Source organism: Nonomuraea sp. NPDC004702 (assembly GCF_053601695.1).
This window is the reverse complement of record NZ_JBSGCE010000056.1, coordinates 1-55,310: the sequence shown is the minus strand read 5'-3', so window position 1 is coordinate 55,310 and position 55,310 is coordinate 1. Positions and strand designations below refer to the sequence as shown.

General features: G+C 72.3%; 54 protein-coding genes (1 of these 54 running past the window's edge). 29 read left to right on the top strand and 25 right to left on the bottom strand.

Annotated features, from left to right (window positions below; translation table 11 throughout):
* Together ACWEJ6_RS42110 and ACWEJ6_RS42105 are read right to left on the bottom strand one after the other, a co-directional pair.
* Nucleotides 1–678, bottom strand: partial view of a sensor histidine kinase gene (locus ACWEJ6_RS42110; RefSeq protein ID WP_452431172.1) — the 5' portion only. The gene continues 492 nt to the left of window position 1, outside the view; only the first 678 of its 1,170 coding nucleotides appear in the window; the start codon lies at nucleotides 676–678; the stop codon falls past the left edge of the window.
* Between the two features lie 16 nt (nucleotides 679–694).
* Entirely contained in the window at nucleotides 695–1,282 is a 588-nt protein-coding gene (locus ACWEJ6_RS42105; RefSeq protein WP_452431171.1) for a hypothetical protein, read from the bottom strand.
* A gap of 283 nt (nucleotides 1,283–1,565) precedes the next feature.
* Here ACWEJ6_RS42105 and ACWEJ6_RS42100 point away from each other — a divergent pair, with 283 nt between their 5' ends.
* A complete protein-coding gene (locus ACWEJ6_RS42100; protein WP_452431170.1) occupies nucleotides 1,566–2,312 on the top strand; it encodes an SRPBCC family protein in 747 nt (248 codons plus the stop codon).
* Between the two features lie 10 nt (nucleotides 2,313–2,322).
* Here the strand turns inward: ACWEJ6_RS42100 and ACWEJ6_RS42095 are convergent, their stop codons facing one another.
* On the bottom strand, nucleotides 2,323–3,120 hold the full coding sequence (locus ACWEJ6_RS42095; protein WP_452431169.1) for an alpha/beta fold hydrolase: 798 nt from the start codon (nucleotides 3,118–3,120) through the stop codon (nucleotides 2,323–2,325).
* 266 nt (nucleotides 3,121–3,386) lie between these two features.
* Nucleotides 3,387–4,589, bottom strand: a complete 1,203-nt coding sequence (locus tag ACWEJ6_RS42090; protein ID WP_452431168.1) for an MFS transporter — start codon at nucleotides 4,587–4,589, stop codon at nucleotides 3,387–3,389.
* A 72-nt stretch (nucleotides 4,590–4,661) separates the two neighbouring features.
* Between ACWEJ6_RS42090 and ACWEJ6_RS42085 the strand changes: the two genes are divergently transcribed.
* Entirely contained in the window at nucleotides 4,662–5,633 is a 972-nt protein-coding gene (locus ACWEJ6_RS42085) for a GlxA family transcriptional regulator (RefSeq protein WP_452431167.1), read from the top strand.
* Nucleotides 5,634–5,649: 16 nt separating this feature from the next.
* Here ACWEJ6_RS42085 and ACWEJ6_RS42080 read toward each other — a convergent pair whose 3' ends face one another.
* Nucleotides 5,650–5,925 (bottom strand): sulfurtransferase TusA family protein, encoded by a 276-nt coding sequence (locus ACWEJ6_RS42080; RefSeq protein ID WP_358298869.1) that lies wholly within the window; start codon nucleotides 5,923–5,925, stop codon nucleotides 5,650–5,652.
* Nucleotides 5,926–6,088: 163 nt separating this feature from the next.
* On the opposite strand from ACWEJ6_RS42080, the gene ACWEJ6_RS42075 reads away from it, so the two are divergent.
* Nucleotides 6,089–8,191, top strand: a complete 2,103-nt coding sequence (locus ACWEJ6_RS42075; RefSeq protein ID WP_452431166.1) for a histidine kinase — start codon at nucleotides 6,089–6,091, stop codon at nucleotides 8,189–8,191.
* A 132-nt stretch (nucleotides 8,192–8,323) separates the two neighbouring features.
* Nucleotides 8,324–9,130 (top strand): hypothetical protein, encoded by an 807-nt coding sequence (locus ACWEJ6_RS42070; RefSeq protein WP_397161620.1) that lies wholly within the window; start codon nucleotides 8,324–8,326, stop codon nucleotides 9,128–9,130.
* A 26-nt stretch (nucleotides 9,131–9,156) separates the two neighbouring features.
* Here ACWEJ6_RS42070 and ACWEJ6_RS42065 read toward each other — a convergent pair whose 3' ends face one another.
* Complete coding sequence (locus ACWEJ6_RS42065; protein WP_452431165.1) at nucleotides 9,157–10,356, bottom strand: hypothetical protein; 1,200 nt, start codon at nucleotides 10,354–10,356, stop codon at nucleotides 9,157–9,159.
* A 142-nt stretch (nucleotides 10,357–10,498) separates the two neighbouring features.
* Here ACWEJ6_RS42065 and ACWEJ6_RS42060 point away from each other — a divergent pair, with 142 nt between their 5' ends.
* A complete protein-coding gene (locus ACWEJ6_RS42060) occupies nucleotides 10,499–12,313 on the top strand; it encodes an ABC transporter ATP-binding protein (protein ID WP_452431164.1) in 1,815 nt (604 codons plus the stop codon).
* Complete coding sequence (locus ACWEJ6_RS42055) at nucleotides 12,313–14,136, top strand: ABC transporter ATP-binding protein (RefSeq protein ID WP_452431163.1); 1,824 nt, start codon at nucleotides 12,313–12,315, stop codon at nucleotides 14,134–14,136. Before ACWEJ6_RS42060 ends, ACWEJ6_RS42055 begins: the two co-directional genes overlap by 1 nt.
* Nucleotides 14,137–14,141: 5 nt before the next feature.
* On the opposite strand, the gene ACWEJ6_RS42050 is transcribed toward ACWEJ6_RS42055, so the two are convergent.
* The 4 genes from ACWEJ6_RS42050 to ACWEJ6_RS42035 all read right to left on the bottom strand — a co-directional run bounded on the left by ACWEJ6_RS42050 (nucleotide 14,142) and on the right by ACWEJ6_RS42035 (nucleotide 17,447).
* Nucleotides 14,142–15,353, bottom strand: a complete 1,212-nt coding sequence (locus ACWEJ6_RS42050) for a PP2C family protein-serine/threonine phosphatase (protein WP_452431162.1) — start codon at nucleotides 15,351–15,353, stop codon at nucleotides 14,142–14,144.
* A 101-nt stretch (nucleotides 15,354–15,454) separates the two neighbouring features.
* On the bottom strand, nucleotides 15,455–15,664 hold the full coding sequence (locus ACWEJ6_RS42045) for a hypothetical protein (RefSeq protein WP_452431161.1): 210 nt from the start codon (nucleotides 15,662–15,664) through the stop codon (nucleotides 15,455–15,457).
* Nucleotides 15,661–16,269: a hypothetical protein gene (locus tag ACWEJ6_RS42040; protein ID WP_452431160.1), complete on the bottom strand. Its 609-nt coding sequence runs from the start codon at nucleotides 16,267–16,269 to the stop codon at nucleotides 15,661–15,663. The genes ACWEJ6_RS42045 and ACWEJ6_RS42040 overlap by 4 nt, the downstream gene beginning before the upstream one ends.
* 53 nt (nucleotides 16,270–16,322) lie before the next feature.
* Nucleotides 16,323–17,447 (bottom strand): hypothetical protein, encoded by a 1,125-nt coding sequence (locus tag ACWEJ6_RS42035; protein ID WP_358298887.1) that lies wholly within the window; start codon nucleotides 17,445–17,447, stop codon nucleotides 16,323–16,325.
* Nucleotides 17,448–17,951: 504 nt separating this feature from the next.
* Here ACWEJ6_RS42035 and ACWEJ6_RS42030 point away from each other — a divergent pair.
* Together ACWEJ6_RS42030 and ACWEJ6_RS42025 are read left to right on the top strand one after the other, a co-directional pair.
* Entirely contained in the window at nucleotides 17,952–18,248 is a 297-nt protein-coding gene (locus tag ACWEJ6_RS42030; RefSeq protein ID WP_387681139.1) for a hypothetical protein, read from the top strand.
* Between the two features lie 194 nt (nucleotides 18,249–18,442).
* Nucleotides 18,443–18,757 (top strand): hypothetical protein, encoded by a 315-nt coding sequence (locus tag ACWEJ6_RS42025; protein WP_397161611.1) that lies wholly within the window; start codon nucleotides 18,443–18,445, stop codon nucleotides 18,755–18,757.
* Nucleotides 18,758–18,777: 20 nt separating this feature from the next.
* Here the strand turns inward: ACWEJ6_RS42025 and ACWEJ6_RS42020 are convergent, their stop codons facing one another.
* Entirely contained in the window at nucleotides 18,778–19,641 is an 864-nt protein-coding gene (locus ACWEJ6_RS42020; protein WP_387681134.1) for a helix-turn-helix transcriptional regulator, read from the bottom strand.
* 152 nt (nucleotides 19,642–19,793) lie between these two features.
* Between ACWEJ6_RS42020 and ACWEJ6_RS42015 the strand changes: the two genes are divergently transcribed.
* From ACWEJ6_RS42015 to ACWEJ6_RS41985, 7 genes are all read left to right on the top strand, one after another.
* A complete protein-coding gene (locus ACWEJ6_RS42015) occupies nucleotides 19,794–20,855 on the top strand; it encodes an aldo/keto reductase (protein WP_452431159.1) in 1,062 nt (353 codons plus the stop codon).
* A 14-nt stretch (nucleotides 20,856–20,869) separates the two neighbouring features.
* Nucleotides 20,870–21,157 (top strand): putative quinol monooxygenase, encoded by a 288-nt coding sequence (locus ACWEJ6_RS42010; protein WP_358298897.1) that lies wholly within the window; start codon nucleotides 20,870–20,872, stop codon nucleotides 21,155–21,157.
* Between the two features lie 170 nt (nucleotides 21,158–21,327).
* The gene (locus ACWEJ6_RS42005) at nucleotides 21,328–22,134 is read left to right on the top strand and encodes a S1C family serine protease (RefSeq protein WP_452431158.1); all 807 of its coding nucleotides are present in this window, start codon (nucleotides 21,328–21,330) and stop codon (nucleotides 22,132–22,134) included.
* A gap of 35 nt (nucleotides 22,135–22,169) precedes the next feature.
* Entirely contained in the window at nucleotides 22,170–23,147 is a 978-nt protein-coding gene (locus tag ACWEJ6_RS42000) for an AAA family ATPase (RefSeq protein ID WP_452431157.1), read from the top strand.
* Nucleotides 23,148–23,153: 6 nt separating this feature from the next.
* Nucleotides 23,154–24,038 carry a DUF58 domain-containing protein gene (locus tag ACWEJ6_RS41995; RefSeq protein WP_452431156.1) on the top strand — a complete coding sequence of 295 codons (885 nt, stop codon included), beginning with the start codon at nucleotides 23,154–23,156 and terminating at the stop codon, nucleotides 24,036–24,038.
* Nucleotides 24,035–24,985 carry a VWA domain-containing protein gene (locus ACWEJ6_RS41990; protein WP_452431155.1) on the top strand — a complete coding sequence of 317 codons (951 nt, stop codon included), beginning with the start codon at nucleotides 24,035–24,037 and terminating at the stop codon, nucleotides 24,983–24,985. The genes ACWEJ6_RS41995 and ACWEJ6_RS41990 overlap by 4 nt, the downstream gene beginning before the upstream one ends.
* On the top strand, nucleotides 24,986–26,032 hold the full coding sequence (locus tag ACWEJ6_RS41985; protein ID WP_452431154.1) for a VWA domain-containing protein: 1,047 nt from the start codon (nucleotides 24,986–24,988) through the stop codon (nucleotides 26,030–26,032).
* 15 nt (nucleotides 26,033–26,047) lie between these two features.
* Here ACWEJ6_RS41985 and ACWEJ6_RS41980 read toward each other — a convergent pair whose 3' ends face one another.
* On the bottom strand, nucleotides 26,048–26,467 hold the full coding sequence (locus ACWEJ6_RS41980; protein WP_452431153.1) for a DNA-binding protein: 420 nt from the start codon (nucleotides 26,465–26,467) through the stop codon (nucleotides 26,048–26,050).
* A gap of 154 nt (nucleotides 26,468–26,621) precedes the next feature.
* Between ACWEJ6_RS41980 and ACWEJ6_RS41975 the strand changes: the two genes are divergently transcribed.
* On the top strand, nucleotides 26,622–27,788 hold the full coding sequence (locus ACWEJ6_RS41975; protein ID WP_452431152.1) for an erythromycin esterase family protein: 1,167 nt from the start codon (nucleotides 26,622–26,624) through the stop codon (nucleotides 27,786–27,788).
* 80 nt (nucleotides 27,789–27,868) lie between these two features.
* Here ACWEJ6_RS41975 and ACWEJ6_RS41970 read toward each other — a convergent pair whose 3' ends face one another.
* Nucleotides 27,869–30,271, bottom strand: a complete 2,403-nt coding sequence (locus ACWEJ6_RS41970; protein ID WP_452431151.1) for a DUF7507 domain-containing protein — start codon at nucleotides 30,269–30,271, stop codon at nucleotides 27,869–27,871.
* A gap of 233 nt (nucleotides 30,272–30,504) precedes the next feature.
* On the opposite strand from ACWEJ6_RS41970, the gene ACWEJ6_RS41965 reads away from it, so the two are divergent.
* Both ACWEJ6_RS41965 and ACWEJ6_RS41960 read left to right on the top strand, forming a co-directional pair.
* Nucleotides 30,505–31,314, top strand: a complete 810-nt coding sequence (locus ACWEJ6_RS41965; RefSeq protein ID WP_452431150.1) for an ArsR/SmtB family transcription factor — start codon at nucleotides 30,505–30,507, stop codon at nucleotides 31,312–31,314.
* Between the two features lie 100 nt (nucleotides 31,315–31,414).
* Nucleotides 31,415–31,837 (top strand): hypothetical protein, encoded by a 423-nt coding sequence (locus tag ACWEJ6_RS41960; RefSeq protein WP_452431149.1) that lies wholly within the window; start codon nucleotides 31,415–31,417, stop codon nucleotides 31,835–31,837.
* A gap of 34 nt (nucleotides 31,838–31,871) precedes the next feature.
* Here the strand turns inward: ACWEJ6_RS41960 and ACWEJ6_RS41955 are convergent, their stop codons facing one another.
* On the bottom strand, nucleotides 31,872–33,479 hold the full coding sequence (locus ACWEJ6_RS41955) for a beta-N-acetylhexosaminidase (RefSeq protein WP_452431148.1): 1,608 nt from the start codon (nucleotides 33,477–33,479) through the stop codon (nucleotides 31,872–31,874).
* Nucleotides 33,476–34,720 (bottom strand): Gfo/Idh/MocA family protein, encoded by a 1,245-nt coding sequence (locus ACWEJ6_RS41950; RefSeq protein WP_452431147.1) that lies wholly within the window; start codon nucleotides 34,718–34,720, stop codon nucleotides 33,476–33,478. The genes ACWEJ6_RS41955 and ACWEJ6_RS41950 overlap by 4 nt, the downstream gene beginning before the upstream one ends.
* A 147-nt stretch (nucleotides 34,721–34,867) precedes the next feature.
* Between ACWEJ6_RS41950 and ACWEJ6_RS41945 the strand changes: the two genes are divergently transcribed.
* The gene (locus tag ACWEJ6_RS41945) at nucleotides 34,868–36,034 is read left to right on the top strand and encodes an ROK family transcriptional regulator (protein ID WP_452431146.1); all 1,167 of its coding nucleotides are present in this window, start codon (nucleotides 34,868–34,870) and stop codon (nucleotides 36,032–36,034) included.
* A 210-nt stretch (nucleotides 36,035–36,244) separates the two neighbouring features.
* Nucleotides 36,245–36,757 carry an RICIN domain-containing protein gene (locus ACWEJ6_RS41940; RefSeq protein ID WP_452431145.1) on the top strand — a complete coding sequence of 171 codons (513 nt, stop codon included), beginning with the start codon at nucleotides 36,245–36,247 and terminating at the stop codon, nucleotides 36,755–36,757.
* A 19-nt stretch (nucleotides 36,758–36,776) separates the two neighbouring features.
* On the opposite strand, the gene ACWEJ6_RS41935 is transcribed toward ACWEJ6_RS41940, so the two are convergent.
* Nucleotides 36,777–39,551 (bottom strand): ATP-binding protein, encoded by a 2,775-nt coding sequence (locus ACWEJ6_RS41935; RefSeq protein ID WP_452431144.1) that lies wholly within the window; start codon nucleotides 39,549–39,551, stop codon nucleotides 36,777–36,779.
* A 67-nt stretch (nucleotides 39,552–39,618) separates the two neighbouring features.
* Between ACWEJ6_RS41935 and ACWEJ6_RS41930 the strand changes: the two genes are divergently transcribed.
* Entirely contained in the window at nucleotides 39,619–40,842 is a 1,224-nt protein-coding gene (locus ACWEJ6_RS41930; RefSeq protein WP_452431143.1) for a GNAT family N-acetyltransferase, read from the top strand.
* Nucleotides 40,843–40,940: 98 nt separating this feature from the next.
* Here the strand turns inward: ACWEJ6_RS41930 and ACWEJ6_RS41925 are convergent, their stop codons facing one another.
* Complete coding sequence (locus ACWEJ6_RS41925; RefSeq protein ID WP_452431142.1) at nucleotides 40,941–41,540, bottom strand: DUF305 domain-containing protein; 600 nt, start codon at nucleotides 41,538–41,540, stop codon at nucleotides 40,941–40,943.
* Between the two features lie 249 nt (nucleotides 41,541–41,789).
* Between ACWEJ6_RS41925 and ACWEJ6_RS41920 the strand changes: the two genes are divergently transcribed.
* On the top strand, nucleotides 41,790–42,332 hold the full coding sequence (locus ACWEJ6_RS41920; protein ID WP_452431141.1) for a hypothetical protein: 543 nt from the start codon (nucleotides 41,790–41,792) through the stop codon (nucleotides 42,330–42,332).
* Between the two features lie 135 nt (nucleotides 42,333–42,467).
* Nucleotides 42,468–42,923, top strand: coding sequence for a hypothetical protein (locus tag ACWEJ6_RS41915; RefSeq protein ID WP_452431140.1), 456 nt, complete (start codon nucleotides 42,468–42,470; stop codon nucleotides 42,921–42,923).
* A 112-nt stretch (nucleotides 42,924–43,035) separates the two neighbouring features.
* Here ACWEJ6_RS41915 and ACWEJ6_RS41910 read toward each other — a convergent pair whose 3' ends face one another.
* The 3 genes from ACWEJ6_RS41910 to ACWEJ6_RS41900 all read right to left on the bottom strand — a co-directional run bounded on the left by ACWEJ6_RS41910 (nucleotide 43,036) and on the right by ACWEJ6_RS41900 (nucleotide 46,043).
* Nucleotides 43,036–44,217 carry an RNA ligase RtcB family protein gene (locus ACWEJ6_RS41910; protein ID WP_452431139.1) on the bottom strand — a complete coding sequence of 394 codons (1,182 nt, stop codon included), beginning with the start codon at nucleotides 44,215–44,217 and terminating at the stop codon, nucleotides 43,036–43,038.
* A gap of 171 nt (nucleotides 44,218–44,388) precedes the next feature.
* A complete protein-coding gene (locus ACWEJ6_RS41905; protein ID WP_452431138.1) occupies nucleotides 44,389–45,552 on the bottom strand; it encodes a serpin family protein in 1,164 nt (387 codons plus the stop codon).
* Between the two features lie 77 nt (nucleotides 45,553–45,629).
* On the bottom strand, nucleotides 45,630–46,043 hold the full coding sequence (locus ACWEJ6_RS41900) for an RNA-binding S4 domain-containing protein (protein WP_387681069.1): 414 nt from the start codon (nucleotides 46,041–46,043) through the stop codon (nucleotides 45,630–45,632).
* 223 nt (nucleotides 46,044–46,266) lie between these two features.
* On the opposite strand from ACWEJ6_RS41900, the gene ACWEJ6_RS41895 reads away from it, so the two are divergent.
* On the top strand, nucleotides 46,267–46,536 hold the full coding sequence (locus ACWEJ6_RS41895) for a hypothetical protein (RefSeq protein WP_452431137.1): 270 nt from the start codon (nucleotides 46,267–46,269) through the stop codon (nucleotides 46,534–46,536).
* A gap of 229 nt (nucleotides 46,537–46,765) precedes the next feature.
* Here ACWEJ6_RS41895 and ACWEJ6_RS41890 read toward each other — a convergent pair whose 3' ends face one another.
* From ACWEJ6_RS41890 to ACWEJ6_RS41875, 4 genes are all read right to left on the bottom strand, one after another.
* Nucleotides 46,766–48,022, bottom strand: a complete 1,257-nt coding sequence (locus ACWEJ6_RS41890; RefSeq protein ID WP_387681063.1) for a S1C family serine protease — start codon at nucleotides 48,020–48,022, stop codon at nucleotides 46,766–46,768.
* A 197-nt stretch (nucleotides 48,023–48,219) separates the two neighbouring features.
* Nucleotides 48,220–49,413, bottom strand: a complete 1,194-nt coding sequence (locus ACWEJ6_RS41885) for a hypothetical protein (protein ID WP_452431136.1) — start codon at nucleotides 49,411–49,413, stop codon at nucleotides 48,220–48,222.
* A gap of 134 nt (nucleotides 49,414–49,547) precedes the next feature.
* Nucleotides 49,548–50,231, bottom strand: a complete 684-nt coding sequence (locus ACWEJ6_RS41880) for a DivIVA domain-containing protein (protein WP_452431135.1) — start codon at nucleotides 50,229–50,231, stop codon at nucleotides 49,548–49,550.
* Nucleotides 50,232–50,367: 136 nt separating this feature from the next.
* Entirely contained in the window at nucleotides 50,368–50,514 is a 147-nt protein-coding gene (locus ACWEJ6_RS41875) for a hypothetical protein (protein ID WP_452431134.1), read from the bottom strand.
* Between the two features lie 384 nt (nucleotides 50,515–50,898).
* On the opposite strand from ACWEJ6_RS41875, the gene ACWEJ6_RS41870 reads away from it, so the two are divergent.
* The 5 genes from ACWEJ6_RS41870 (at nucleotide 50,899) to ACWEJ6_RS41850 (ending at nucleotide 54,666) form a co-directional block, all read left to right on the top strand.
* Nucleotides 50,899–51,933 (top strand): cation diffusion facilitator family transporter, encoded by a 1,035-nt coding sequence (locus tag ACWEJ6_RS41870; protein ID WP_452431133.1) that lies wholly within the window; start codon nucleotides 50,899–50,901, stop codon nucleotides 51,931–51,933.
* Nucleotides 51,934–51,999: 66 nt separating this feature from the next.
* Nucleotides 52,000–53,028 carry a hypothetical protein gene (locus ACWEJ6_RS41865; RefSeq protein ID WP_452431132.1) on the top strand — a complete coding sequence of 343 codons (1,029 nt, stop codon included), beginning with the start codon at nucleotides 52,000–52,002 and terminating at the stop codon, nucleotides 53,026–53,028.
* Nucleotides 53,029–53,116: 88 nt separating this feature from the next.
* Nucleotides 53,117–53,728: a DUF3105 domain-containing protein gene (locus ACWEJ6_RS41860; RefSeq protein ID WP_452431131.1), complete on the top strand. Its 612-nt coding sequence runs from the start codon at nucleotides 53,117–53,119 to the stop codon at nucleotides 53,726–53,728.
* Complete coding sequence (locus ACWEJ6_RS41855) at nucleotides 53,725–54,372, top strand: DUF305 domain-containing protein (RefSeq protein WP_452431130.1); 648 nt, start codon at nucleotides 53,725–53,727, stop codon at nucleotides 54,370–54,372. Before ACWEJ6_RS41860 ends, ACWEJ6_RS41855 begins: the two co-directional genes overlap by 4 nt.
* A gap of 3 nt (nucleotides 54,373–54,375) precedes the next feature.
* A complete protein-coding gene (locus tag ACWEJ6_RS41850) occupies nucleotides 54,376–54,666 on the top strand; it encodes a hypothetical protein (protein ID WP_452431129.1) in 291 nt (96 codons plus the stop codon).
* On the opposite strand, the gene ACWEJ6_RS41845 is transcribed toward ACWEJ6_RS41850, so the two are convergent.
* Nucleotides 54,594–55,310 (bottom strand): cation diffusion facilitator family transporter (locus ACWEJ6_RS41845; RefSeq protein WP_452431128.1); only part of this gene is annotated, 717 nt, incomplete at its 5' end. The two genes, ACWEJ6_RS41850 and ACWEJ6_RS41845, sit on opposite strands and share 73 nt — an antisense overlap.

Below are 55,310 nucleotides of genomic sequence, written 5' to 3'. Positions count from 1 at the left end.
GGCGGCCTCGGCCCTGGCCGGGTTGCTGCGCACCACGACGGGCCCCGCCTCGGCCTGGACCACCATGAGGCTGACCGCGTGGGCCAGGATGTCGTGCATGTCGCGGGCGATCCTGGCCCGCTCGCGTTCGGCCGCGCGCTCGGCTTCCAACTGACGCTCCCTTTCGAGCCGGGCCGCGCGCTCGGCCAGCTCGGCGGCGTGGGCGCGGGACGTGGCCGCCGCGCGGCCGATGGCGTAGGCGGCGGTGAACAGGGCGACCCCGCGCATCGCGGTCTCCCACGAGCCGACGGAGGCCAGGCCGCCGACGAGGGTCACGACGAGCATGACGACCCTGGGCAGGCGGGGCGAGTACGCGGCGACCGTGTAGAAGGCGACCAGGGCGCCGTACCAGATGGGCTGGCGGGCGACGTTGTCGGCGAAGTCGTAGAGCGCGCCCACGACCAGGCTGGCGATCAGCATGGTCACCGGCCACCGGCGCCGCCAGACGACGGGGAGCGAGGCGCCGATCGAGATCGCGTACCCCCACCAGTCCCATCTGCCGCCCTGCGGGTCATGGCTGGAGATCAGCGGCCAGACCTGGACGAGGGCGATCAACAGGGCGAGCGCCCCGTCCACCCAGAGGTGGGGGAGCGCTCGAAGCCGGCGACGGAGGACGTCGACAAGCGTCAGATCGGACACGGGGTCCCATTGTTCCTCACGCATGGACGAGCACGTGACGGGCACCGGCCGGGGCCTGGCGGCGGGCCAGCGGCCAGAACGACACCAGCATGCACACGGCGCCGAGCGGGATCAGGTCCTTCTCCAGGATCGGGATGGCGAAGTCGAGCATGACCAGGACGGGGGTCCAGAGCTTGACCTGCCGCCGCGCGGCGAGCTGGACGACCAGGGCCAGCTGGGCGACGTAGAACAGGACCGGGCCGGCGGCGTAGACCGCGAGCGACACCCCCGGAACCGCCTGGACCTGGTCGAACAGCGGGGACATAGCGTCGTGGTCGGCGGCCATGAACCCGACGACGATGTCGATCACGAACTGCGCGGCCGCGCAGGCGATGCCCACCAGGCCGACCACGAGGCTGGTGGTGGCGATGCGGTTGCGGCCCAACATCCGCCACATTTCCCGAAATATCACGATGAACAGGGCAAGGGCGGCAAGAAAGGCGAGATGGCCGGCCGTCCAGGCCAACCCCGGCCCTCGGCTCCCGTCCAGACCGTCGACGATCCGGATCACGCCGTACGACAGGACGAGCAGCGGGGCGGCCACGAAGGCGGCGCGGGTGTTCATCAGGAGGTCTCCTCAAGGGGCGGGGCGATGCACTTATCCTGCGGTTTTCCGCTCCGGATGTGATCGCCGGGACGGGCGATCCCGCGCCTCGCTCTCAAGAGGGATGCCCCTCGCTCCCACGCCCCACAAGCCTGCCGAACGCGCTCACATGCCCGCCGACCGCCCCCGCACGCTGCCGACCGGGCCCTACAGGCATGCCGACAACACGAGTCGGCTTGACAAGCGATATTGTCGGTGCGATCGTCGGCCGCACACCGCGCCGGGCCGTGACAGGGAGACCGCCATGCCGCACGAGTTCGAGATCCGCCACGAGATCCAGCTGGACGCCGCCCCCGACGTCGTCTGGCAGGCCATCGCGGAGGGCCCGGGCATCGACTCGTGGTTCATGGGCCGTACCGAACTGGAACCGCGCGAAGGCGGCCGGGGCACGCAGACCTTCGGCGACGACGTCGCCACCGAGTCGGTGGTGACCGCCTGGGAGCCGGGCAGGCGCCTGGCCCACCGGGGCGTGGAGAACCCCGACGGCACGTTCATGGCCTTCGAGTACCTGCTGGAAGCCCGCGGCTCGGGCAGCACGGTGCTCCGCTTCGTCCACAGCGGCTTCCTCGGCGACGACTGGGAGTCGGAGTACGACGACCTGGAGCGCGGCGACCTCCAGTACCTGTACAAGCTGGCCGTCTACCTCAGGCACTTCCCCGGCAGGATCTCCACCCACAACCTGTTCCTGGCCGGCCCGTGCGCGTCGGAGGAGCGGTTCTGGGCCGCGCTCGGGGCCGCGCTCGGCGTCGCCGGCCGTCCGGTGGCCGGGGAGAAGGTGACGGTCGCGATCGAGGGGCGTTCGCCGGAGCGGGGCGTCGTGGAGTGGGTGACCGCTCCGGGCACGTTCGTGGCGGTCCGTACGGACGACGGCCTGTACATGTTCGTCCAGGGACGCGGCATGGCGGTGGTGGAGCACCACGCCTACGCCCCGGTGGACGGCGAGGCCCTGGAAGCCGCCTGGACCCACTGGCTCACCACCGTCTCCGCCTGACCGCCCGCCCTCAGGCGAAGAACTCCCGCAGCACCGGCGCCAGGGCCTCCGGCTTGACGATGTGGGTCTGCCCGTCGAGCGTGCGGTAGTCGGCCGCGGGCAGCGCCTTCGCCAGCGCGCCGACGGAGTTGCGCATCCACTGCGGGCTCTTCCCGCCGTCGGCGACGAGCGTCGGGACGGTCACCGACGCCCACGCGCCCTCCGGGTACGGCACGCCCCGCTGGTACGGGAAGACGAGCGCGGTGTCGTACGGCAGGGTGTGCGCCACGGCCTTGAGCGTGGCCCACGCGGGCATGAACCGCATCATCGCCACCACGATCGCCGGCAGGCCGACCCCTTCGCGCATGAACATCCTGACCGCCTCGGCCCGGCGGCCGGCGGCCACCAGCGCCTCCAGCCGTCGCGGGTAGTCGTCCTTGAGCGGGGGGCGGGTGCCGTCCACGACGAACGGGGGCTCGTACAGGGCCAGGCGCTCGACGGGCAGGCCGTGCTGGACCGCGGCCAGGGCGAGGGCGGCGCCGGAGGAGGTGCCGTACAGGCGGACCGGGCCGCCGGCCTCCTTGACGAGCGCGGCCAGGTCCTCGACCTCCCGTTCGAGGGCGTACGGCTGGGTGTCGCCGCTCTCGCCCCGTCCGCGCCGGTCGTAGGTGTAGACCGTGAAGTCGGGGGCGAGCGCCTCGGCCAGGCCGCCGTTGATGCTGGAGCCGCGGAAGCTGAGTGCGCCGTCCACGAGGATGACCGCCGGGCCCTGGCCTGCGCGTTCGTACGCGATGGGGGTGCCGTCCGCGGAGTTGATCATGCTGCTCATGGTGTTCCTCCGTTTCGTGGTGCCCACGCTAGCTACCGACAAATAAAATTGTCAAGAAATCTTTTGGGAGAAGACGTACTGATACGGGTACCTCTGCGCTCTTACCTGGTGGAGTCGTCCCGAGCGCGGGGGAACGCCGGGGCGGCTCCCACATCGCGTGCCGCGAAAAGGAGGGGACGGCACGTGCCGCAGACGGGGGCGGGCGGTCTGCCAGCCGCACGCCCCGGCCGCGGCACGTGCCGTGGGCACCGCCCCCTCGGCGTCGGCTACGTCGCCGGGACCGGGACCGTGACCGGCCCGCTCCCGGACGCCTGCGGCCTGCGGCCGAGCCGCCGTACCGGCCCGATCACCAGCAGCGCCGTCACCACGCCGACCGTCACCAGGGCCGAGCCCAGCATGAAGACGCGCGGCTCGACCAGCGCGGTGACCGGGCCGGCCAGCGCCTGCCCGACCGCCATGCCCGCGACCGACCCGGCCACCTGGTAGGCGTTGACCCGGTTCAGCACGTCCGGCGCGACCTGGGTCTGCACGGTCGTCGACCACATCACCGACCAGAACGCCATGGCGCACCCCCCGAGCAGGTGCCCGGCCATCAGCAGCGGCAGCGGCAGTCCGAGCGCGACCGACAGCGGCACGGCGACGTACCCGATCAGCGCCACCGCCCCCGCCGCCAGCGGCCTGCGCGGCTTCAGCCGGATCGCCACCAGCCCGCCCAGCACGGTCCCGAGACCGAGCGCCGCCATCACCCAGCCGTAGTCGGCCCCGATGACCTGGGACGACAGCGGCACGTACGGCCCCACCACCAGCACCCCCCAGAACACCCAGACCAGGATGACCGACCACATCCAGCTCCTGGCCTTGAACTCCTCCCAGCCCCTGCGCAGGTCGCTCAGCACGTCGGACGGCTCCGGCGTGGGCACGGCGACCCGCACCAGCAGCAGGCACACCGCGCTGACCAGGAACGTCGCGGCGTCCACGGTGTAGACGAAGACCGGCCCGGTGGCCACGACGAGGATCCCGGCCAGCGCCGGCCCGACGAGCTGGGTGACCGCCTCGGCGATCTTCAAGGTCGCGTTGGCCCGCTGCGCATCCGCGGCGACCAGCGGCACCATCCCGTTGACGCACGGTTCGAACACCCCGGCGGCCATGCCCGACAGGAACGCCATCGCCAGCAGCAGGGCGAACGGCGGGGCGCCGTCGAGGAAGGCGACGGCCACGACCGCCTGGGTGACCACCCTGACCACGTCCGCGCCGATCATCAGGCGCCGGGGCCCGATCCGGTCGGCGACGACCCCGCCGAACAACATGACCAGCACGGCCGACGCGGTCCAGAGCGCGAGCACGAAGCCGACGCCGGCGATCCCGTAAACTTTGCCGATCGCCAGCGCCGAGGCGACGGGCATCATCGCGTCGCCGAGCAGCGAGATCGTGCGGGCCCCGAAGTAGAGGGCGAAACTCCTCGTCCACATGAGCCCTAATTTTGGATTTTTCCAGATCAGAGCGCCGGTGTCCCAAATGACATCATTGGGTACATTTGCGCCATGCCCCTGGACTGCCCCGAGACGCCTCCGGCCCCCGTGAGCCCGCACCGCGTGGTCGCCCTGGTCGCCCCCAACCAGGAGCTCTATCCCGTCACCTCGGCCTCGGCCGTCTTCGGCTACCAGGGCCCCGACATCCCCCAGCACTACAGCTTCACCCTGTGCGCCGAGCGGCCGGGCTCGCTGCCCACCACCCTCGGCGTCCCCATGCAGGTGGACCGCGGTCTCGAAGCCATCGACGAGGCCGGCACCGTGATCGTCGCGGGCTGGACGCTGGTCCCCTCGCCGGCCGTGCTCGACGCGGTGTCCCGGGCCCACTCCCGCGGGGCGCGGATCGTCGCCGTCTGCGCGGGCATCTTCATCCCCGCCGCCCTGGGCCTGCTGGACGGCCGCCGCGCGTCCGTCCACTGGGAGCTGTCCGGGGAGCTGGCCGCCCGCCACCCGCGCGTCATCCCCGACGACACCGTCATCTACGTGGACCACGGCGACGTCGCCACCGCCGGAGCCTCGGCCGCCACCCTCGATCTGTGCCTGCACCAGGTGCTCCAGGATCACGGTGCGGCCCACGCCATGCGCATCGGCCGCCAGCTCGCCGCCGGGCCGCACCGCGAGGGCTGCCAGCGCCAGTACCCGCCGCTGCCCACCGCGGGACCCATGCCGGACTCCCTGGCCCCGCTGCTCGAATGGCTGCTCGGCCGCCTGCCCGACCACGTCACCGTCGAGGACATGGCCGCCTACTCAGGCGTCTCCGCGCGGACCCTGACCCGGCAGTTCGCCGACCAGCTCGGCGTGCCGCCCGCCCGCTGGCTGCTGGAACGCCGGCTGGCCGCCACCCGGGCGCTGCTGGAGGAGACGGACCTGCCGGTCGAGACGATCGCCACCCGCGTCGGGCTCTCCTCGGCCGTCAACCTCCGCCGCCGTTTCCACACCGCGCTGCGCACCACCCCGGCCGCCTACCGGCGCTCCTTCCGCTGACGGGCGGCGGCCGCCGTCAGGCCGCGTGCCACGGACGGGCGGGCTCGGTCTCCTTGGCGGCGTCCGCGACGCGCACCGCGTACGTCGGGCGCTCGGCGCCGGGCACCGGGCCGAGGTAGGAGTGGCCGGTCAGGTGGCACCACGCGGGCAGGTCGACGGGCGCGGCGGGGTCGCTGGCGATCAGGTGGATCACGGCCCCGGGACCGGCGCGCAGCACGTGCCCGCGCAGCTCGATGAGCAGTTGCACGCACATCTTGTCGCCGCCGTCGATCACCAGATCAGGTTCGGGCATGCGTATAGGAAACCACGCGTCGCCGTCGAGTAGGTTGAGGCCTGTCCTGGCCCCGTAAGGGGTCGGAGCAGGCGTCGGACGGTAACGGCCCGGACACAACGGGCGGATTATCCCAGTAAAAGGGTCATAATCCTGTTCAAGTGTTGGGGAAGGCGGTGATGAGATGACCGGGTTCACCGAGATCGCCGAAGAGGCCGGGCCGGCGGAGAGCCACGGGACCGGGCGCGGCTCCGCGGGCCGGGGCGTGCGGCTCGCGCGCGTCACGGCCGTCGTCCTGGCGGTGGCCTCGCCGGTCCTCACGGTCGCCGCGCTGCTCGTCTACGCCCGCCTGCCGGAGGCGTGGACGCCGCTGAGGACCGCCTCGCCCCAGACGGCCGCCGCCCTGACCTTCCCGGCCGTCGGCGCGTTCCTGATCTTCCATCGGCCGCGGCTGAACATGGCGTGGCTGATGGTCGCGGGCGGCATCGCCGCCGCCGTCAGCGACCTGTCCAGCGCGATGATGTTCCGGCTGGCCGCCGACGGCGACCTGGTCGCGGCCGGGCTCGTACGCTTCCCCGCGCAGGTCGGGTGGGCGGTGTGCGGCCTGGCGCTCACCATGCTGCTGCCGCTCTACTCGCCCGACGGGCGGCTGCCCTCGCCGCGCTGGCGGTGGGTGCTGCTGCTGGGCGCGTTCTCGCTCGGGCTCGACCTGGCCCGCTCGGTGTTCCGGCCCGACCCGCCCCCCGGCAGCTACCCCTATCCGGCCGTCATCCCCAACCCGCTGCAGATCCGCGCGCTCGGGCCGTACGTCGAGGCCGTCTCCATGGTGGCCTGGACCGGCATCTACGTCGCCATGGCGCTGACGGCGCTCTCCCTGGCGCTGCGGCTGCGCCGGGCCGACCCGGTGGGCAGGCGGCAGATCGGCTGGCCGCTGTTCGCGTTCGCGGGCTACGTCGTGTTCCTGATCATGGCCGCGTTCGTGCCGACGCTCCTGTGGCCGAGCATCGTGTGGGCGGCGCTCATCCCGGTCGCGGTCGCGTTCTCGGTGACCCGCTACCGGCTCTACGGCATCGACACGGTGATCAGCCGGGCCTTCGTCGCGGCCGGGCTGGTGGCCGTGGTGAGCGCGGTCTACTTCGGCGCGGGCGCGCTGTCCAGCCTCGTGGTCTCCGGCTACGACGAGATCGCGGGCATCGCCGCCGCGCTGTTCGCCGGCGCGTTCTTCCAGCCGCTGCGGCACGTGCTGCAACGCGCCGTCGACCGCCTCCTGTACGGCAGCGTCGGCGACCCCGCCGTGCTGGCCGAACGCCTGACCCAGGCCGTCCGGCGCGGCGACCCGGCCAAGGCGCTGACCTCCGTGGTCAGCGTGCTGCGCGACGGGCTCGCGGTCGAGGGCGTGGCCGTGGAGGTCGCCGACGGCGAGCCGCGTTACGTCGAGAGCGGCCGGGTGGGCGCGGAGCCCCGCCAGGTGCCGCTGGTGTGGCACGGCGAGCGCGTCGGCCGCCTGTTCGTCGGGCCGCCCGGCCCGCGCCGCTTCCCCGCCGCCCACAACGAGCGCGTGCTCACCACGCTCACGCCGTACGCCGCCGACGTGGCGCACGCCGTGCGCATGGCCGCCGACCTGCAGCGTTCCAGGGAACGCATCCTGACGGCCAGGGAGGAGGAGCGCCGCCGCCTGCGCCGCGACCTGCACGACGGGCTCGGCCAGACCCTCTCGGCCATGGCCATGACCATCAACATGGCCAGGATGAGCCTGAAGAAGTCCCCCGACGCCGCCGACGAGCTGCTGCGCGAGCTGCACACCGGCATGGGCGCGGTCACCGACGACATCCGCGAGCTGGTGTACGGCCTGCGCCCGCCCGCGCTCGACGACCTCGGCCTGGCCAGAGCCGTCCGCGAGCTGGCCGGCCAGTCCTCCCCGGACACCGAGATCGAGGTGGAGGTCGAGGGCAGCCTGACCGACCTGCCCGCCGCCGTCGAGGTGGCCGTCTACCGGATCGTCCAGGAGGCGCTGACCAACATCCGGCGGCACGCCAGGGCCTCCCGCGCCCGCATCGTGCTCCAGCGGGACTCCGTGCTGCGCGTGCTGGTCGCCGACGACGGCCGCGGGCTGCCCGCCGCGTACAGCGCGGGGGTGGGCCTCGGCTCGATGCGGGAACGGGCGGCCGAGCTCGGCGGCATCTGCGTCGTCAACAGCGGGCCGGGCGCCGGGACGCGGGTCGAGGTCATGCTGCCCCTGGGGTCGGCCGCGAAGGAGCCGGTCAGGCCGCCGCGCGCGGGCCGCTGAACGCCGCTGAACGCCGCTGAGCGCCGCGCCAGGGCGAGCCGGGCCGGGCAAAATTAACCGAGAGTAGTTTTGATCTCACCCTTGGTGTGGAACATGGTGAAGTATCACCTCATTCCTCACGGAGGACGTGCCTTGCCCCAGCACACACCCCGCCTGGTGATGTACTACCGGACCCACTGCGACGGCGGCCTCTACGTCTCCCCGCTGCCCCTGATCGAACGGCGTACCGGCCTCACCCACCTCGTCGTCGCCACCGTGGAGGTCGGCGCGGACGGCGACGTCCGCCTCAACGGCGCCCCGCCCGACTGCCCCGACCTGGCCCAGATGTGGGACGACGTGCAGGTCACCCAGGTGTACGGCGCCCGCGCCCTGGCCATGATCGACGGCCTGGACCGCCTCGACCACGACTTCGGCGCCTGCTACCCGCCGCTGCGCCGCCTGCTCGCCCGCCGCCGCCTCGACGGCGTGGACCTGCGCCTGACCGCGCCCATGTCGCCGCCCGGCCTCGCACGCCTGATCGACCGGCTGCGCGCCGACTTCGGCCCGGCCTTCCTGATCGCGCTCACCCCGTCCGCCGCAGTGGACCACGACCAGGTCTTCCGCGACCGGGGCGCCGACCTCGCCTGGCTCAACCTGCCGATGTACGGCGGCTCGCGCAGCCTGGCCGACCCGTGCGACTACGACGCCGTGCTCGCCGGGGGAGTGGTGCCGGCGGGCCAGCTGGTGGCCGGGGCGGTCACCACCCCCGACAACGGGGGCGGCGGCTACGTCGAGATCGACCGCCTGGCCGCCACCGTCGCCGAGCTGCTGCACCGGCATCCCGGGATGGGCGGGGTGAGCGGCTGGGAGTACTACAACGCCCTGCCCGGCGGCACGGACGCCCCCTGGCAGTGGGCCGAACGCGTCGGCGCCGCCCTCAAACTGACCCGCAGGCCCTGACCTTCCGAGCCCCTTGGAGGGCCCGGTCAGCGTCGCCGGCGCTTCTGGGTGCCCGCCGTCTTGCCCGGCTTGCGGGGCTTCCTGGGCAGACGCCCGCGCTCGCCCGGCGGCCGTACGTGCACCCCGCGCCACCGCTGCAACGCCACGCGCGCGGCCGAGGCCACCCGGGGCGCCGGATGGTGCTCGATGAGGAAGCGCAACATCGGCGTCGTGTAGGGGTGGTCGCTGCACGTCATCATGCCGAGCATGCTGAGCACGTCGTCGACGTCGAGGTTGCCGGAGAGCTGGAGTATCGACTCGGCCGGGCCGCCGATCTCCATCGCGGCCACGGTCATGTCGGCGTACACCCACGCCACGTCGACGGGCGCGGGCGGCACGTCGTGGTCCTCCTTCTCCCGGGCCCTGATGAGCGCCCCCAGCCGGGGCACCTCGCGCAACGCGGCGGCGATCTCCTGACCGGGCCGGCCGAGGTCCTCCAGCAACACGGTCAGGCCGACGGCCCGGCTCAGCGGGCTGACGTCGAGCAGGACGTCGGCGATCTCCTCGGCGGCCCGCGCCGGATCCCGCCCGCCCAGCCAGACGCGCACCTCCTCGGCGCGTTCGTCGTCGTCGTAGGTGCGCAGGGCCCGCAGCAGCGTGGGGGCGTCGGCGCCGGCCGTGCCGCCGTGGACCGGGATGTCCTGGCCGATGAGGGTCTTGAAGAGGTCGAGCGCGCTCCAGGTGCCGAGCGGGGTCAGCGACACCGACGAGCCCTCGCGCCGGATCAGCCGCAACCAGGCCAGCTCGTCGGCCGCCTCGTCGGTCAGCTCGGGGATCTCCGCCACCGGCAGGGCGTCGCGGTGGCTGAGCAGCATCAGCAGGGTGCTCGTGCCCGCGTCGAGCGCCGCGGCGTCGGCCTCGGGGGAGAACAGCGAGTAGAGGATGTCGCCCCACGTGTCCAGCACGTCGTCGGCCGGCCCCGACGTCAGGGTCTCGACCGCCGGGCCGGTCGTGGCGGTCCCGTCGCGCACGTCGATGAGCCGGCTGTCCTCGGCCACGCCCCAGAGCCGCCCCTGCCCGGGCCGCGCCGCCCCCTGTTCACCGGCGGCGGAGGCGAGGCGGAGCAGGTCGTGGACGACCGGCGTCGCCCGGACCACGGCCGCGAGGTCGTCGGCCGGGAGGAGGCGCACCGGCGGCTGGAGGGTCACGGGCGGCAGCAGGTCCGCTTGATGGAGGAAAGGGTCCACGGTGGGTAAGGTTACTGTCTCATTGCGTGACGATGCCCGCTCTTTGCCTTCACGGGCGGCCGGAAAACCCCTCGGATTCTGTCGGTGGCCGGTGATACAAACGGGTCCGATGTCCGCCCGCCCTCGGCCAAGGGGTTTCACCGTGACCAGCGGCAGTTCGGAGTTCTCCGTCGAAGGCCCGCGCTACGACCGGCGTGGGCCGGTCCGCTGGCTCTGGTCCCACGTGCGCCGCCATCCGCTCCCCCTGACGGGCTTCCTCGGCGGCTCGCTGGTGATGGTGGTGCTCAACGCGCTGGTCCCCCAGCTCACCGGCTCGGCCTTCGACGCGGTGCTGAGCGGCAGGGGCACGTCCGCCGCCGCGCTCGGCCTGGTCGCCCTGGCGCTGCTGGCGGTGGTGTCGGCCCGCGGCCTGTTCGACCTCGTCGCCCGGCTGAGCAGCGAGATGCTGGCCAAGCGGCTCGAACGCGACGCCCGCGACGAGCTCTACGCCGGCCTGCTCGGCAAGAGCCAGACCTTCCACAACCGGCAGCGGGTGGGCGACCTGATGGCGCGCGCGGCCAACGACATCCGCCAGCTGTCCATCATGATCAGTCCGGGCGTCGACCTGATCGTCGACTCCGGGCTCACCGGCCTGGTGCCCCTGGTGTTCATCGCCGCGATCGACCCGCGGCTGCTGCTGGTGCCCGTGGTGTTCGGGGTGCTGTTCGGGTTCGCGCTGCGCCACTACATGGGGCAGCTCAACCCGGTGGCCACCCGCATGCGCGACGAGTTCGGCGACCTCAACGCCGGGCTGAGCCAGGCGGTGCGCGGCATCGAGGTCATCAAGGTGACCGCGCAGGAGGAGCAGGAGCGGCTGCGCTTCCGCGCCAACGCCCGGCGCTACCGCGACTCGTTCGTGCGCAACGGCCTCGTCCAGGCCCGCTACCTGCCCACGTTGCTGTTCGCGTGCGCCATGGCGGGGGCGTTGTGGCACGCGCTCCACCTCCACGCCGCCGGCGCGATCACGATCGGCGACCTGGTGGCCTTCATGGGGCTGATGGGCATGCTGGGCTTCCCGACCCAGATCTCGATCTTCACGTTCTCGCTGGTGCAGATCGGCATCGTGTCCTCCCGCCGGATCCTCGACATCGTCAACGCCGAGACCGAGCTGGAGCAGCCGGTCGCCGGCCACGTCGCGCCCATCGGGGGCGAGATCGTCTTCGACGACGTCACGTTCGGCTACGGCGAGGGCGAGCCCGTCCTGCGGGGGGTGACGTTCACCGTCCGGCCGGGGGAGACGGTGGCGATCGTCGGCGAGACCGGGGCGGGCAAGAGCTCGCTGACGAAGCTGGTGCCCCGCATCTACGACGTCACCTCGGGCCGGATCCTGGTCGACGGCGTCGACGTCCGCGAGTGGGACCTCGACTCGCTGCGCTCCCAGATCTCCACCATCGAGCAGGACGTCGTGCTGTTCTCGCGGTCCGTGGCCGAGAACATCGCCTTCGGCCTCGGCCAGCGGGCCGACCGCGCCGCCGTGGTCAAAGCGGCGGAAGACGCGCAGGCGGCCGAGTTCGTGGCCGAGCTCGACGACGGCTACGACACCGTCATCGGCGAACGCGGCCTCACGCTGTCCGGCGGCCAGCGCCAGCGGCTGGCCATCGCGCGGGCGCTGCTGACCGACCCGGCCATCCTGATCCTCGACGACTCCACCAGCGCCATCGACTCCGCCACCGAAGACCGCATCCAGCAGGCCATCGAGCGCATCCAGGAAGGGCGCACGACGCTGCTGATCACCCACCGGCTCTCCCAGATCCGCTGGGCCGACAAGGTCCTGCTGCTGCGGCGCGGCGAGGTGGCCGCCTTCGGCACCCACGACGAGCTGATCGCCGGCAGCCCCCTCTACCGCCGCATCTTCTCCCACTACGACGAGGTCACGGCCGATCAGGGCGCGCTCGACGAGCAGGAAAGGGTCCACTGATGGGCTTCATCATGGACGGCCTCGACGCCGAGGACTACGACCGCACCTACTCCGACCGTGACCTGACGCGCCGGATCCTCGCCTACTTCCGCCCCAAGCTGGGCGCGATGTTCCTGGTGGCGGCCATGATCGTGCTGGTGTCGGCGGCGCAGGCGGCCCTGCCGCTGCTGGCCAGCCAGGGCGTCGACGCCATCCAGGACGGCACGATCGCCGATGTGGGCCCGCTGCTGGCCGCCGGCATCCTGCTCGCCGGCGCGCTGAGCTGGGCCTTCAACTTCGTCCGCCAGTGGTACAGCGCGCGGGTGACCGGCGACGTCGTGCTGCGCCTGCGCGAAGACGCCTTCGACGCCGTGCTCGAACGCGACCTGTCGTTCTACGACGAGACCCCGTCAGGCCGCATCGTCAGCCGCGTCACCTCCGACACCGACGACTTCGCCACGGTCTCCACCCTGACGATGGACCTGATCAGCCAGGTGCTGATGGTGGGGTTCGTCACCGTCCTGCTGTTCCTGCGCAGCGTCGAGCTGGCGCTGCTGACCCTGCTGGTGGCGCCGGTCGTGATGGGCATGGCGCTGCTGTTCCGGCGGCTGGCCCGGTCCAGCACGCGGCGGGCCCAGCGGTCGCTGAGCCGGGTCAACGCCAACCTCCAGGAGACCATGGGCGGCATCGCCGTGGCCAAGAACTTCCGTCAAGAGCAGCAGGTCTACGACGAGTTCCGGCCGGTCAACGAGCAGAGCTACCGGGTGACGCTGCGCCAGGGCTTCGTCTTCTCGGCCATCTTCCCCCTGCTGTTCCTCGTGGCGGGGCTCGCGACGGTCGCGCTGGTCCAGCTCGGCGGCACCGCGGTGCTGGGCGGCGGCCTGTCGGCGGGCGACTGGTACCTGTTCCTGCAGGGCGTGTCGCTGTTCTGGATGCCGCTGACCTCCATCGCCGCCTTCTGGTCGCAGTTCCAGCAGGGCCTGTCGGCCTCCGAGCGGGTCTTCGCGCTGATCGACGCCCCGCCCCGGGTGGTGCAGACCGGCTCGGCCGACCCGGGCAGGCTGGCCGGGCGCATCGAGTTCGACGACGTCACCTTCGGCTACGACGCGGCCCACCCCGTGCTCCGCCGCTTCGACCTGGTCGTCGAGGCGGGCGAGACGGTCGCGCTGGTCGGCCACACCGGCGCCGGCAAGTCCACTCTGGGCAAGCTGATCACCCGCTTCTACGAGTTCCAGGAAGGCCGCCTGCTGATCGACGGCCACGACATCCGCTCGCTCGACCTCGGCGCGTACCGGCGGCAGATCGGCGCGGTGCCGCAGGCGCCGTTCCTGTTCAGCGGCACGGTCGCCGACAACATCCGCTATCCGCGTCCCGACGCGGGCGACGACGAGGTGCTGGCCGCGGCGGCCGCGGTCGGCGGCGGCGACTGGATCGAGGCCCTGCCCCACGGCCTGGCCACCGACGTGGGCGAGCACGGGCGGGCCCTGTCGATGGGCCAGCGGCAGCTCGTCGCGCTGGCCCGCCTGCTCATCCAGGACCCGGCGATCGTCGTCCTCGACGAGGCCACCGCGAGCGTCGACCCGCTGACCGAGGCCCAGATCCAGGAGGGGCTCGACGTGGTGCTGGCCGGCCGCACCTCGATCGTCATCGCCCACCGGCTGTCCACGATCGAGCACGTCGACCGCATCATCGTGCTCGACCACGGCCGGATCGTGGAGGAGGGCGACCACGCCTCGCTGCTGGCCCGCGGCGGCCGCTACTGCCAGGTCTACAACACCTACTTCCGCCACCAGTCGCCCGACTACCGGCCCGACAGCGGGTTCGTCGCCGTCGGCGAGACCTGACGGGCTCACATGACGAGCCGCTGCTGCCTGCTGCTGCGCCACTCCACCATCAGCACGGTCGCGTCGTCCTGGAGCCGTCCGTGCTGGTGCTCCAGGATGGCCTGCACCAGCCGGCGCAGCGTCTCAGGCGCCGACAGGCCGTCGGCCTCGTGCCGGAGGATGAAGTCGATGAAGCGCTCCAGGCCGAACAGCTCGCCGTCCGGGTTCTGCGCCTCGATGATCCCGTCGGTGTAGAACAGCAGCCGGTCGCCGGGCTGGAGCTGGTAGCGCAGCTCCCCGGTGTACGGCCGCAGCAGGAAGCCCATCGGCGGGTCGGGCTCGCTGGACAACGTGGCCACCTGCTGGCCCTCGCGGATCACCAGCGGCGGATGGTGCCCCCGGTTCACCCAGGTCAGCCAGCCGGTGCGCAGGTCGAGGCAGGCCAGGATGCCAGTGGCGAAGCGGCCGGTGAACTGCTCGGCGATGGCTGCGTCGATCGCCTGGCCCGTGTTGACGAGATCGGCGCCCTGCCGCCGGTTGTTCCGGCTGGCCCCGACGGCGATGGTCGCGGTCAGCCCGGCGGAGGTGTCGTGGCCCATCGAGTCGAAGATCGACACGTGCAGCGCCTCGCCGTCGATGGCGTAGTCGAAGGCGTCCCCGCCCACCTCGTACGCCGGTTCGAGCACGGCGCTGACCACCACGTCGTCGTTGGCGAACGTCCCCGGCGGCAGCAGCGGCACCAGCACCTCGGCCGACAGCGTCATCGGCCGGGCGCGGATCAACCGCGAGTAGGAGTCGCTGTGCGGCCGCTTGCTGATCACCAGCAGCGCGACCAGCGACGCGAGCTGCTGGGCCCGCCACTCGGCGACCTCGTCGTCCAGCGGCACCGTCACCGCGAGCACGCCGATCCGCTCGGTGCCGTCGAGGAGCGGCAGCCACAACCGCCTGGCCGTGCCGTCGGGCCCGGCCGGCACGTGCACGACCTCGGCGTTGCGGAAGGCGATCCCGGCGAGCGTGCCGTCGATCCGCAGGGCCGTCAGCGGTTCGCCGGACGCGTCCCGCTGCTCCGAGAGCGGGATGAGCTCCAGCTGCTGCAGGTCGGTGACGTAGATCGCGGTCTCGGAGAAGCCCACCAGCGCGGCGTGCCCGGCGACCACGTGCGGCAGGTCCTCCATAGCGGTCAGATGGTTGGCGGACAGCATGCCGCCCAGCATCAGCTCGCCGCCACTCCGCCGCATCGGCACACCCTTCCTGAGGTCTGCCCGGGGACCTACCCATTCGAGGGGCGGTTCCTGCCCCGTCGACCGCCGCCGACACCTCCGTACGGACCGGGACGGCCTCACCCGGCGGCAGGCGGCCCTTCCGCGCGCTCCGCCGCCGGCGCCCGCCACCGCGCCGCGTCCTGGTACGCCTTCGTCACCGCGAGGATCATGGCCGCCTGCGCGCCGGCCAGCGACAACCAGAGCATGCCCCCGCCTACGAAGAGGGCGAACGCCAGCAGCGCGGCGACCGTGAAGACCCATCCGCCGACCGATCCAGGAATCTTCAAAACCGGCTCTCCCATAGGTACCAGGGGCCTTCGAGGTGGGTGTAACCCGTGTGGGACTCCTCCGGCGGCGTGCCTCCGGGGCTCCACGCGAAGCCGTACCGGTCGATGAAGCCGGTGTCGCTCACCAGGAACCGCGCGCCGCCCGACACCCGTTCGATCGACGTCAGCGGGAAGAGGCCCACCCACTGGTCTTCGCGCCTGACGGTCCCGGTGTCCGCGGCGACCGTCCGGGCGAACTGCTCCAGCTCCGACTCCGACAGCGCGAACCGGGCCTCGAACGGCACCCTGGCGAACACCAGCGCGGTCACGATCACGCCCATCACCGGCGCGGCCGTCCAGCGGACCCAGTGGCGGCGCAGCCCGGGACGTCCGTCGGAGCGCAGCAGCCCCACCGCGAACCGGGCGACCCAGACGACCGCGATGCCGACGAAGAGCGCGAGCCCCGCCAGCAGGAGTGTGAACGAACCTCCGCCCGGCACGCTCGTGTAGTCGAGCACGATCAGCCCTGCCACGGCGACCAGCGGAAGCAGCACCTTGCCTGGCGGGCCGACCAGGGCCCGGGTGAGCGCCGGTAAGGGAGGCCGCTCGACGGCGTTTTCCGACATGCCCGAGCGTACCGCGATCATGTGACCCCGGCCCAGCGGGCGGGAGGGACCGGCTACAGCAGCCGGGAACGGTCCAACGCCGCCCTCTTCCGCACCTCGGCCAGGAAGACCTCCGTGTGGCGGTGGTGGCGGCGCGGACGGCCGGGCTCCCGGCCGGGCGGGGTGTCGGCGTGCTGGGAGAAGGTCAGCCAGCAGCTGCGGATGCCGTAGAGGAGGTTCTCCAGCAGGTCGAGGGCCGGGCGGGCGGGGTTGAGCGGGGTGATGGGCAGGTAGACCGTGCTGGGGCCGAGGCCGAGCTCGGGATGGTCGGTGCGGGCCTGGGCGATCAGCTCCTCGGCCACACCGATGCGGTGCTTGGCCTCGGTGACGCCGTAGAGGTGGCCCTCGGCGACGTGCAGCGCGTTGCGGATCATCGGCATGACCGCGGCCCTGGGCGAGCCGCCGCCGCTCATCGCGGAGATCACCTCGGTGAGGCTCTCCTGGGCGGGGGCCTTGATGTTGTCGACCTCGGAGATGGTCTGCATCGGATGCAGGCCGGTGTGCCGGGCGCTGATGGTGGCGGCGGCGTAGAGCCAGTGGGCCGCCGCGATCGCGGCCGCGGTGGGGTCGATCTTGGTGAACAGCGCCTCCGTGCCGAACGGATGCTGGTGCAGCAGGCTGTCGGCCTGGGCGACCTGGAGGGGCGAGGCGTCCTCGCGGCTGAGCATGACGGCCTGCTGGGCGCGCGCGGTCAGGTCGCCGAGCTCGGCGTTCTCGATGGCGGCCAGCTCGGCGGTGACGTCGGTGGCCACGCTGCCGGCCAGCGGCGCGTGGTTGATCGTGTGCAGCGTACGGCCGACGCGGTGGGCGACCTCCTCCACCCGCGTGGAGTAGAGGGTCAGCGCGCCGTTGGCCGGCCGGACGGGCGCCAGCAGGGCCGGGATGACCGAGGCGAACGCGTCGCGCTCGGCCTGCCGCTGCCAGCCGACGCTGTTGGGGCCGTGCTGGTCGGCGGCGCTGGACGGGTGGGTGTAGCAGCGCCAGCAGGCATAGGACAGCTCCGTGAGGCTGGTGGCCAGGCGGAGCACGTCGGGGCTCGAAGGCACCTGTTCCGCCACGGTGGTGGCGATGTCGCCGATCCCCGTACCCCAGGTGGCGATGAGCGCGTGGCGTGAGTGGTCGACGGCGAACCGGGTCACGGAGGCTCCTTACAACGGGGGGTGGGGGAGCGTGATGACATGCTCAGGATGCTTGATCCGGCGTGGTCGCGGAGGGGAATTCGCATGGTTGCCGGTCCCTGATCTGCGGATTTGCCGTGATATGCGCCAGAAGATTTTTCCAGCGGACGGGCCGGTTCCCACACCCCTGACACGGGCCGGTACGGGCCCGTGGCCGGGGCGGGCGGGCCGGTGCCGCGGGCCGGTGCCGCGGGCCCATGTCGCGGGCCGGTACGCGCCCGTCGCGGCGGGCCGCCGTCTCCGCCCTCGTTCCTCCGGCCTGGCCCTGTTTCGGTCCGTCGCTTTCGGCGGCCAATATCCGCTGGCAGAAAAGAAACTTGGGCGCCGGTGTAATGGAACCTCACCCGGCGAAAACAAGATCATCCCCACGCGGGCGGCCGATGTGCCACCGTTTTCGTCATCCCCGGGGCGCCCGCCCGCTCGTCCGGCGCAGGCCCCTGTCCGGCTGCGCGAAGGCAGGAATGTGTGGACCTAGAGACACGGATACTCAAGTTGCTGTTGCGCCTGCGGAAGCACAAGGCGGGCAGGCCCGCCGGCGACCTCACGGCGACCACGGCCGGCATCACCCGGATGCAGGCCGACATCGCCGACATCCGGACGGAGATGCGACAGGACTTCGCCGCGCTCGGCGACGAGCTGGCTGCCCTGCGCCGCCACATGAACGACCACTTCACGTCCAGCAGGCCGCGCTGCTGCAAGGACCCGGAGCCCGGCTGCCCGCAGGGGACGCAGGCGTACGGCCCGGACCCGATCAACAACTGACCTGCCAGGCCAAGGCTCGGCCCGAGGCCGCCACCCGGCGCCGGGCCGGGCCCTCCGCGGCCCCGCACCCGTTGCTTGCCGGCGGTCGTGTCGGGTATACACGGGTTGCCACCATGTGCTTACAGCAAGTGGGACCCGGCCGCCCTCCACCACTGGGCCGGTTCCCTACCGACTACCGGCAAAGGTAGGAGTAAGTGGATGTAGAGGCGGAGATCCTGGACATCAGGCTTCGGGTCCAGGCGCTGGAGGCGACACTGTGCGCCGAGGCCGACTGCTCCGAGGCGGTGCTCGGCATCGCCGAGATGCGGGCCGACCTCGCCGAGACCCGGAGCCAGTCGGGCCAGGACGTCACGGCCCTGACCGACGAGCTGCTCGGCCTGCGCGGGCAGACCGACGAGCACTTCCAGGCGATCCGGTCGAAGATCCGCCGGCGGCTCGACCTGCTGCGCTGCGAGACTCTCGATCTGGCCATCCGGCTCGACCACCTGCTGGAGAAGGGCGACTCCTAGCGGGCGCGCCCCGCCGCGGGTCAGGTGGCGGCGTGGGCCTGGCGGGTCCAGGCGGACAGCAGGCGGAGAGCGGTCTGGGAGGGGGAGCCCTCCTCGGTCGTGTGGGCGATCAACGCCTGGTCGGGGTCGTCGGGCAGGCGGAGGGTCTCGAAGCCGAGGTCGAGCCGGCCGACCACCGGGTGCAGGTAGACGTAGCGTCCGTGGGTCTTGTCCTTGAGCCGGTGCTCGGCCCAGAGCTCGCGGAACTCCGGGCTGGCCGCCGACAGCTCCTCGACCAGCTCCGACGTCCGGGTGTCCGCAGGATGGCGGCCGGCGTCGAGGCGCAGGTAGGCGGCCACGTCGGCGGCCTTGGCGGGCCAGTCGGCGTACAGGTCGCGCATGCCCTCGTCGAGGAACACCAGGCGGGCCAGGTTGCGCTGCCGGGGCGGCAGCGCGCCGAAGTCGGTGATCAGCGCCGCCGCGAGGTGGTTCCAGGCCAGGACGTCGGTGTTGCGTCCGACGACGTAGGCCGGCACGTCGGCCGACGCGTCCAGCAGGCGCTGGAGGCCGGGCCGGACGCGTTGCAGCGGCGGCGCGGCCTGCGCGCGGTCGCCGTCGTTCCAGGGGCGGGCCAGGCGGTGCAGGTGCGCGCGCTCGACGTCGTCCAGGCGCAGGGCGCGGGCGACGGCGTCCAGGACCGCTTCGGAGAAGTGCAGGGTACGGCCCTGCTCCAGCCGGACGTAGTGGTCCACGCTCACCCCGGCGAGCTGGGCCAGCTCCTCCCTGCGCAGGCCGGGCACGCGTCTGCGGCTGCCGTACTCGGGCAGGCCGAGCTCCTCGGGACGCAGCCGGGCGCGGCGGGATCGGAGGAATTCGCCCAGTTCTGCGCGTCTGTCCAGTGCCATGGGACCAGTATCGCCGTCCGGCGCCGTCGCGAGCCTGGTCATGCCGTGCCTAGGCAGCGGCGGGCACTGGGTGGGCCGCGGGCGGCGCGCCAGAGTGAGCTGCACCGGACGTCCACAAGGGATGCCCGGTCACCCACAGGGAGCAACGCGACATGAGCACCACCCACCTGCCCACCCGGCCTCTGGGCACCACCGGCATGGACGTCACCCGCCTCGGCTTCGGCTCCTGGGCGGTGTCGGGGGCCGGCTGGAAGTTCGGCTGGGGCACGACCGACGACGCCGAGTCGATCGCCGCGATCCGGCACGCCGTCGCCGGCGGCGTCAACTGGATCGACACCGCGGCCGTGTACGGGCTCGGCCACTCCGAGGAGCTGGTCGGCAAGGCCATCGCCGACCTGCCCGAGGCCGACCGCCCGTACGTCTTCACCAAGGTGGGCCTGGTCTGGGACCCCGACGACCCGCAGGCCGCCCCGCGCCGGATCATGAAGCCGGCCAGCGTCCGGCGCGAGCTGGAGGACTCGCTGCGCCGCCTGAACGTCGAGCGCGTCGACCTGTACCAGGTGCACTACCCCGACACCGGCGAGTCGCTGGAGTACGCCGGCGGCGGCTTCGGCGCGGTGTCGCCCAACGCCACGCCGCTGGAGGAGTACTGGCAGGTCATGGCCGACCTGAAGGCCGAGGGCAAGGTCCGCGCGATCGGCCTGTCCAACCACTCGCCGCAGGAGCTGGCGGCCGCGGAGCGCATCGCGCACGTGGACGTCATCCAGCCGCCGTTCTCGGCGATCAACCGGTCGGCGGCGGCCGAGATCGCGTGGGCGCACGCCCACGGCACGGGCGTGATCGCGTACTCGCCGCTGCAGTCGGGCCTGCTCACCGGGACGTTCTCGGCCGAGCGCGTCGCGAGCCTGCCCGACGGCGACTGGCGCACCGCCCACCACGACTTCACCACGGGGCTCGCGGCCAACCTGCGGCTGGCGGAGGCGCTGCGTCCGGTCGCCGCCCGGCACGGCGTCGGCGTCGCCGAGGTGGCCATCGCGTGGGTCCTGGCCTGGCCGGGCGTCACCGGCGCCATCGTCGGCGCCCGCCGGCCCGAGCAGGTGGACGGCTGGATCGGCGCCGGCGCGGTGGACCTGACGCCGGCCGACCTGGCGGAGATCGCCGCCGCGATCACCGCCTCCGGCGCCGGCGCCGGTCCCGCCCGGCCCCTCGCGTGAGGACGGCGCCGGAGATGTCCCTCATCGTGCTGGCCCAGTACGTGGCCGCGGCCGGCCAGGAGGACCGGCTGCGGACCGCGCTCGAAGCGATGATCGAACCGTCCCTGGACGAGCCCGGGTGCCTGGCCTACCGCGCCTACGGCGACCCGAACCATCCGGCGAGCATGGTGGTGATCGAGGAGTGGGCCGGCGCCGGGGCGCGGGCGCGGCACCTGACCACTCCGCATCACCGCCATGCGGCGCAGGTGCTGGCCCTCGTCCTGGCCGAGCCGATGGTCGTGCGCACGCTCGTGACCGCCTAGCTCTACCCGAGTGTCCGCAGGAGGCCGATGCGGGGGACCGGTCGGCGAACGGGTGAGGAATCGGTCCTGCCATATGGATTGCGGCCCGACCCCGTCGCGTCCGGAGATGTCGGCCATTTGTGTGTCCTTCTTTATGGCAGTTTTCGGTGCGATTGCTGAGTATGAGGGGCATGGAGCGCGTGCCGCAGGAGGACGGTGCGGCCGGGGCTCGGGAAGCCGGCCGGGCCAGGACCGGGAAGGTTCGGCGGGTCGCCGCCGGGGGCGGGGTGCTGGTCGTCGTGGCGGTGCTGGCGTACTGGCTGGGCGGCGGCGGCAGCGGCGGGACGGCCGCAGGAGGGCCGGCCGCCACGCCGACGCCCACGGCGACGCTCACGGTGCCGGACGTCTTCCGCAGGGTCGGGCCGTCGGTCGTGGTCATCCAGGCGGGCAAGTCGCTCGGCACGGGCGTGATCGCGGCCGAGGACGGGACGATCCTGACGGCCCATCACGTGATCAAAGCCACGAAGGACATCAACCTCACGTTCGCCGACGGGACCAGGGCGAAGGCCGTCGTCGCCGCCGCGAATCCCCAAAGGGACGTCGCCGTGCTCAAGCCGGTGAAGCTGCCGGAGATCGTCGTGCCCGCGACGCTCGGCGGCGACGTGGCCGTGGGGGCGCCGGTCGTGGCGATCGGCAATCCGCTGGGCCTGACCTACAGCGTCTCCACCGGGGTGGTGTCGGGCCTCGACCGGACCACCGGCCGGACCGGCAAGGACGCCGGCCTGAAGGGGCTGATCCAGTTCGACGCCTCCGTCAACCCGGGCAGCTCCGGCGGCCCCCTGCTGGACGCCCGCGGGCTGGTCGTCGGGATCGTCGTCTCGATCGCCGACCCCGGGGGCGACGACGCGTTCGCCGGCATCGCGTTCGCGGTGCCGATCGGCGCGGCCCTGGGCGGCGACGACGGCGACGGCCCACCAGGCGACGGACCCCAGCTCTGACCGCCACCGCCCATAGCGCCCACAGAAGGGACATCATGCCCCCGGCCCAGGCTCATCCGCTCGAACAGGTCCTCTTCGAGGTCAAACGCACCATCGTCGGGCAGGACGTCCTGCTCGAACGCATGGCCGTCGCGCTGATCGCCGACGGTCACCTGCTGGTGGAAGGCGTGCCGGGCCTGGCCAAGACGCTGGCCGTCCGGTCGCTGGCCGCGGCGATCACCGGCGGGTTCCAGCGCGTGCAGTTCACCCCCGACCTGGTCCCCGCCGACCTCGTCGGCACGCGGGTCTACCACCAGCACTCCGGCGAGTTCCGGACGGAGCTCGGCCCGGTGTTCACGAACCTGCTGCTCGCCGACGAGATCAACCGCGCCCCCGCCAAGGTGCAGAGCGCCCTGCTGGAGGTGATGCAGGAGCACCAGGTGACGATCGGCCGCGAGACGTTCCAGGTGCCGGAGCCGTTCCTGGTGATGGCGACGGAGAACCCGATCGAGTCGGAGGGCACGTACCCGCTGCCCGAGGCGCAGGTGGACCGGTTCATGATGAAGGTGGTCGTCGGCTATCCCGCCCAGAACGAGGAGCAGGCGATCGTCGAACGCGCGCTGCGTCCGCCGGACCCGCCGCAACCGACGGTCACGACCGCCGAGCTGATGGAGATGCGGGCCCGCGCCCGGCAGGTGTACGTCGATCCGTCGATCGTCGACTACGCCGTACGCGTGGTCGCCGTGACCCGTTCGCCGGGCACGGCCGGGCTGGGGGAGCTGGAGCGGTACGTCACGTACGGGGCCAGCCCGCGGGCGTCCATCGCGCTCGTCACGGGCGCCCGCGCGCTGGCGTTCCTGCGCGGCCGCGACTACGTCCTGCCGGACGACCTGTCCGAACTCGCGCTCGACGTGCTGCGCCACCGGCTCGTCCTGTCCTACGAGGCCCTGGCGGACGACGTCGACGCCGACACGATCGTCAGCAGGGTGCTCGGGGCCGTCCGGACGCCCGACGTCGTCCTGCGGAACCGCTGAGCCGTCATGGCCACCGTCCCCGAGAAACTCCTGCTCCGCCTGGAGTGGAAGGTCGTCCGCAGGCTGGACGGCCGCCTCCAGGGCGCCCACCGCACCGCGCACCGCGGCTCCGGCGTCGACTTCACCGGCCTGCGCCGCTACGCCGACGGCGACGACGCCCGGCACATCGACTGGAACGTCACCGCCCGCCTGGACGAGCCCCATCTGCGCGTGTTCACCGAGGACCGCGAGCTGACGGTGTGGCTGGTGCTCGACCGGTCGGCCTCGATGACGGCCGGGCGGCCGGGCCGCGGCAAGCACGACGTCCTGGCCGAGCTGGCGCTCGTGCTCGCCCGGCTGTTCGGGCGGGGCGGCGACCGGGTCGGGGCCCTGCTGTTCGACACCGGGGTGGTGCGGGTCGTGCCGCCGGGCACGTCCCGGCGGCACGCGCTGCGGATCGGCGCCGAGCTGGAGCGCACCGCCGGCCCGCGCGCCGGCGCCACCACCGACCTGGCCCTCATGCTCGACGCGGCCGGACGGCTGGCGCGCCGCCGCGCGCTCGTCGTCGTCCTGTCGGACTTCATCGGCGAGGGCGACTGGGAACGCTCGCTCCAGCGCCTGGCCCGGCGGCACGAGGTCGTCGCCCTGCGCATCGTGGACGCGGCCGACGACGCGCTGCCCGAGGCCGGGCTGATCGTGGTCGAGGACGCCGAGACCGGCGAGCAGCTCGTCGTCGACTCCGCCGATCCGCTGCTGCGGGTGCGCTTCCGCGAGGCCGTGGACGCCCGCGACGCCCGGCTCGCGGCGGGCATGCGCCGGGCGGGGGTGCCGGTCCACCGCGTCGCCACCGACCACGACCTGACCGACACGCTCGTCGAGCTCGCCGCCCGCACGGGGGAGCGGTGGCCATGACGCTGTCGTCCCCCTTGGTGCTGGCCGCCGGGCTGCTCGTCACGGCGGCGCTGGCCTGGGCGGCCGTCGTCTCGGCCCGCCGCCGGGGGTCGGCGCTGGCCGCGGCCGGGGTCGCCGGGCCGGGCGGGCGCGGCGCGTACCTCGGGACCGGCCTGACGATCGCCGGGGTCGGCGTGCTCGCGGTCGCCGCCGCGGGACCGGCGGCGATGGTGCCGCTGCCGCGCACCGCGGGCACCGTCATCCTCGCCGTCGACGTCTCCAACAGCATGGGCGCCGGCGACGTCGCGCCGACCAGGCTGGCCGCCGCGCAGCGGGCGGCCCGCGCGTTCGTGGCGGCGCAGCCCGACAGCGTGGACATCGGGGTCGTCGCGTTCGAGCGCGGCGCGCTCACCACCGCGCGGCCGGACGCGGACCATTCCGTCGCGCTCAGGGCCATCGACCGCCTGAGGATCACCGGCGGCACCTCGCTCGGGGCGGCCATCACGGCCTCGCTGACGGCCATCACCGGCCGGCAGGTGGTCATCGGCCGCGACGGGCCGCCGCCCGACCTCGGCTACTGGCCGTCGGCCACGATCGTGATGTTCTCCGACGGCCAGAACCAGGGCGGCGACGTCGAACGGGCCGCCGCCGCGGCCCAGAAGGCGGGCGTGCGCGTCCACACCGTGGGGGTCGGCACGGCGGCCGGGGCGGCGGTCCAGGTCGACGGATACCACCTGCAGACCTCGCTCGACGAGGACACCCTCACCACGATCGCGCGGACCACCGGCGGCGCCTACCACCCGGCCGCCGACGCCGCCCGGCTCGACGGCGTCGCCGACACGATCGACCTGCGGCTCACCGTCTCCGACGAGCCGCTGCCGCTCGCCGGTGGGCTGATCGGGCTCGCGCTCGCGCTGCTCGCCGCGGGCGCGGCGGTCACCGTGTTCCGGTCCGGGCGGGTGATCTGAATGTCGTTGTCCTGGCCGTGGGCGCTGCTGTCGGCGCTGGTCATCCCGTTGATCTTCGCGATCCGCTGGTGGGCGGGCCGCCGGCGGCGGCGGGCCGTCGTGCGCGTCACCTCGATCGCGCTCGTACGGGCCGCGCTTCCCGGGCGTACGCGCTGGACGCGGCGCATCCCCGTGGCGCTCTTCGTCGCCGGGCTGGCGCTGCTCGCGGTGGGGGCGGCGCGGCCGCAGGCGTCGGTGCCGGTGCCGATGCGGTCGGCGACGATCCTGCTCGCGCTCGACACCTCCGGCTCCATGTGCTCCACCGACGTCGATCCCAACCGCCTCACCGCCGCCAGGAAGGCCGCCGCCGGCTTCATCGAGTCGCAGCGCGGCGGGCCGCGCATCGGCCTGGTCACCTTCGCCGGCACCGCGGGCCTGCTCGTCCCGCCCACCGACGACACCGACGCCCTGATCGAGGCCCTGGACGGGCTCACCGTCGCCCGCGGCACCGCGATCGGCCAGGCCATGCTCACCTCGATCGACGCGATCGCCGAGGTGGACCCCTCGGTCGCCGGCACCGCCGCCACGCCGCCCGCCGGGGCCCCCGGGTACGCCGGCGCCGCGATCGTCGTGCTCACCGACGGCGCCAACACCCAGGGCGTCGACCCGCAGCGGGCCGCCCAGGAGGCGGCGTTGCGCCGCGTACGCGTGTTCACCATCGGCTTCGGCACCACGAAGGTGGTCCCGATGGTGTGCGACAACTCGCAGTTCGACGGCCGCGGCTTCGGCGACTGGGGCGGCGGGTCCGGCGGGGGCTTCGACCGGGGCCGCAACCCCCGGGTCATCGACGAGCCGGCGCTCCGGCAGATCGCCCGTACGACCGGCGGCTCCTACCACCGGGCCGAGAACGCCGCCCAGCTCGCGACCGCCCTCGACGCCCTTCCCGGCACCTTCACGGTCGTCCGCGAACGGGTGGACACGGCCGCCGCCTTCGCCGGGGCCGGCGCCCTGCTCGTGGTCGCGGCGCTGTCGCTCTCCCTCTGGTGGAACCGCCCGCGCCGCGCCTGACCCCTGGCGGGCGGCCTAGTCGAGAGCCGTCCGTTCGGCGAGCCGTTCGTGGCGTTGCCGGGCGGCCTGCGCGGTGCCGAGGCCGAGCCCGAAGGCGATCTCCTGCCAGGTCATGCCGCGCCCACGGGCCATCGCCAGCAGCCCGGCCTCCAGCGCGTCCAGCTCTCCGCGAACCAGCGGGACGAGGCTCAACGCCGCGGTGATGTCGGCCTGGTCAACGTCGGGCTCGCCGTCGTCGAGCTGCGCGGCCCCGCTGAGCAGGAACGACACCAGCCTGACGGCCTCGTGCGGCCCGATGACCGACGGGTGCGCCTGCCTGAGCCGCTGCTCGTCGGTGGCCGCGTGCCGCTCGGCGATCCGGAACAGGGACGCGTGCACCCGCCGGGCGCGCGCCTGCTCGGGATCCGGCGGGGAGAAGGGGTGCTCGATCGACATGGAGGCAACGATGGCGCGGGAACCGATTGATGTCAACAGCTCGTTTTGAACGAACTGTTCAACACGTGAAGTGCCGATTGAAGGTTTTGGGAGAGCACTTCCGGTATTTCGGCGGCAAAGGTTACACCGAAAGTTCAACGCTAGCGTTGAAGGCATGGATATCAAGGACATCGCCTGGCCGGTCGATGGCGCGGGTGTCTCGGCGTTCCTGGGGACGCTCCCCGCCAGGCCGCTGCTGCTCGGCCTCGGTGAGGCCCGGCACTTCGTGGGAGAACTCGGCGAGCTGCGCAACGAGATCTTCCGGCACCTCGTCGAGAACGAGGGCTACCGGTCGTTCGCCGTCGAGAGCGACTGCCTCAAGGGCCTCCTGGTGGACGACTACGTCACGACCGGCGCCGGCACCCTCGACGACGTCATGGACCGCGGCTTCAGCCACGGTTTCGGCGCCCTGCCGGCCAACCGCGAACTCGTCCGCTGGATGCGCGCCCACAACGAGGAGCACGACGAGAAGCTGCGCTTCTTCGGGGTGGACGGCCCGTTGGAGTACTGGGCGGCGAGCCCGCGCGAGGCGCTCACCGGCCTCTATGACCTGCTCGACGGCCCGCTCCCCGCCGCGGTGGTGACCAGGGAGGCCCTCGACGCGCTGCTGGGCCCGGACGACCGCTGGTCCGACGAGGCCACGGCCATGGACCCGGCGAAGTCGATCGGCCAGTCCGCCGACGCCCAGCGGCTGCGGGTGATCGCCGACGACCTGGCGGCGCTGCTCGACACGCACACGCCGCAGCTCGGCGCACGGGACAGGGAACGCGCGCACCTGTACGCGCGCACCGCCACCGGCCTGCTGCGCTACCACCACTGGATGGCCGACGCCTCCCCGGCACGCTGGACCCGGCTGTCGGCCCTGCGGGACGCGATGATGGCGGCCAACCTGCGTGCCGTCGCCGAGCACGGCCCGGCCCTGGTCTTCTCCTCCAACCTGCACCTCCAACGCGACAAGACGTTCATGCCGTTCGGCGACCAGCGGCTGGAGTGGTGGAGCGCGGGGGCGATCGCCGCCGCCCACCTGGGCGACCGGTACGCCTACCTGGCCACCGCCTTCGGCACGACCGGCGACGACACCCCGCCGCCGGACACCGTCGAGGGCGTGTTGTCCGCGCTTCCGTGGGGCCACTCGGTGGTCGACGCCCGCCGCCTGGCCGGGATCGTCACCGACCCGGCGCGGCGCGTGTCCCAGGATTTCGCCTACTTCCCGCTGGACCCGTCCCACCTCGGCACGATCGACGGCGTCGTCTTCCTCAAGCAGGTCGGCGCCTGGGGGTGACCGTCCGGGGGCGGACAGCACGATGGTCCCTCCCCGCGGGGAGGGACCATCAGGTTGACGCGGATGGGAAGAGGGACGACCTACTCGGAGGTCTCCCAGGGCATCGGCATGTCGCCCATCTCCCGGTAGGAACGTTCCATGTACGGGTCGTCCATCATGTCCTCAGGCTGAGGCTCGTAGGACTCGTCCATGGACCGGCCCATGTCCCGCTCGTTCTTGTCCGCCTCCTCGGAGACACATCCCGATTCGGCGGTCCTGCCGTCGTACGGCTTCTTGCCCGGCGGGCACTGGTGGTCGTAGCCGTGGTCGTACCGCTGGTCGTACCCGTGGTCGTGACCGTGGTCGTGACCGTGGTGACGGCCGTGGCCGTGGTGGTGGTGCGGCTTCTTGCCGGGCCGGCAGTGGCGGTCCTTCTTGCCCGGCCGGCACGGGTGGTGCGGGTTCTTCGACTTCTGCACGACCCGGATCGTCGCCCTGGCCGGACCGGAGGTCAGGTCGTCCGCCCTGGCGACGGCGGTGTTGGTGACGGTGAAGCGGCAGCCCTTGCGGCAGTCCTTCTTGCCGCCGGGACGGCTCGGCACGACGAAGACGCCCGTGCACGTGGTGGTCTCGCCCGGCTCCAGGGTGGTGGTCCGGCAGACGATGTTCGTCACCCGGTCGTCCTCGATCCGGAGGTTACGCAGCGTCTCGTCGGAGTTGTTCCTGACCTCGTAGCGGTAGGTGACCCGCTCGCCGGGCCGGTACGTGCGGGTGTCGTCCACGCTCTTGTCCAGCAGCAGCGTCCCGCGCTCGCCCATGACGTCGATGGTGGCCTCCGACGGCGGCGAGCTCACCTCCGTGTCGTCGATCAGGCCCACCGCGGTGGCGGTGTTGGTGACCGAGCCGTGGGCGGCGTCCTCGTCGGTGACCGTGTAGGTCCCCGTGCAGGACGTGGACTCGCCGGGCTCCAGGGTGGTGGTCTCGCAGACGATGTCCGACACCCGGTTGTCGTCGATCCGCAGGTCGGTCACGATCTCGTCGAACGTGTTCCGCACGACGTAGCGGTAGGTGACCCGGTCGCCGGGGCGGTACGCGCGGGAGTCGTCGACGCGCTTGTCCAGCTCCAGCATCCCGCGCTCGTCCGTGACGCCGACGGTGACCTCGGACGGCGGCGAGCTGATCTCCTCACCGTCGGCCCGGCCCATCGCGGTGGCGGTGTTGGTGACCGAGCCGCGCTCGGCGTCCTCCTCCGTGACCGTGTACGAGCCGCGGCAGATGACCCGCTCGCCCACGTTCAAGGTGGTCTGCGGGCAGGTGACCTCTTCGACGACGTCGTCGTCCACCATCAGGTCGGCGATGTTCATGTTGCCGGTGTTGGTGACCACGTACTCGTAGGGCACCTCCGTGCCCACCGGCACCGGGTCGGGCAGGTCGGCGTCCTCGGCGACGCGCTTGGTGAGCGACAGCTCAGGCCGCTCGGCCACCGGACGGACGACCACGTTCCGGATCAGGTGCACATCGGTGAACAGACCGGTGGACGCACCGAAACCGAACTTGTAGGTCTCCGGGACCGGCTGCGGCGCGGGCAGGGACAGCACCTCCTGCATCCCGTCGCCGTCGTTGAAGTCGATCGAGATGGTGACCTCGGGGTTCGGCGCCGGAGTGATCCGGACGTTGACCGTGCGCTTCGACTCCTCCAGCACGGCCTGCGCCGCCCGCGGGTCGCTGGGCACGGTCCGCGTGGGCCCCTGCAGGTTGCCCGGCAGCGTCGAGGGCCACGGCCCGGTCGTGGTGAAGTTGCTGGTGGTGGCGGTCACGAAGCAGTAGCCCGCGGTGCCGTTGCCGGGCCCGCGCACCGTCACCATGTTCGGCCCGGGAGCCGGGACACGGAACCCGGTGCCGGCCGGTGAGCGCTCGGCGCAGGTGCGGCCCCGCTGCTCCCAGTCCCCGAAGTAGTTGCCGAGGACGTCCAGGCCGATGCCGATGTAGCCCTGGTTGACCCCGGGCTCGAACGGGTTCGCCGGGTCGTCGTCGGGCAGCTTCTGGGCGTAGCCGAGGCTGCCGCCGAACGCGCCGGGACGGTCCAGCGTGGCCGCGCCGTCGATCAGGAAGAAGGAGATGCCGTCGGCGGGCACCGCCGTGGTGTTGCCGTACTGCCACTGCTCGAACGTCACGTCCAGGCCCTCTTCGGCCGGGATCGGCTCGTTGTAGAGGGCGGCCGCCGTCTGGTCCAGATCGGCGCTGGTGAGCTGGAGGTAGCCGTACGGGGCTGCGCCGGTCGGCGGGACAGGGCCCGTCGCGTCGGCGGGGCAGCCCCCGAGCGGATGGTCGCCGGGCCCGGCGGGCGGAGCCGCCGGCGCACCGGTCAGGCAGGCCGATCCCACGCCGATGAACTGCGGGATCGCGGTGGCCCCGGTGAAGTCCTCCTCGACCAGCGGAACCGGCTGCGCGGCCGCTGGACGGGCAGGTTGCAGCGCGACAGACACCGCGCTCAGAAGGAGCATGGTGGAAATGGCCGCACGTTTAGGGCCAGATGAGCTGTTTCCCGGCCCTGCAGGGCCAGATCGTATCTTCACGAATACCGAAGGTAACCATGCGCACTTGTGAACAGCTCGATCGACATAGCAAACGATCAACCACGAATGACTACAGGGATTCCGGGCTGCGGCGGCAGCGCGTTCGGCCTGGTCCCGCGGGCTTTGACAATAGGCAGGTAAATACCTGCATAATGGGCGGCGTGAGCCCCGAAGCGACAGCCGTGGATCTCGTCTTCAAGGCGCTGGCCGACCCCACCCGGCGCCTCCTGCTCGACCGACTGCGCGAGCACAACGGCCAGACGCTGCGCGAACTGTGCGAACGCCTGGACATGGCCCGCCAGTCGGCGACCCAGCATCTGAACGTGCTTGAGCAGGCCGCCCTCGTCACCGTCGTCCGGCGCGGACGGGAACGGCTCCACTACCTCAACCCGGCGCCCATCCACGAGATCCAGGAGCGCTGGATCTCGGAGTTCGACCGGCCCCGGCTGCAAGCGATCAACGCCATCAAGAACCAGGCAGAGGAGTACGCCATGAGCGACGCACCCACGTCCGTGCCGACCTACGTCTACGTCACCTACATCCGCGCGAGCGCCGAGCAGGTCTGGCGGGCCCTGACGGACGCGGACCTGACGGCGCGCTACTGGGGACACGCCAACGTCTCGGACTGGCGGCCGGGATCGCCCTGGGAGCACCGGCGCGCCGACGGGTCGGACGTCGTCGACGTCGTCGGCGAGGTGATCGAGGCCGAGCCCCCGGCCCGCCTGGTCGTCACCTTCGAAGACGCCCCCGGCACGGAACCGGCGCGGAAGGCGTCGGTCGTCACCTTCCTCATCGAGCCGCACCAGGACATCGTCCGGCTCACCGTGACCCACGAGGACCTGCCCAACCAGGCGATGCGCGACGGGATCGCGCAGGGATGGCCGGCCGTGCTGGCCAACCTGAAGTCGCTGCTGGAGACCGGCGAGGTCCTCCCGCAGGCCCCGTGGGAGATGCACCGGGCACACGCCTGACGCCCGGCCCCGGGCGACACGACCGCAGAAGGAGGAGAACGCGCTGGACACCATCCCGCTCCGGGACGCCTACCGCGCCCTGCTGGACGCCGCCGCCACGGTGGCCGGCTCCGGCGACGGCGGTGCCGTCCCACCGGCCGGTGAGTGGACCGCCGACCAGATCCTGGCGCACGTCGCCATCGTCACCGCGACCACCATCGCCGCCGCCTCGTCGGTGGCCTCGGGGACGAACACCACCTACGACAACCGCACGGCCCAGGACACCTGGACCATCGAGCGCGTCATCGCCCGCGCCGGCGGCAACGCGGGGCTCCGGGAGCGGGTCCGCCGCCAGGGTGACGCCCTCTGCGCGCTCGGCGGGCCGGCGCTGAGCGAGGCCGAACTCGACACGCCGGTGCCCACCCTGCTCCTGTCCAACGGCACGGTCCTGGTCGATCAGGCCGTGCCCCTGAGGGACCTCCTCACCGGCCTCGCCGACGTGGAGCTGCCCGCCCACACCGCGCAGCTCCTGGCCCTGCTCTGAGACCCGCGCCGCCCTCGGCGCGGGGACGCGCGGTTCAGAGACGCAGGCTCGACGTCCAGCGGGCGAGCTGGGCGTCGATCTCCGCCCTGGTGCGGGGGTGACCGGGGGCGTCGGGACGGCGCTGCCACGGGTGCGGCCCGGCCGCCGGCCGGTACTCCACGCCCAGCGCGTCAAGACGTCTCTCGTGCACGGCGAGCCGCGCCAGGAAGTCCGCGAAGTCGCGCTCGCCGCTCCACATCGCCTCGGCGAAGGCGGCCAGCCGCGGGAAGGCCATGTAGTCGAGCAGCCGGGGGGAGTCGATGTGCTCGGTCCACAGAGCGGCCTGCGCGCCGAGGATCCGGTCGCGCTCCCCCTCGCCCAGGCCGGCGGGGACGGGGTCGAAGGCGTGCACCGCCCGCAGGGACGTCACACTGCCGATCGGCACCGGCTCCTGGTCGCCGTCGGCCTGGCGGAAGTCCAGGTACGTCTCGCTGAACGGCGAGACGACCACGTCGTGACCGGCCCGCACGGCCAGCACCGCGCACTTGTCGCCGCGCCAGGCCGCGACGGTGACGCCGGGCGGCAGGCCGCCTTCCAGGAGCTCGTCCCAGCCGAGCGGTCTGCGCCCGCGGGACAGCAGGTAGTCGGTGAAGTGGCGCATGAGCCAGGTCTGGAGCTCGTCGGCGTCGTGCAGGCCGAGCTCCCGGATGCGCTCCTTGGCCGGGACGCTCTCGTTCCACTGGGTCTTCGGCACCTCGTCGCCGCCGACGCAGACGTACCGGCCGGGGAAGAGCTCCAGGACCTCGTCCAGGACGTCGGTGAAGAAGGCGATCGTGCCGTCGGCGACGTTGAGCACGTTCTCGCCGACCCCCCACTCGGTGCGGACCGGCAGGCGGTCGTCGAGGTTGCCGAGCTCGGGATAGGCGGCGATGGCGGCCTGCGTGTGGCCGGGCAGGTCGATCTCCGGCACGACCGTGACGAACCGGTCGGCGGCGTAGGAGACGATCTCGCGGATGTCGTCCTGGCTGTAGAAGCCGCCGTGCGGGCGCCCGTCGAAGCGCTGGTGCCGCGCGGCGCCCACCGGTGACTCGTGCCGCCAGGCGCCGACCTCCGTGAGCCTGGGGTACTTCCTGATCTCCAGCCGCCAGCCCTGGTCGTCGGTCAGGTGCAGGTGCAGGACGTTGAGCTTGTGCGCGGCCAGCAGGTCGATGTACCGCAGCAGGTCGTTCTTGGGCAGGAAGTGCCTGGCCACGTCGATGAGGCAGCCGCGCCAGCCGTATCGCGGAGCGTCGGCGATCTCCGTCGCGGGGATGCTCCACGTCCTGTCCCCGGTGCGTCCGGCCCGGAAGGCGGCGGGGTCGAGCAGCTGGCGCAGGGTCTGCGCCCCGTAGAAGGCGCCGGCCGGGCCCGTCGCCTCGATCAGCACCGACCCGGTCGTGGCGGTGAGCCGGTACTCCTCGAGCCCGAGGCCCGCGACGAGCCGGATCTCCACCCCGCCGGGCCCCTCGGGGAGCGGCAGGCCGGTGGCCGGGGTGAGGGCCCCGCGAAGCCATTCCGCGGCCCTGGCCAGCGCCGGGTCGGCGGACAGCGGGGTCGTGGCGGTGAAGGTGAACCGGCCCTCGCCGGGCGTGCGGCGGGCGGGCGCCGGGATCGTCGCGTTCACAGGACCTGCACGGTGCGGGTCTCGCGGGCGCGCTCGGCGGCCCAGACGACCAGGTGCCCGGCCAGGGCCTCGGCCGGGCCGGCGCCCAGCGGCGCCTGGTCCCCGGCGGCGACGGCGTCGATGAACGCCTTGGTGAGACCCCCGTCGCCGCCGCCGTGGCCGTCGGCGAGCGACGCGCCCGCCGTCGTCTGGGTGTCGATCCGCTCCTCGGCGCCGGTCACGAAGTCGACGACCCTGATCTCGCGCCCGTCGCCCTCGGCGTACCCGCGGGTGCCGAAGATCCGGGTCCTGCGGTGCTCCAGCGGCGTGAACGCCGTCATGGTGAACGACACGGTCGCGCCCTTCGCGAACTCCAGCGTGACGACCTGCTGGTCGACCACGTCGTTGTCGCAGTCGTAGACGCAGCGGCCGTACGGGCCGGTCTCCAGCGCGTGCGTGACGCCTGCCACGGTGGCGTCGGACGTGACGGCGCCGAGCGGCCAGAACTCCCGGCGCGGGTCGCCCAGGCAGCTCAGGTAGAGACGCTTGGCGGAGTAGGCGCAGTCCGGCTCGACGGCGCAGCTCACGCACCGCGTGCTCGCGCCCTCGGGCCGGTTCTCCGGCCGGAAGTGGGTCAGCGAGCCGAAGGACGACACCGCGACCGGCTGCTCGCCGAGGATGTGGAGCAACCAGTCGATGTCATGACAGGACTTGGTCAGCAGCATCGGCCCCGATTCGGCCGCGTTCCGCCAGGCGCCCCGCACGAAGGAGTGGGCCATGTGCCACCAGCCCACCGGCTCCAGGTGCTGCACGCTGGAGATCGTGCCCAGCCTGCCGCTGTCCAGCAGCTCCTTGAACGCCCTGGTGTAGGCCGTGTAGCGGAGCACGTGACAGACCGCGAACAACACCCCGTTGCGCTCGACCGCCTCGACGATCCGGCGGGCCTCCGGCTCCGTCGGCGCCATGGGCTTCTCCAGCAGGATGGCGTAACCGAGGTCGGCGAAGGCCACGGCCGGCTCGACGTGCAAGCGGTCCTGGGTCGCGATGACCACGGCGTCCGCGAGCTTCGGCACGGCGGCCAGTTCGTCCCATCCGGCGAAGCAGGCGCTGTCCGGCAGGTCGTGGTCGGCGGCCACCTTGGCCCGCCGGGCCGGGTCCGGGTCGGCCACTGCCACGATGCGGGCCCGGCCGTCCGCGGCGGCGGCCCTGGCGTAGATCTGGCCGCGCGATCCGGCCCCGACGATGGCTATGGTCACTGTCATTTCGCAAACTCCTTTATGAAGGTCTCCATAGATAGTCACGAGAATGACCTTGCCGTCAAGCCTCTTCCCGCACGGCACATGCAGCTAGAAGTGGGGATGGGCCAAAGGGATATAGTTCAGAGACCAGTGATAGTGAGGAGTGTGACCGTGCAGGTCAGTGGTGGCGACCTTCAGCGGCTACGCCAGCTGAACTCCCTGAGCAGCATCCGCGCCCTGCGGGAGGCGCGCGAGCCGCTGACGCTCACCGAGCTGTCCGCCCGCACCGGGTTGTCGCGGGCCTCCGTCGTGGACGTCGTCACGGATCTGGAGCAGCGCGGCTGGATCGCCGAGGTGCCGCCCGCGCCGGGCGCCATGGGCCGGCCCGCCAAGCGCTACCGGTTCCGCAGCGACGCGGGGCACGTGCTCGGCATCGACGTGGGCGTGCACAAGGTGCTGGCCGTGATCACCGACCTGGCCGGCCGGATCGTGGCCAGCGGGCGGGTCGCCGTCGACCGCCACACCGCCCAGCGGGAGCGGCTGGAGGCGGTGTGGCGGGCCGTCGACGCCGCGCTCGTCGCCGCCGGGCTGAGCGTGTCCGACATGTGGGGCGTCACCGCGGGCAGCACCGGCGTCGTCAACCGCGAAGGGCTCGTCACCATGGTCAACGACCTGCCCGACTGGCCCGGCGTCGACCTCGTCGGTCACCTCGGGCAGCGGCTGGCCTGCCCGATCACCATCGAGAACGACAGCAAGCTGGCCGCGCTCGCCGAGCAGCGGCTCGGGGTGGCCGCGGGCGTCCAGCACCTCGTCTACCTGCACGTCGGCCGCCGGCCCGGCGCCGCGCTGATCATCGACGGGCGCCTGTACCACGGGTTCAGCGGGGCCACCGGCGAGGTCGGGCTCATGGAGATCACGGGCTGGAGCACCATGGCCGGGCGGCTGGAGAGCGGCCCGGCGGCCAAGGGCGCCGCGCCCGAGGAGGCCGCCCGGCACGTCTTCGGCGCGGCCCGGGCCGGCGACCTGGAGGCCCAGGCCGCGGTCGACGCGTACGCCCGCCATCTCGCGCTCGGCACCGCCGCGATGGTGCTGACGCTCGACCCCGAACTGGTCGTGCTCGGCGGCGGGTTCTCCCGCTCGGCCGACGTCCTGCTGCCCGCGCTGCGCCGGGCGCTCGAACCTCACTGTGTACGCGTTCCCGACATCCGGCCCTCGACCCTCGGCGAGGAGTGCGTCGCCCTGGGCGGAGCCTGTCTGGCGCTGGACCACGTGGACGATCGGTTCTTCTCCCTGGAGGGTTCCATCTCCAGCCCCGCCGCTCCGCAGCGACCCTCCTGACCTGCTTCCGGCGGGTGCGCCTCTGACCTCCCGGGCGGATTCGGAGGCTTTCGACGCCGGCCAGTGATGCGTCACCTTGCCGCCAGATCACTTTCCGATGTCGTGCGATTACTTTCTGTATGCATTGCTCATGGTCGTCACGGCCCGTGGGGGCTCGCCCGCCGTCCGAGGCCCGTGCCGGCCCACCCACCGCATCAGTGGAGGTAACCCATGCCCGCCAGCCCCGTCGCCCGTCTGATGGCCGCGTCCGCCGTCGCCCTGGTGGCCGCCGCCGTCGCCCCCGCCTCGACGGCCCACGCCGCCCAGGCCGGCCCGCCGGTGTGCCTGGACGCCACCAACAGCCGCGCCGACAACACCAACGTGCGCCTGTGGACGTGTCTGGACCATCCCAACCAGAAGTGGGTGATCCAGGGCGGCCAGATCAAGGTCGAGGACACCGTCGGCACCGGCCGGGAGGTCTGCCTGGACGCCACCAACAGCCGCGCCGACAACACCAACGTGCGCCTGTGGACGTGCCTGAACCATCCCAACCAGAAGTGGGTGATCCAGCGCGGCCAGATCAAGGTCGAGGACACCGTCGGCACCGGCCGGGAGGTCTGCCTGGACACCACCAACAGCCGCGCCAACAACACCGTGGTGCGGTTGTGGACCTGCCTGAACCACCCCAACCAGAAGTGGGTCGTCCAGGGCGGCCAGATCAAGGTCGAGGACACCCTGACCTGACCCCGGGGCTGCGTCCAGGTCACGGCCGGGTCGTGGAGGATCCCGCCAGTCCCTCGCGGAACGCGATGGCCGCCGCCTCGGTACGGGTGGCCGCGCCCAGTTTCGCCAGGATGTGGGAGACGTGCACGCCCGCCGTGCTGGGCGAGATGTGCAGCCGGGCGGCGATCTGCCGGTTGCTCAACCCGTCGGCGATCAGGACGAGCACGTCGCGCTCGCGCTCGGTGAGCCCGTCCTGCGCCGGTCGGGGCCGTCCGAGCAGGGCGATCTCCCTGGCGAGCGGCGCGGCGCCCAGCTCGTCGGCCAGCCGCGCGGCCTCCCTGAGGCGGGCGGTCCCGCCGGGCCGGTCGCCCGCCGTCAGCGCGGCCCGCGCGCCGTGGAACAGGCTCAGCGCCAGCTCGTACGGCTGCCCCAGATCCCGCCAGGCAGCCGCCACGCCATCCCAGCCGGCGTCCCCGTCGGCGTCCCCGTCGGCGTCCTCGACCAGCGCGCGCAGCATGGCCTGCCAGGCCCGGTCGAACGGCCCGTCCACGCCGAGCATCGCATCGGCCGCGGCGAGCTCGGCCCGGCGGGCCGCGACCCGCTCGCGGGGCGCGCCGCGGGCCAGCCGCGCCTGCTGCACCAGGGCGCCGGCGACCAGGACCGGCCGGGCGTCGCTGCTGTAGATCCGGGTGAGCGCCGGATCGGCCAGCGCCCGCTCCAGCAGCAGGTCGGCCCGCTCCGGGTCGCCCTGGGCGACGGCGAGCAGGCAGAGCAACTGATGGCGGGAGAACAGGCCGCCGCTCCCGGCGTGCCCGGCCGCGGCGTCGGCGGCGTCGGCGGCGGTGGCCAGGTCCCCGCGCAGCAGCGCCAGGTAGCCGGCCAGGACGCGCAGCGCCAGGCGCGACAGCGGCGGCGGATCCTGCTGGAGGCTCTCCTCCAGCAGGGCGGCGGCCTCGTCCCATCGCCCGGCCAGGATCAGGCCGCGCGCGGCGTAGCGGGCCAGCTCGGCGCCACGGCTGCGGCCCAGCCCGTACCGGCGGGCGTGACGGATGCCGCCGCGGGCCGCCTCCACGGCGCGGTGCTGGTCGCCGGCCTTGGTGTGCAGCGTGGCCTCGTACATCGGGACGGTCATGAGCAGGTCGTGGCTGTCCAGCCGCTCGGCCAGCGTGCGGGCCTCGGCCAGCATCGCGAGGTCGCTCGTCATGGACCCGACGCCCAGCAGCCCGCGGATCGTGACCGTGGCGTCGCCGGTGCGCCGGCCGACGGCCAGCGCCTCCACGAACAGGTCGCGGGCCCGGTCCACCTCCGGCAGCAGGCCCATGGCCAGCACCCCGAGCAGCCGCCCCCGCCGGACGCTGTCGGGAGCGGCGGCCAGCAGGTCGAGGGCGTGTTCCCAGTCGGAGACGCCCGTGCCGTCCAGGCGGTGCCGCAGCCTGCCCCGGTGCTCCAGCAGCTGGGCGGCCCGCTCGGGTTCGCGCCGCTCGTCCACCTCGGCCAGCCCCGCCGTGGCGTGGTCGACGCCGTGGGCGTAGTCGCCGCTGAGCATGGCGGCCTCGGCCGCCTCGGTCAGGACGTCGATCCTGTCGGCCCCCAGCCGCGCCTGCGGATCCCACAGTTCGAGGACCTGGTCGAGCAGGCGGACCTGCTCCTCGTAGGCGTAGGACCGGCGGGCCTGCGCCGCGGCCAGGTAGGCGGCGGTCAGGGCCGGCCCGCGCTGCCCGGCGGCGTAGGCGTGCGCGGCCAGCTGCGCATGGGCGTCGCCGTCGCGCAGGGCCTCGGCGTAGCGCGCGTGCAGGCGGGCCCGCTCGCCGGGCAGCAGGTCCTCGTAGACGGCGTGCCGGATCAGCGCGTGGCGGAAGTCGTAGCCGTCCCCTGCCGTGACGAGCAGGCTGCGGTCGACGAGCTCGCGCAGGAGGGCGTCCAGGGCGGTCCCGTCCTGCCCGGCCACCTTCGCCAGCAGCCGGTGGGCGACCCGTCCGCCCGCCACCGAGGCCAGGCGCAGCAGCTCACGAGCCGGGCCGGGCAGCGAGCGCGGGCCGTGCAGCAGCAGGTCACGCAGGCTGTCCGGGGTCCGCTCACCCGCGCGGGCGAGCGCCTCGACGAACAGCGGGTTGCCGTCGCTGCGTTCGTGCACGCGCAGCACGGCGGCCGCGTCCGGTTCCGTGCCGAGGATCGCGGCCAGCTGGCGGCCCACGTCCTGCCGATCCAGGCGGTCCAGGCGCAACGCGGTGGCGCGCGGGCGGCGGGCGAGCTCGGACAGCAGCAGCCCGTCGCCGGTCTCGTGCGGCCGGTACGTGATCAGCAGCAGCACGCCGGGCTGGGTCAGGTTCCTGGCCAGGAAACCGAGCAGCTCGCGGGTGGCGGCGTCGGCCCAGTGCAGATCCTCGATCGCGACGACCACCGGCTGGTCCGCGGCCACCCGCTCGACCAGCGTCAGGACCTCCTCGTACAGCCGGTGCCTGCCGCCTTCGGGCTCGTCCGTCCCGCCGAGCTCCGGGAACCAGCGGGCCAGCTGGCGGTACGGCCCGGGCAGCACCCCTTCGACGCGGATCAGCCGGCGCAGCACCGTCACGAACGGCGCGTACGGCAGGCCGTCGCTGCCCAGCTCGGCACAGGCGCCCTCGACCATCCGAACCCGAGGTCCCAGCGACCGCGCGAACTCCGCCAGCAGCCGCGACTTGCCGATCCCGGCCTCCCCGGCCACCAGAGCCACCGCCGGCCCCTCCGCGACAGCGCGGTCGAGGGCGTCGGCCAGGGCCGACAGCTCCTCACCCCGGCCGACGAACACGGGACTGACCACGCGCTCCGCCACCACGGCGTCAGCATATAAATACCCGGATCACCCGATGCGCGGCCCATGTTTACCCGGCCAGGCTCGAAGCATGACGACCACTTACCCCCTGCGCACCATCCACGCCCACGAGCTCGACGCCTGGGCCCGCATGATCACCACCACCTACGGCCAGGACTGGTACGAGGGCGGCCTCCGCAACGCGGCCACCTCCATCGAGCCCGAACGCACGATCGCCGCCTGCGACGGCCCGGAGATCGTCGGCGGCGCCTCGATCTACGGCCGGGTCATGACGGTCCCCGGCGCGGCCGTCCCCGTCGCCGGCATCACGCTCGTCGCGGTCCTGCCCACGCACCGGCGTCGCGGCATCCTCACCGCGATGATGCGCAAGCAGCTCACCGACCTGTACGAGTCGGGCGGCGAGCCGATCATCGCGCTCAACGCCGCCGAGGCCACCATCTACGGCCGGTTCGGGTACGGCGTCGCCAGCCACGTGGCCGAGATCCAGGCGGACAAGAAGCTCATGGCCCTGCGGCCCGGCACCGACCTCGGCGACGGCACGATCCGCCTGCTCGCCCGTCAGGACGCCCGGCCGCTGCTGGAGAAGGTCTACGACACCGCCCGCCGCGGCGCGGTCGGCTGGGTGGACCGTACGGAGAAGTTCTGGCAGGCCCGCCTGGCGGACGGCGAACGCGTCCGCGGCGGCGGGACGGAGCTGCGCTTCGCCGTGCACACCGAGCCAGGCGGCGAGGCCACCGGGTACGTCCTCTACCGCTCCAAGCCCGGGTTGGTGCAGGTCATCGAGGTCGCGGCCACAACCAGGCAGTCCTACGCCGCTCTGTGGCGCTTCCTCATCGACCTCGACGCGCACGCCGGACTCACCTACGACGGCGCTGTCGACGAACCGCTGACGCACCTGCTGACCGACCCGCGCGCGGCCCGCACCACCACGATCGACAACCTCTGGGTCCGCCTGGTGGACGTCGACCGGGCGCTGGCGGCCCGCCGCTACTCGACCCCCCTGGACCTGGTCCTGGAGGTTCAGGACCCGTTCTGCCCCTGGAACGCCGGACGCCACCGCCTGCGCGCCGACGGCGACTCCGTCACCTGCGAACGCACCCGGGCCCAGGCCGACCTGCGGCTGACGTCCGCCGAGCTGGGGGCGGCCTACCTGGGCGGCACCACACTGTCGTCGCTGGCGGCGGCGGGCCGGGTCGAGGAACTGCGGCCGGGCGCGGTCACCGCCGCCTCGCTCGCCTTCCGCGGGGAGCGCGCGCCCTTCCACCCATCGGGCTGGGCCTTCCCCGCCTTCTGACGGTTCGCGCCCCCTCCGCCCCTCCGGCGGGGCGGTCCCCGCCTTCTTCACGGCCCGCGCCGTCCTTTCCCCTCGCTGGCCGAGCGGTCGGGGCGCCGTCAGGACGTGCCGGTGGTGGGCGTCATGCCGGACATGTGCGGCCCTGGTGTCATCTCGGACATGTGCGGTCCTGGTGTCATCTCGGACATGTGTGGCTCTGGCGTCGTGTCGGGCATGCCGGGCATTTGCGGGATGCAGGGCATGCTCTGTTCCCCGAACCACTGGACCAGGTACCGCCGCATCGTGGCGACCTCGGCCCGCTGGTCGTCGCGTACCTTGCGGGCGAAGGCGGCGACCTCGGGATGCACCGCCTCACCGTGCACGAGGAGCTGCTGCGACATCATGATCGCCATCATGTGGTGCGGGATCATGTGCTGCAGGAACGCCTTGTCGAGCTGATTCCCCGAGAGCCCCGACAGGTCGGGCATCGTGGTCCCGGTCGGGCTCGGCGCCGGGCTCTGCGGGTACCACTGCAGCAGCCAGCCCTTCATCCGGGCGACCTCGGCGGTCTGGGTCGTGACGATCGACTGCCCGAGCCGCCGCATCTCCGGCCTGCTGGACCGCTGCAGCTGCCGGGCCGCGGCGATGGCGTCCTCGTGGTGCGGGACCATCTGCGACAGGTAGTCGTACTCGCTGGTCACGGCATGCATCTGCCCCATGCCGGGGCACGTGGGCTGCGTTCCTTCAGGGCTCGGGGACGGCATCGGCGGAGATGCCATGGCCGTCGCGGCTGATCCGGTGGTGATGGCGGCCAGGAATGCCCCTGCGGCCATCGCTGTCTTCGCGGAGCGTCGCTTCATGCGTACCCCCAACGCCGATTCGACACCTACTCCAACGGTAACCCGCCCCTGGAATGTCACCGCATACGCCCGTACGGCACGAAGTTTCGACCTTATGATGATCGACCTATGCGGGGAAAAATCGTGATACTTGCGGTCTTATTGTTGACGGGCTGTTCGACGAACGAGCCGAAGGACTGGCTGCTCAAGGATCCGGGCCGCTGGCCGCTGGCGTCATTGCCGGCCGCGGCCTCCAAGTCGGGCATGCCGGACGGGGCGGACAAGGTGCTGGCGCGGATCCAGATCGGCAAATACGACATGGTCCCCTGGATCAGCACCAAGGGCGTGTGCGGGCTCGCCGACCAGGGATCCTCCAGCATGCTTTTCAACATGAGCCAGGATCTGACCAAGTCCGAGGGCAACGTCGTCACCGCGGAGGAGGGCTTCGCCGGGCCCAAGGAACCCATGGTCGGCACCAGTTCGGAGAGCACCGTGACACTCTGGTGCACCCCGACCCGGATGTTCGTCACCGTCCAGGCAAAAAAGCTCGGAAAGGTGCAGCTCTACGGAAACGCGGCGGCAAAGAAGACCGAGGAAAAACTGACGGTCGTGGTGGGCACGCCGGAGGCGGTCAAGCAGTCACTCCCAGACGCGACCCTGTTCGGTCGCTAGCCCCGTATTTCCACGGGCCGGCACCGGAGCCGACCTCTCCGTCCCCGCCTGCCTGAACAGATACTCAACCGATCCTTAACACCGCCGCCGTCAACCTCGACCACAGATCCGAGCCATGCGAAGGGAGACGCGCAAATGACGCACATCCTCGGGAACGCCGCGGCCACGCTCGCCGGAGCCGGCCTGGCACTCGCCCTGCTGACCTCCACCGCGCACGCCACCACGGCCGCTCCGGCGCAAAGCGTCAAATCCAGCTGCACGATGAGCGATGGCGAGAAGGCGTACTTGGAGCTGAAGTACCGGACGACCGGCGGATACCACCGCATCTCCGACATCATCTACCGCTGGAGCTCCAAGGCGCCGACCCGCCTGAAGACCGCACACCTCAACCTGATGGTCGAACGCCGCGGCAAGGACGGAAAGGTCTACGGGAAGACGTTTCGCGAGAAGAAGGCACTCTACGACGTCTCCTACGACGTCATCCTCGACCTCAAGGTCCCGGCCAGGAAGAAGCTCTACTTCGCCGTGGACGCCACGTTCGTGAGGAAGGGCGACACGCTGCGCTGCACGGGGCGCACTGCCAGCGTCTGACGCCTCCCGATCGCGCACCGACCCCACTCGAACTCCCGCAGCCGGACGTGCTCACCGAAAGCCGCCGGCACAGGGACGCCGCCTTCGAGCCGGTGCGGCAGGCGGACGACGTTCACGGCCGCCCCCGCTTGCGGCGGTCCTTCCGGGAGTCCGGTCCGAGATCGGGGGTCTTGTAGGTGACCAGGGGAATCGTGGTGGCCACGGGCGTGGCCAGTCCGTGGACGACGAGGTCGCTGATCACCTGCTCGATGCGCTTGTAGGCCGTGGGCGCTTCCTCGAAGAGGAGCTGGCGGTCGCCGCACACCACCACCGACCCCACCGGCGTGCGGCGCAGCTCTTCGACGGTGTGCTTGGCCCGGCCGCGGCGCAGGGCGTCCGCGCGCGACATCTTGCGGCCCGCGCCGTGCGCCACGGAGTGGCCGGCGTCCGGACCGGCGTGGGCGGCCACGAGGTAGGACGGGGTGCCGCGGGTGCCGGCGATGAGCACGTCGCGGCCGTCGCCCGGCGCCGCTCCCTTGCGGTGCAGGTAGCCGCCGTCGCGGAGTTCGACCAGATTGTGGCACTGGTCGAGGATCGGCTCGGCAGGCTCGAACCCCAGCGCGTGCGCGACCCGGGCGGCCAGCAGCCGCCGGTTGAGCGACCCCCACCGTACGGCCTGGTCGTGCCTGGCCAGGTAGGCCGCGGGATCGGGGGCGGGGCCCGCGCCATGGACCTCGGTGTGCTCGCGCAGGATCCGTTCGCCCAGCCCCCGTGAACCGCTGTGGACGGCGAGGACCAGGTCACCGGCGTCGAGGCCGAGACGAGCGGCATGGCCCGGTTCGAAGACGGTCCCGATCCGGGCCAGCTCGACGAAGTGGTTGCCGCGGCCGACCGTCCCGAGGCCCTCGACGTGACCGGCGGGGATGTCGTCCTTCATGACGGCCCAGGCGGGATCGTCGGCATCACGCTCGGGATCCAGCGCACGATCGAGGTCGGGAAAGCGGGCGGCGAGCCTCTCGGGCACGGCGCGCTTGAGCCTCACCGGGAACACGGCGATGCCGCACCCGATGTCGGAGCCCACCAGGAACGGGTACAGGACGGCCGACGCCATGGCGGCCCCGACGGGCGCGCCCTTGCCGGGGTGCAGATCAGGCATGGCCGCGACGTGCGTCATGCCGTCGAGAGCGGCCACCTGACGGCACTGCGCGACGGCGTCGGACTCGATCCAGCTGGTGGGCGAGGCGAACACAGCGACGGTGGCCCCCGTGACCGGAGCCGACGGGGCCGGGTGTCGCTGAGGCTGTTGCTGAGACAAAGACGTTCTCTTCCCTGCAGAAGGGCATGGACAGGCGGCATCACGACGCGAACCGGCGTCGCGGCATCACAAAGGGCGGGGTGTCTTCGTCAGAGCCTCATGGGGATCACGCTCTCGAACCCCCGCCATCCCAGGCAACCGATTTTCGGCGCGCCGAGGGCGCCGCGGTCCTCAGCCCGACCAGGCTTCGGCTTCGGCGACCCAGCCGGCGGCCATGACGAGCCGGCTCCGGCGGTCAACCGCGAGAAACCCGAAGGGACGGCTGAAGTCGAGGTCGACGTGCCTGACGCGGTACCGGGACGGCGGGGCCATTCCACCCCCGACGGCGCCGAAGGCGGTGATCGCGGCGGCTTCGAATCCGGCGGAGTGGAAGGCGGCGACGACGTTCTGCCGGGCCTGGGTGACGGCGAGCGGCTGGGTGCTGATGCCCGGGAAGTGTCCGCGGGCCGGGTCGGTCACCGTTGCCAGGCCGAAGACCTCGGGCAACTCCAGGAGGTCGCGCGTGGCGGCGATGGTGAAACGCGGGATTTTGACGTTCAGCACGTCCTCAGGGACGTGGTCGCGAACGTGGCGGACAGTCATCCCGGGGCCCGGACAGCCCGCAGCCAGAACATCGGCCGGCGTGGCGAGATGACGCCCGTCCAGCACATCGACCCCGGCGCCGAGAACCTGCCCGGGTCCCATCGAGTCGTCACCCATCACCAGATGGACGTCGATCCCACCGGTACCCATGACCCGAAGCAAGGTCAGCCGGCCGGCCGGGGTGTCGGCGACCCCGGCCCGGTCCAGCAGGCGGGTGCTGCGGCGTAAGACATGGATCTCACGTCCGGCCCACGGGCCGCCCTCGAACAGGCCGACGCCGTCGGTGAACGGCCGCAGCCACGCGGTCCGCACGGTCAGCGCCATGGCCAGGACGAGCAGCACGCGGTCGCTCAGCTGGAGGGGCATGCTGTCGATCAGCCCGCCGGTCTGCTCCTTGGCCCAGGTGTCGAGCCGGAGCCGGTCCGCGGCCGGGTCTGCGGTCAGTTCGCCGTGCATGCCCGCGGGAAGCGTGCTGAGCCAGTCCCGACGTAACGGCAGGTCCGGCCGGGACCACAAGCCCAGCGCCGACCGTACCGCCGTGGACTCGTCCATGATCGACAGCACGACTCGGGCCGCCTGGGACGCGGTGGCGGCGTCCATCCCCACGGCCTCCTGCAGTTCCGCGCGCCCCCCTCCTCCGGCGGCTGACGCGAGATGAGCCAGCAACGGCCAGGCGCCTGCGCCGGCCATCACGACGGATCCCCCCGAACAGGTCTGCACCCACCGGGCGGTCAGTGCGTTGGCGGCGGTCACCGCGGCGTGCTGCTGCTGCCGGCTCATGCGGGCGACCGTACAAGATCGATGCATCCGGTGCGGCGGGATCTGCTCGGTCAGTCCGGGCGTGCCCGGCCGCCCCGTCGCTCCTCCACCACCGGGCGCGCGAGCAGCTTGTCGAGGCTGCGGCGTTCGCGTTTGGTGGGACGCCCCGCGCCACGAGCCCGGACGGCCACCGTCACGGTCTCCTCGCGGGGAGGGGGCGGAGGGCTCTTGTCGACGTAGCACTCGGCGGCCACGGCGGCGCCGACGCGCTTGGTGATGGCACGGGAGACCACCACGATGCGTTCGCGCCCGTCATGCCGCAGCCGGATCTCGTCTCCGACCCGTACGGCGTGCGCAGGCTTGACCCGCACCCCGTTGACCCGGACGTGACCGCCCCGGCAGGCGTCGGCCGCGGTCGAACGGGTCTTGGTGAGCCGTACCGACCAGATCCAGCTGTCCACCCGCACACTCAGCTGCTCACCCACCCCGACACTGTACTGAGAACCCCGCACCGCCGACATCCACCCCTTGCCTGGCAGGGGGTGAATGCGCATGACGACCAGAGCTCGCGGCATGCCTGGGTCAGCCGTGCCTCAGCTGGGCCCGCTCGACGTACCCAGGAAAGTCCGGACCACGGGCCCAGGCGGCTCCTGCGGTGGGCGTGGTCGGCGAGGTACGTCCGAGGCTGCGCCTGTCAAAAGGAGCACAATGGCCGCACACGAGCACCCGCTCACGGATCTCGACCAGCGCCTGTTGGCCATCGCGCACGAGCACGGATTCATCCTGCACCCCGAGACCGATCTGTCACGGCTTCCGGCGGAGGCCGGATCAAGGATTGCTGACGCGCCCAAGCGCTCCGATGGCATGCGTCACTTTCCCAAGAAGGTCAACAGAGGCAAGCGGCCGTCCACCTACGGCTATCCGATCACCTGCGCGGATCTCACAGCATTTGGCCGGCTCCTCGCCTCTCTGACATAGAGGCGTCCTTCGGTTGTCCCGCCGGGGCAGGCGCAGCGCTCGGAGGACTTCCCGAGGGCCGGCGCCTTCTACGTGTTCGATCGGCGGTTCTGTCGTGACCGCTTCATGCCGTGGCGAGCGGCCAGAGAGGCTCCGGCGTGTGCCGAGAACGCTGTCAGGCGCCGAATCACTGGCCAGAGCCCAACCTTGGGGGAGGCGTGGCCGCTCACTGGCTGGCGTGGACGTCGGGTCAGGTCTTCTCCTGGAGGGTGACGTTGACCTCGTGCGCCTGGCCGTCCCGCAAATAAGTGATCTTGACCTGTTGGCCCGGCTTGGCGCCTCTGACCTGTCCGACGACGGTCTCGCCCGCGTCGACCGGCGTGTTGCCGATCTTCGTGATCAGGTCGCCCTGCTTCAGTCCGGCCTTCTCCGCCGGGCTTCCCGCTATGACCTGGCTGATCAGGGCGCCGGGCACATCGCCGGTCGCGTCGGTGACGCTCACCCCGAGGACCGCGTGGCGGACCTTGCCGGTGGCGATGAGCTGGTCGGAGACCTGCTTGGCGGTGTTGACCGGGATGGCGAAGCCCACACCGCCGCCGGCGGCGTTCGAGGCGATGGCGGTGTTGATGCCGACCAGTTCCCCAGCGGCGTTGACGAGCGCGCCGCCGGAGTTGCCCGGGTTGATCGAGGCGTCGGTCTGGATGGCGCCGCCGATCGTCGTGCCGGCGCTCTGCCGGCTCTGCTCCTGCCCCCAGCCGGGAGGGAGCTGCTGCCGCTGGTCAGGGCCGGTGGTGAGGGTACGGTCAAGCGCGCTGACGATCCCCGCCGTCACGGATCCGTCCAGGCCGAGGGGGCTGCCGATGGCCAGTACGGCATCACCGACCTTGAGTGCGTCGCTGTCGCCGAGCGTCGCCTTGGTCAGCCCGGACACGTCCGCGGCCTTGATGACGGCCAGGTCGGTGGCTGGATCGGTGCCGACGATGCTCGCCTTGGCCGTCTTGCCGTCGCTGAACTTCACGCTCATCTGCCCGCCGCCCTGGCTCGCGCCCTCGACCACGTGGTTGTTGGTGAGGATGAGGCCGTCCGCCGACAGCACGACGCCCGAGCCCTCGCCGGTCTGCCCCTGGATCATCACGACGGTCGGCTGAACCTTGGCCGCGACGTCTGCCACGGTGAGCGACCCGGAGGCCGGCTTGAGGACGGGACTGGGCACGTGGGTGGTGGTGGTGGCGACGGGCGCGGGCCGGAAGGTGGTCACCGCGACGGCGCCGACCACCCCGCCGACGATCGCCATCGCTGCCAGCGCGAGCCCGGCCACCGCCTTCTGGCCGGCGGTGAAACGGGCCTTCAAGGTCGGCGCCGGCGGAGGCGGGGGCGGCGGCTGCTCCGTGACGATCGGGTCACGGCGGGGGAAGCCTCCGGCGGTCGGTGGCGTGGTGCCGAACTGGCTCCACCCGCCGTTTCCCTGCGCTCCAGGGTCCTGCTCGTGAGGCTCGTGCGCGTTCATCTGTCATCTCCCTCAAGTTCTGCTGCCTCACGGTGCCAACTCCGGCGTAAGACCCGGCTAAGCCCTTGATCCCGGAACCGGGCCCGCTCCTCATGACGGCCTTATCGATCCAGGTCGGGGCGGGGGGTGAGCCGCCGATATTGCTTTCTACATGTTGTCGAACCTGACCGGCCGGACCGGTGGGCCGAGGCGGCGTCTCAGGGGCGCGGGGTGGGGAGCGCGTCGCTGAGTGAAGTGAGCAGGAGGTGGCGCTGCAGCAGGGTGAGCTCACCGACGCTGGTGCCGGGATCGATCTTGGCCTGGCGCAGGGTCCGCGTGATCTGGTCGGGGGTGTGCTCGGGCAGGGCGCGCAGGAGGGCGGTGGCGTCGGCGGTGATGGTGGTGGCGTCCCTGCGCGCCAGGAGCTGTTCGAGGGTGAGCCGCCTGGCGGTGACGGCGGCGCGTAGCTGGGCCTCGGACATCTGCCGAGGCAACGGATCGCGGGGCGGTGCGGCTTCGGCCGTTCGAGGGTTCGGCGCGGTGGCGAGGCCCCGGGCGGCGGCGACCGGTGCGGAGGATGCCGGCGGACCGTCGGCGAGCAGGGTCTGGGCGGTGACCAGCAGGCCGCCGATGGCGGCCACGGCGGTGGCGGCGAGGACGAGGTGGCGGCGGGTCAGGCGGCGGCTGTCGCGGGCGATGGTGAGTCCGATGAGACCGGTACGCAGCAGTACGCCGGTCACCATGCCGAGCAGCACCGGCACGCTCTGGGCGGGCAGCGGCGCCACCGTCGCCAGGACGACGCCGGCCGCGGGAGCCAGACAGGACAGGGTGAGCCAGGGGGCGGCCGGTCTGCGTGCCAGGTCGAGCATGGCGGTCAGGGCCAGCCCTTCACTGGCCGAGTGGATCACCAGGGCGGCCACCACGACGGCGGACGCGGCCAGGGCCAGGGTCGCCCCCTCGATCATGCGGTGCAGCGACAGGGCGGCCGCGGTGCCCACACCGCCGTAGACGGCGGCGCTGACCGCCTGCTGGACCCGGCGGTGCAGGCCGGGCGCGTGCCGCCCGCCGCCGGCCTTGTCGCCGTGACCGTGCCCGCAGCCCTTACGGGTGAAAAACGTGATGACCAGGAAGCCGAACGCGCCGGCCACACCCACCACCCACAGCGGCACGCCGGTGGCGTCGGCTTCGTGCCAGGCGTCGGGCAGCAGGTCGACCAGGGCGGTGATGAGCATCAGCGCCGAGGCGACGGCCAGCCAGACGCTGATCGTGGCGTTCCTGCGGCGGGCCAGGGAGGCGCCGACCAGCGTGGACAGTGCCACCAGCACGACGGCGGCCCAGGTCGTCCAGGCGGGCAGGGCAGTGTCGGGGGCGGAGGCTTTCACGTTCAGGTCGAGCAGGGTGTGCAGGGGCACTGATGGCGGCGTCGATCCCCCGAGCGGCACGAGCATGACACGGCCTTTCCGGCGAGGGTGCGGGGTTGGTGGGCGGTCGTCGCGTCGGGACACCGCGACGACGGACGGCACGAGCCGACGAGCCGGGCCGTCCGTCAGTGACCGGCGGCCGGGTCGCGGGTGGAAGGGGGCGAATGTACGGTGATCGGCCGCTGCGAGGCCGCGTCATGGGCGCCGTGGGCGAGCGTGGGGCCGTGAGCGTCCAGGTCGGCCAGGGCGGCGCGCAGGTGGCCGAGTTGGGTGTGCAGGTTGTGCTGCAGGTTCCGGCCCTGGTCAGTGATGGCGCGTTCGAGCCGGTCGAGCTGTTCGTCAAGGGCCTGGTGGGCGGCCCGGGTCAGCGCGTCGGCGGCCGACGCGGCCTCGCGCCGCAGTCGTTCGGCGTCGGTACGGGCGTCGGCGAGGATCTGGTGGGCTTCCTGCTGGGCGGACTCAAGGGCTTCCTGGGCGCTGCGGTGTGCCGCCGCGAGCACGCCGGCGTCGGTGGGCGTGTTCGCGGGAGGGGTGGCGCCGAGGCGTTCGCGAAGCTGGGTGTTGTCCTGCCAGAGCAGGCTGAGCGTGGTCTCCACGTGGGCGAGGAAGGCGTCCACCTCGGCCAGGTCATAGCCGGAGCGCAGGCGGACGACCGTGAAGACCTGATGGCGCACCGCGGAGGCGGTCAGCAGGGCGAGCCGGCCGGGCGTCCCCGCCTGGAGCGGCGGTGTGGTGGCGCCGTCGAGGGCGGCGTGGCTGTGGGGGAGGTGGAGGCCACGGTCGTGGTCATGGTCGTGGTCTTCGTGCATGAGGAACTGGTCCAGCCTTTCACCGTCGTCTCGATGTCGTGACTCGGCGGGCGCGGGGCGCTCCGGCGTCGCTCCATGGGCGAGCCGGAGCGGGATCGGCCGCGCGGGCGAGGTGACGGCCCGACCGCCGGGGCGGCTAGGACGCGGTGGTGCCGTGGTCGTCGTGGCAGTGACCGGCGTCGCAGCCCTGGTCCTGCACGGTCGTCGCGGTGTGATCGTCGGCGCAGTCGTGCTCAGTGCCGTGGAGGCAGGGAGCCGTGGGGTGGTCGTGGGGGTCGGTCATCGGTGTTCCTTTCACTCGGTGGGTGCGTGTGGCTGCACCGGTGCAGGGGAACCTGTGGAGCGCGACCAGGTCCTGGGAGTCCTGACCGGCGAACTTCCACGTTGTGTAGTTGACGCATTACCGAAAGTTTAAACATCTGATCAGATGTTCATGAGTAAAGCCTCGATCTCCGCCAAGGCTCTTGACCTTCGGGGCTACGGCGTCCAGCATCTGTACATATGAACATCCAGTCAGATGTTACGGACTGCGAGCCCCCGTTGCATCTGGCCATCGCCCACGTCGCCCACCTTCCGAGGAGCTCCAGGCATGTCTGAGCAGCAGGGTCACGACCACCGTCACGACGGCCCCCGCGGACACGGGCATGGACACGGACACGGACACGGGGTGAGCGCGGACGCCGACCGGCGTCACCTGCGCGGCGCGCTCGCGCTGATCGCCGGCTTCATGCTCGTCGAGGTGGTGATCGGCGTGATCGCGGGTTCGCTGGCCTTGATCTCCGACGCCGGGCACATGCTCACCGACGCCATGGCGATCGTGCTGGCGCTGGTCGCGATGCGGATCGCGGCCCGGCCGCCGCGCGGCGGCTTCACCTATGGCCTCAAACGCGCCGAGATCATCTCCGCCCAGGTCAACGGCATCACCCTGCTGCTGCTCGCGGCGTACTTCACCTTCGAGGGCGTGCGCCGCCTGGTCGAGCCGCCCGCGGTCGAGGGCCTGTACGTGGTGGCGACCGGGCTGGCCGGCATCGTCGTGAACGTGGCCGCCGCCTGGCTGCTGTCGAAGGCCAACCGTTCGAGCCTCAACGTCGAGGGCGCCTTCCAGCACATACTCAACGACCTGTACGCCTTCATCGGCACCACCATCGCCGGCCTGGTCGTCTGGCTGACCGGCTGGAACCGCGCCGACGCCATCGCCGCCCTCGTGGTCGCCGCCCTGATGCTGAAGGCCGGCTGGGGCCTGGTCCGCGACGCCGGACGGGTGTTCATGGAGGCCGCTCCCGCCCGGCTGGACCCGGCCGAGGTGGGCCGCCAGATCGCCGCGATCGACACCGTGGTCGAGGTGCATGACCTGCACATCTGGGAGGTCACCTCCGGCTATCCCGCGCTGTCGGCGCACGTGCTGGTCGTTCCGGGCGCCGACTGCCACGCCGCCCGCCTGGCCGTCGAACGGCTGCTGCGCGAACACCACGACATCGGGCACACCACGCTTCAGGTCGACCACGTCACGCCCGGCGGCGACGCCTTCGACGAGAACGGCGCTCTCCGACGCCTGACACCGCACTGCCCCGACCCGCACGGCCCCACCCATCACTCACCACGGCCCGACGACGCCGGGGTCGCGGCAACCGCCTCCGCCGCTGCCGACCACACGGCCGCGAACTGGGCCGCCACCTGCCACGACGGCGACCACGTCACATGATCGACGACACGGCCGCGGCCCTCGTCGCGGCCGTCCCGCCCACCACCTTCGCCCGGGGATGACCCGATGACTCCTCGGCCGCCCGCGCCGACCCGTCGCGAGGCGCTGCGTACGGGCGCGATCGCCGCGCTGGCCGCCGCGATGGATCACGCGCTCGCCGGACCGCCTGCCGCCCTGGCGTCACCGTCGACGGCCGACTCGCGAAGCCTCGCCTCGACCGGCCGGATCCTGCTGCGCGGCGGACGCCTGCTGCACGGCACCGTGCTGCAGTCCTTCGCCTTCGACGAACGCGACAGGCACCTGTACGCCCTCCAGCTCATGCAGGGCGGCGTCCGCCTGGACGGAGAACGCCATGCTCGCACCCAGGCCGAACGCGCCCGGCGCGGCGACCTGTGCCTCAACCGCCTGTCCCTGGACGGCACCCTCACCGGAGCGATGTACCTGCTGGGTTTCGGGCACGGCGGCGCCCTGGGCGTGCAGCGGACCGCGGGCCGCGACCCCGTGCTGTGGACCGAGTGGGACGCCGGCCCGGCCTCCGGCTACGGTCGCGGCATCTGCCGTTTCCCCTTCAGCGACGGCGCCGTCCTGACCTCGGGCAGCCGGTGCCTGACCGCCTGGCGGCCGCTGCCCGGCTCGACGAGCAACGCCCCGGCCCTCGATCCCGACTCCGGCCGGTTGCTGCTGCGCTACAAGGTGGCCGGCGAGCCGCGCCTCCGGCTCCTGGACCTGCGTTGTACGGCCCCCGGCGGCCTTCGCCCGCTCGCCGACCTGCCGCAGCCCGGCGCCGCCCTCGGGCTGCCGTTCCAGGGCATGGCCCTGCACGCCGACCACGCCTACCAACTGCTCGGCAGCGCCTACGGCCCCGCCAACCCCGTCTCCTCATCGGGGAACATCCGCCTCTACCGCATCCATCTGCCCAGCGGGAAGGTGGAGCAGCAGATCCTGGACCGCACGGCCAGGAACCTCGTCCCCCGCGAACCCGAAGGACTCGCGGTTCTCGCGTCGTCCGACACCGGGCCGCTGCTGTGCATGGGCCTGACCCAAGGGCCCGTAGGGGACAAGTCCTTCTCCCTCTACGCGCGCCCCCTCGGATGAGTGAGACGGACTCCGCTTACGGCATCCATATTCTACGTGCTGTAGAAGTTCTACGAACTGTAGAAGCACGTGAGTTCGGAGGTGGCGGATGGGCAAGAACGCCGAGGGCACGCTGAAGGAGCGGCTCTCCGCGCTGCAGGCCGAGCAGCGGCGCGCGGAGCGCCGGCGACGGGTCGTCATGATCAGCGCCACGGTGATCACGGCCGCCGGGATGGCCGCGGCGGCCACGGCGTTCGTCCTGGACGACCGGGCCGGACGGTCGCTGGACGCGGTCCAGACGATCAACGTGAGCAGCCGCAACCACACCGACAAGGTCGTCAGCTACCCGCAGGCCCCGCCGGTCGGCGGCGACCACGCGCCGGAGTGGCAGAACTGCGGCATCTACAGCAAGCCCCTGCGCAACGAGAACGTCGTCCACAGCCAGGAGCACGGAGCCGTCTGGATCGCCTTCCAGCCGGGGCTGCCGAAGGACCAACTGGACATCCTCTACCAGCAGGCCCAGGGACGCGACTTCGTCGTCCTGTCGCCGTACACGGGGTTGTCCGCGCCGGTCGTGCTCAGCGCCTGGGGCAAGCAGCTCAAGCTCGACGACGCCGGCGACCCGCGGCTGACGGCGTTCCTGCGCGCCAACATCAACGGCCCTGGGACGCCCGAGCCGGGCGCGTCCTGCAGCGGCGGGATCGGGGAGCCGTCGGCATGAGGCTCCTGGCGTACCTGCGGCGGCGCGGGGTCCTGGTGGCGGTGACCGCCGTGCTGACGCTCGCGCTGTCCGCCCTCGGCCTCCGCCTCTGGTACGCGGGCCCGCCCGGGGACGCGTCGCTGGAGGCCGGCTTCGCCCGTGACATGCAGGCCCACCACGCGCAGGCCGTCCAGATGGCACTGATCGTCCGCGACCGCACCACCGACCGCGAGGTCAGGACGCTCGCCTACGACATCGCGACCACCCAGCAGCAGCAGATCGGGCAGATGTACGCCTGGCTGGACCTCTGGGGCCTGCCCCAGGCGTCGCTGGAACCCCGCATGGCCTGGATGCGTCAGGGCCACCAGAACATGCCCGGCATGGGACCGCAGTCCGCCCAGATGCCCGGCATGGCCACCCGCGACCAGCTCAAGCAGCTGGAACAGGCGAGCGGCAAGGAGGCGGAGACCCTCTTCCTGCGCCTGATGATCCCGCATCACCAGGGCGGCGTGCAGATGGCTCAGGCGGCGCAGGGGAGCGTCCAGCCGCAGGTGAGACGCATGGCGAGGTCGATACTCGCCGCCCAGAAGGCGGAGATCGAGCTGATGCGCGACATGCTCGCCGCCCGCGGCGCGGCCGACACGCCTGCGCCTCAAACCGGCTGAGGCATGGCCGGGCTGGGCACCCACACGCTGTACTGCCGCCTGCTGCACGGCGTCGTCGTGCTCACCGCCAAGGACCAGGGATGGCTGCCCTACCCCTGGCTCTTCGGCCCGCTCGGCGCCCTGACTATCGTGCTGTGCCTGCCGCAGGCCCGCGGCCTGTTCAGGTGGGTGCTCGAACCCCGCCTGACCTTGCTCTACCGGACGGCCGGCCAGGTAGCCGGCTACCAGCCGACCTCGTCGCAGCCGATGTGGCCGTCCGGCTCCACCTGCAGGGTCGCGTGCGCGACGCCATGACGGGTGCGCAGCAGGTCACGGGCCTGATCGAGGACGGAGTGATTGTCGCTCTGGTCGCCCGTGACGAGGTGGGCGGTGGCCACGTTCATGCCGGAGGTCAGCGTCCACAGGTGCAGGTCGTGCACGTCGCGCACGCCCTCGATGGCCGCCAGGTCGGCCGCCACGACGGAGGCGTCCATGCCCTCGGGCACGTGCTGGCCGAGCACCGCGAACACCTGCCGGCCGAGCGAGATCGCACGCACGGCGACGAACACGCCGATGGCCAGCGCGATGACCGTGTCCCAGAACACCTGACCGGTCGCCGTGATCAGCCACCCCGCCGCGATGACGCCGACCGAGCCCGCCGTGTCGGCCACCACCTCCAGGTACGCGCCCTTGACGTTGAGGCTCTCACTGGCGCCGGACCGCAGCAGGAACAGGGCGATCAGGTTGACCACCAGCCCGAGCGCGCCCACGACGAGCATCGGCCCTGAGGACACCTCGGCCGGGCCGCCGATCCTGCCGATCGCCTCGGCGACCACATAGACGGCGACGCCCAGCATGAGGACCACGGCCAGCAGCGAGGCGAACACCTCGGCCCGGTAGGAGCCGTAGCTGCGCCGGCCGGTGGTGTCGGGGCGAGCGGCGATCCTGGTGGCGACCAG

Coding starts and splice junctions, on each gene's coding strand:
- ACWEJ6_RS42105 (WP_452431171.1), bottom strand. CDS start 1,282: ATGAACACCCGCGCCGCCTTCGTGGCCGCCCCGCTGCTCGTCCTGTCG.
- ACWEJ6_RS42100 (WP_452431170.1), top strand. CDS start 1,566: ATGCCGCACGAGTTCGAGATCCGCCACGAGATCCAGCTGGACGCCGCC.
- ACWEJ6_RS42095 (WP_452431169.1), bottom strand. CDS start 3,120: ATGAGCAGCATGATCAACTCCGCGGACGGCACCCCCATCGCGTACGAA.
- ACWEJ6_RS42090 (WP_452431168.1), bottom strand. CDS start 4,589: ATGTGGACGAGGAGTTTCGCCCTCTACTTCGGGGCCCGCACGATCTCG.
- ACWEJ6_RS42085 (WP_452431167.1), top strand. CDS start 4,662: ATGCCCCTGGACTGCCCCGAGACGCCTCCGGCCCCCGTGAGCCCGCAC.
- ACWEJ6_RS42080 (WP_358298869.1), bottom strand. CDS start 5,925: ATGCCCGAACCTGATCTGGTGATCGACGGCGGCGACAAGATGTGCGTG.
- ACWEJ6_RS42075 (WP_452431166.1), top strand. CDS start 6,089: ATGACCGGGTTCACCGAGATCGCCGAAGAGGCCGGGCCGGCGGAGAGC.
- ACWEJ6_RS42055 (WP_452431163.1), top strand. CDS start 12,313: ATGGGCTTCATCATGGACGGCCTCGACGCCGAGGACTACGACCGCACC.
- ACWEJ6_RS42050 (WP_452431162.1), bottom strand. CDS start 15,353: ATGCGGCGGAGTGGCGGCGAGCTGATGCTGGGCGGCATGCTGTCCGCC.
- ACWEJ6_RS42040 (WP_452431160.1), bottom strand. CDS start 16,269: ATGTCGGAAAACGCCGTCGAGCGGCCTCCCTTACCGGCGCTCACCCGG.
- ACWEJ6_RS42020 (WP_387681134.1), bottom strand. CDS start 19,641: ATGGCACTGGACAGACGCGCAGAACTGGGCGAATTCCTCCGATCCCGC.
- ACWEJ6_RS42015 (WP_452431159.1), top strand. CDS start 19,794: ATGAGCACCACCCACCTGCCCACCCGGCCTCTGGGCACCACCGGCATG.
- ACWEJ6_RS42010 (WP_358298897.1), top strand. CDS start 20,870: ATGTCCCTCATCGTGCTGGCCCAGTACGTGGCCGCGGCCGGCCAGGAG.
- ACWEJ6_RS42005 (WP_452431158.1), top strand. CDS start 21,328: ATGGAGCGCGTGCCGCAGGAGGACGGTGCGGCCGGGGCTCGGGAAGCC.
- ACWEJ6_RS42000 (WP_452431157.1), top strand. CDS start 22,170: ATGCCCCCGGCCCAGGCTCATCCGCTCGAACAGGTCCTCTTCGAGGTC.
- ACWEJ6_RS41995 (WP_452431156.1), top strand. CDS start 23,154: ATGGCCACCGTCCCCGAGAAACTCCTGCTCCGCCTGGAGTGGAAGGTC.
- ACWEJ6_RS41990 (WP_452431155.1), top strand. CDS start 24,035: ATGACGCTGTCGTCCCCCTTGGTGCTGGCCGCCGGGCTGCTCGTCACG.
- ACWEJ6_RS41985 (WP_452431154.1), top strand. CDS start 24,986: ATGTCGTTGTCCTGGCCGTGGGCGCTGCTGTCGGCGCTGGTCATCCCG.
- ACWEJ6_RS41980 (WP_452431153.1), bottom strand. CDS start 26,467: ATGTCGATCGAGCACCCCTTCTCCCCGCCGGATCCCGAGCAGGCGCGC.
- ACWEJ6_RS41975 (WP_452431152.1), top strand. CDS start 26,622: ATGGATATCAAGGACATCGCCTGGCCGGTCGATGGCGCGGGTGTCTCG.
- ACWEJ6_RS41970 (WP_452431151.1), bottom strand. CDS start 30,271: ATGCTCCTTCTGAGCGCGGTGTCTGTCGCGCTGCAACCTGCCCGTCCA.
- ACWEJ6_RS41950 (WP_452431147.1), bottom strand. CDS start 34,720: ATGACAGTGACCATAGCCATCGTCGGGGCCGGATCGCGCGGCCAGATC.
- ACWEJ6_RS41940 (WP_452431145.1), top strand. CDS start 36,245: ATGCCCGCCAGCCCCGTCGCCCGTCTGATGGCCGCGTCCGCCGTCGCC.
- ACWEJ6_RS41930 (WP_452431143.1), top strand. CDS start 39,619: ATGACGACCACTTACCCCCTGCGCACCATCCACGCCCACGAGCTCGAC.
- ACWEJ6_RS41925 (WP_452431142.1), bottom strand. CDS start 41,540: ATGGGGCAGATGCATGCCGTGACCAGCGAGTACGACTACCTGTCGCAG.
- ACWEJ6_RS41920 (WP_452431141.1), top strand. CDS start 41,790: ATGCGGGGAAAAATCGTGATACTTGCGGTCTTATTGTTGACGGGCTGT.
- ACWEJ6_RS41915 (WP_452431140.1), top strand. CDS start 42,468: ATGACGCACATCCTCGGGAACGCCGCGGCCACGCTCGCCGGAGCCGGC.
- ACWEJ6_RS41895 (WP_452431137.1), top strand. CDS start 46,267: ATGGCCGCACACGAGCACCCGCTCACGGATCTCGACCAGCGCCTGTTG.
- ACWEJ6_RS41890 (WP_387681063.1), bottom strand. CDS start 48,022: ATGAACGCGCACGAGCCTCACGAGCAGGACCCTGGAGCGCAGGGAAAC.
- ACWEJ6_RS41880 (WP_452431135.1), bottom strand. CDS start 50,231: ATGCACGAAGACCACGACCATGACCACGACCGTGGCCTCCACCTCCCC.
- ACWEJ6_RS41875 (WP_452431134.1), bottom strand. CDS start 50,514: ATGACCGACCCCCACGACCACCCCACGGCTCCCTGCCTCCACGGCACT.
- ACWEJ6_RS41865 (WP_452431132.1), top strand. CDS start 52,000: ATGACTCCTCGGCCGCCCGCGCCGACCCGTCGCGAGGCGCTGCGTACG.
- ACWEJ6_RS41860 (WP_452431131.1), top strand. CDS start 53,117: ATGGGCAAGAACGCCGAGGGCACGCTGAAGGAGCGGCTCTCCGCGCTG.
- ACWEJ6_RS41855 (WP_452431130.1), top strand. CDS start 53,725: ATGAGGCTCCTGGCGTACCTGCGGCGGCGCGGGGTCCTGGTGGCGGTG.
- ACWEJ6_RS41850 (WP_452431129.1), top strand. CDS start 54,376: ATGGCCGGGCTGGGCACCCACACGCTGTACTGCCGCCTGCTGCACGGC.